Origin of the sequence: Lentisphaera araneosa HTCC2155, assembly GCF_000170755.1 — a bacterium.
GTDB classification, from domain to species: Bacteria; Verrucomicrobiota; Lentisphaeria; order Lentisphaerales; family Lentisphaeraceae; genus Lentisphaera; species Lentisphaera araneosa.
In genome coordinates, this window is record NZ_ABCK01000024.1 from 1 (window position 1) to 57671 (window position 57671).

39 protein-coding genes (1 of these 39 running past the window's edge) are annotated in these 57671 nt (G+C 37.5%); 36 read left to right on the forward strand and 3 right to left on the reverse strand.

Annotated features, from left to right (window positions below):
- Positions 1-57 precede the first annotated feature (57 nt).
- Positions 58-288, reverse strand: coding sequence for a hypothetical protein (locus tag LNTAR_RS19135; protein ID WP_007280404.1), 231 nt, complete (start codon positions 286-288; stop codon positions 58-60).
- A gap of 86 nt (positions 289-374) precedes the next feature.
- On the opposite strand from LNTAR_RS19135, the gene LNTAR_RS19140 reads away from it, so the two are divergent.
- The 36 genes from LNTAR_RS19140 to LNTAR_RS19315 all read left to right on the forward strand — a co-directional run bounded on the left by LNTAR_RS19140 (position 375) and on the right by LNTAR_RS19315 (position 57246).
- Positions 375-605 carry a hypothetical protein gene (locus LNTAR_RS19140; protein WP_007280405.1) on the forward strand — a complete coding sequence of 77 codons (231 nt, stop codon included), beginning with the start codon at positions 375-377 and terminating at the stop codon, positions 603-605.
- Between the two features lie 224 nt (positions 606-829).
- A complete protein-coding gene (locus tag LNTAR_RS19145) occupies positions 830-1012 on the forward strand; it encodes a helix-turn-helix domain-containing protein (RefSeq protein WP_007280406.1) in 183 nt (60 codons plus the stop codon).
- An 82-nt stretch (positions 1013-1094) separates the two neighbouring features.
- Positions 1095-3965: a helicase-related protein gene (locus LNTAR_RS19150; protein WP_007280407.1), complete on the forward strand. Its 2871-nt coding sequence runs from the start codon at positions 1095-1097 to the stop codon at positions 3963-3965.
- Positions 3966-3969: 4 nt separating this feature from the next.
- The gene (locus LNTAR_RS19155; protein WP_007280408.1) at positions 3970-8673 is read left to right on the forward strand and encodes an Eco57I restriction-modification methylase domain-containing protein; all 4704 of its coding nucleotides are present in this window, start codon (positions 3970-3972) and stop codon (positions 8671-8673) included.
- The gene (locus tag LNTAR_RS19160) at positions 8666-10486 is read left to right on the forward strand and encodes a DUF262 domain-containing protein (protein ID WP_007280409.1); all 1821 of its coding nucleotides are present in this window, start codon (positions 8666-8668) and stop codon (positions 10484-10486) included. The genes LNTAR_RS19155 and LNTAR_RS19160 overlap by 8 nt, the downstream gene beginning before the upstream one ends.
- Entirely contained in the window at positions 10483-12459 is a 1977-nt protein-coding gene (locus tag LNTAR_RS26935; protein ID WP_007280410.1) for a DUF262 domain-containing protein, read from the forward strand. Before LNTAR_RS19160 ends, LNTAR_RS26935 begins: the two co-directional genes overlap by 4 nt.
- Positions 12453-18743, forward strand: a complete 6291-nt coding sequence (locus LNTAR_RS19170) for a DEAD/DEAH box helicase (RefSeq protein ID WP_007280411.1) — start codon at positions 12453-12455, stop codon at positions 18741-18743. Before LNTAR_RS26935 ends, LNTAR_RS19170 begins: the two co-directional genes overlap by 7 nt.
- Entirely contained in the window at positions 18740-20833 is a 2094-nt protein-coding gene (locus tag LNTAR_RS19175) for a 3'-5' exonuclease (RefSeq protein WP_007280412.1), read from the forward strand. Before LNTAR_RS19170 ends, LNTAR_RS19175 begins: the two co-directional genes overlap by 4 nt.
- Positions 20834-20835: 2 nt before the next feature.
- The gene (locus LNTAR_RS19180) at positions 20836-22164 is read left to right on the forward strand and encodes a hypothetical protein (RefSeq protein ID WP_007280413.1); all 1329 of its coding nucleotides are present in this window, start codon (positions 20836-20838) and stop codon (positions 22162-22164) included.
- Positions 22154-25720, forward strand: a complete 3567-nt coding sequence (locus tag LNTAR_RS19185; RefSeq protein WP_007280414.1) for an SIR2 family protein — start codon at positions 22154-22156, stop codon at positions 25718-25720. Before LNTAR_RS19180 ends, LNTAR_RS19185 begins: the two co-directional genes overlap by 11 nt.
- Positions 25721-26030: 310 nt before the next feature.
- Positions 26031-26594, forward strand: coding sequence for a hypothetical protein (locus tag LNTAR_RS19190; RefSeq protein ID WP_007280415.1), 564 nt, complete (start codon positions 26031-26033; stop codon positions 26592-26594).
- Positions 26595-26617: 23 nt separating this feature from the next.
- Positions 26618-27082: a hypothetical protein gene (locus LNTAR_RS19195; RefSeq protein ID WP_007280416.1), complete on the forward strand. Its 465-nt coding sequence runs from the start codon at positions 26618-26620 to the stop codon at positions 27080-27082.
- A gap of 156 nt (positions 27083-27238) precedes the next feature.
- Complete coding sequence (locus tag LNTAR_RS19200) at positions 27239-27535, forward strand: P-loop NTPase fold protein (RefSeq protein ID WP_007280417.1); 297 nt, start codon at positions 27239-27241, stop codon at positions 27533-27535.
- A gap of 348 nt (positions 27536-27883) precedes the next feature.
- A complete protein-coding gene (locus LNTAR_RS19205; RefSeq protein ID WP_007280418.1) occupies positions 27884-30520 on the forward strand; it encodes a S1 family peptidase in 2637 nt (878 codons plus the stop codon).
- Positions 30521-30735: 215 nt separating this feature from the next.
- The gene (locus LNTAR_RS19210; protein WP_007280419.1) at positions 30736-31437 is read left to right on the forward strand and encodes a hypothetical protein; all 702 of its coding nucleotides are present in this window, start codon (positions 30736-30738) and stop codon (positions 31435-31437) included.
- Entirely contained in the window at positions 31434-32297 is an 864-nt protein-coding gene (locus tag LNTAR_RS19215) for a hypothetical protein (protein ID WP_007280420.1), read from the forward strand. The genes LNTAR_RS19210 and LNTAR_RS19215 overlap by 4 nt, the downstream gene beginning before the upstream one ends.
- 299 nt (positions 32298-32596) lie before the next feature.
- Complete coding sequence (locus LNTAR_RS19220; RefSeq protein ID WP_007280421.1) at positions 32597-32977, forward strand: hypothetical protein; 381 nt, start codon at positions 32597-32599, stop codon at positions 32975-32977.
- Positions 32978-33200: 223 nt separating this feature from the next.
- Positions 33201-34742, forward strand: coding sequence for a hypothetical protein (locus LNTAR_RS19225; RefSeq protein WP_007280422.1), 1542 nt, complete (start codon positions 33201-33203; stop codon positions 34740-34742).
- Between the two features lie 3 nt (positions 34743-34745).
- Entirely contained in the window at positions 34746-36770 is a 2025-nt protein-coding gene (locus LNTAR_RS19230) for a coiled-coil domain-containing protein (RefSeq protein ID WP_007280423.1), read from the forward strand.
- Positions 36763-37698 (forward strand): hypothetical protein, encoded by a 936-nt coding sequence (locus LNTAR_RS19235; protein WP_007280424.1) that lies wholly within the window; start codon positions 36763-36765, stop codon positions 37696-37698. The genes LNTAR_RS19230 and LNTAR_RS19235 overlap by 8 nt, the downstream gene beginning before the upstream one ends.
- Complete coding sequence (locus LNTAR_RS19240) at positions 37695-43136, forward strand: DEAD/DEAH box helicase (protein WP_007280425.1); 5442 nt, start codon at positions 37695-37697, stop codon at positions 43134-43136. The genes LNTAR_RS19235 and LNTAR_RS19240 overlap by 4 nt, the downstream gene beginning before the upstream one ends.
- 62 nt (positions 43137-43198) lie before the next feature.
- Complete coding sequence (locus LNTAR_RS26105; RefSeq protein ID WP_007280426.1) at positions 43199-43849, forward strand: HEPN domain-containing protein; 651 nt, start codon at positions 43199-43201, stop codon at positions 43847-43849.
- 53 nt (positions 43850-43902) lie between these two features.
- Positions 43903-44844, forward strand: a complete 942-nt coding sequence (locus LNTAR_RS19250) for a PD-(D/E)XK nuclease family protein (protein ID WP_083800092.1) — start codon at positions 43903-43905, stop codon at positions 44842-44844.
- Between the two features lie 9 nt (positions 44845-44853).
- Complete coding sequence (locus tag LNTAR_RS19255; protein WP_007280428.1) at positions 44854-45174, forward strand: hypothetical protein; 321 nt, start codon at positions 44854-44856, stop codon at positions 45172-45174.
- 150 nt (positions 45175-45324) lie between these two features.
- A complete protein-coding gene (locus tag LNTAR_RS19260) occupies positions 45325-46074 on the forward strand; it encodes an N-formylglutamate amidohydrolase (protein WP_007280429.1) in 750 nt (249 codons plus the stop codon).
- 11 nt (positions 46075-46085) lie between these two features.
- Positions 46086-46466 carry a hypothetical protein gene (locus tag LNTAR_RS19265; protein ID WP_007280430.1) on the forward strand — a complete coding sequence of 127 codons (381 nt, stop codon included), beginning with the start codon at positions 46086-46088 and terminating at the stop codon, positions 46464-46466.
- A gap of 168 nt (positions 46467-46634) precedes the next feature.
- Complete coding sequence (locus LNTAR_RS19270; protein ID WP_007280431.1) at positions 46635-47510, forward strand: DNA/RNA non-specific endonuclease; 876 nt, start codon at positions 46635-46637, stop codon at positions 47508-47510.
- 25 nt (positions 47511-47535) lie between these two features.
- Positions 47536-47796, forward strand: a complete 261-nt coding sequence (locus LNTAR_RS19275; protein WP_007280432.1) for a hypothetical protein — start codon at positions 47536-47538, stop codon at positions 47794-47796.
- Between the two features lie 6 nt (positions 47797-47802).
- On the forward strand, positions 47803-48384 hold the full coding sequence (locus tag LNTAR_RS19280) for a sigma-70 family RNA polymerase sigma factor (protein ID WP_007280433.1): 582 nt from the start codon (positions 47803-47805) through the stop codon (positions 48382-48384).
- Positions 48384-48563 carry a hypothetical protein gene (locus tag LNTAR_RS19285; RefSeq protein ID WP_007280434.1) on the forward strand — a complete coding sequence of 60 codons (180 nt, stop codon included), beginning with the start codon at positions 48384-48386 and terminating at the stop codon, positions 48561-48563. The genes LNTAR_RS19280 and LNTAR_RS19285 overlap by 1 nt, the downstream gene beginning before the upstream one ends.
- A complete protein-coding gene (locus tag LNTAR_RS26110) occupies positions 48563-53551 on the forward strand; it encodes a serine/threonine protein kinase (RefSeq protein WP_007280435.1) in 4989 nt (1662 codons plus the stop codon). Before LNTAR_RS19285 ends, LNTAR_RS26110 begins: the two co-directional genes overlap by 1 nt.
- 67 nt (positions 53552-53618) lie before the next feature.
- Entirely contained in the window at positions 53619-54323 is a 705-nt protein-coding gene (locus tag LNTAR_RS28290; protein WP_007280436.1) for an IS630 family transposase, read from the forward strand.
- Positions 54205-54663, forward strand: a complete 459-nt coding sequence (locus LNTAR_RS28295; protein WP_083800094.1) for an IS630 family transposase — start codon at positions 54205-54207, stop codon at positions 54661-54663. The genes LNTAR_RS28290 and LNTAR_RS28295 overlap by 119 nt, the downstream gene beginning before the upstream one ends.
- A 125-nt stretch (positions 54664-54788) precedes the next feature.
- The gene (locus tag LNTAR_RS19305; protein WP_007280438.1) at positions 54789-55292 is read left to right on the forward strand and encodes a hypothetical protein; all 504 of its coding nucleotides are present in this window, start codon (positions 54789-54791) and stop codon (positions 55290-55292) included.
- 169 nt (positions 55293-55461) lie between these two features.
- The gene (locus LNTAR_RS19310) at positions 55462-56574 is read left to right on the forward strand and encodes an HNH endonuclease (RefSeq protein ID WP_007280439.1); all 1113 of its coding nucleotides are present in this window, start codon (positions 55462-55464) and stop codon (positions 56572-56574) included.
- A 174-nt stretch (positions 56575-56748) separates the two neighbouring features.
- Positions 56749-57246, forward strand: coding sequence for a 3'-5' exonuclease (locus tag LNTAR_RS19315; protein ID WP_007280440.1), 498 nt, complete (start codon positions 56749-56751; stop codon positions 57244-57246).
- A 32-nt stretch (positions 57247-57278) separates the two neighbouring features.
- On the opposite strand, the gene LNTAR_RS19320 is transcribed toward LNTAR_RS19315, so the two are convergent.
- The gene (locus tag LNTAR_RS19320) at positions 57279-57548 is read right to left on the reverse strand and encodes a helix-turn-helix domain-containing protein (protein ID WP_007280441.1); all 270 of its coding nucleotides are present in this window, start codon (positions 57546-57548) and stop codon (positions 57279-57281) included.
- Positions 57549-57553: 5 nt separating this feature from the next.
- Positions 57554-57671: the final stretch of a DNA/RNA non-specific endonuclease gene (locus LNTAR_RS19325; RefSeq protein WP_007280442.1), read on the reverse strand. It continues 884 nt past the right edge of the window; the window shows 118 of its 1002 coding nt (coding positions 885-1002); its start codon lies off the right edge, out of view; its stop codon occupies positions 57554-57556.

Consider the following 57671-nt stretch of genomic DNA (forward strand, 5'->3'; position numbering starts at 1 on the left):
TAATTTGATCCCAGCATTCCGGGCGCTCGAGTATGAAGTTCTCTTCAAGGCTCGTATTCATGATTGCTCACCCCAGCTCATTGTCCAGTAAAGATCATTCAAACTCTTCTTGTAGAAGCAATCTAGAAACTCTTCCGAGTGAAACTTAATCCAGCGTCGCTCGCCATTAATAAGGTCATTGCCGCGCAGGTACTCCGTGTTGAGTGGGTCATCAATGACCGATTGTAGAGTAATATCCTCTAAGCGCAGCTGGTATCTTTTTTCAAAATAGGCTCTATGTTTTTGCATCTTTTCTCTCCTCATAATTTTTAGTAAGCTAAGTAAATTAAGTATCCTCCATAAGCATAGACACAAACTGTCCTAGGTGACTAATTATGCTTAAGAAAAATGAAGAAGGCAAGGTTTACATGAATGAATATTACATTGTTGATGACTTGGGGACGTTTGCCCTGCGCAAACGATTGCCGGGTAAGTATCCCAATATGATCCCCAATCCCCATCGCTATATCTACCCGAAGTTTGAGTCTTTAGAGGAATTTCAGCAAGCCTATGCCGCTGCTATGGCTAAACCAGTAGTTAAACTCGCCGAACAAGTCTGGATGTGAGCAGAGGCTCGAGGAGGCTAACCCCGAATCCAATACAGTCTATAACTGACTTATTTAACTAATCAGGGAGCTGTATGATAAATACGAGTGCTTAAGCTCAATTATTAAGGAGAAATTAACATTAATTGTATATTCTAGCGTGGAGGAATATTGCAATGTTTTTAAGCCGTGAGATGTTATGATTCTTTATGATCTAATTTGGATATCAACTTGGGAGAGTGCTTGTGGAAGACCGATGGTTATCAGTCAAAGAAATTGCTGTTTATTTGGATGTGCGCACTGAGACCGTCTACCGCTGGCTCGGCTCCGATGAAAAGAATATGCCTGGGCATAAAGTTGGGCGTCACTGGAAGTTCAAAAAGGATGAAGTGGATCGCTGGGTTAAAAAAGGTGGATCAGCAGAATAGATGAATCAAATTTTTAGTGAGTGTGGAAGTGTACAGCCAATGAGCTGTGACGATAAAAAGTTTTTACGAGGGTGGATTTAGTATGAGTAAGATGTTAGTGGAAGGTGCTAGGATCGGCACCAGAGGAGAAGATTTCCTCATTACAAAAGTGAATGACAATTTTGATGGAACCTACCTGATTGATGCCGAGGGTATTAGTGAATTGGTCAAAGGCAAGAGCTTTAAGTTTGATACAAATATCGATAAGGATATCGAAGTTTTGGATCCGGCCAAAACCACTTTGGTGGCAGATACGGATTACGGCTACCGCAAGACTAAGCTCTTTCTCGAAACGCAGTTGCGTCATTCTACCAACTACTCAGAGAAAATCACCATAGCTCACAAAGCAGCTTTCAATAATGCTGATTATCAATTTGATCCTACGATCAAAGCTTTCCGCCTTCCGCGTCCTCGCATGCTCATTGCCGATGGTGTGGGCTTGGGGAAAACCATCGAAGTGGGTATTTTTCTCTCAGAGATGATGAAGCGTGGCAAAGGCAAACGCATCATGGTTCTCGCACTTAAGTCTGTACTCGGTCAGTTCCAACAGGAAATCTGGAATCGCTTTGCTATTCCACTCGTGCGCTTGGACTCACAGGGCATTGCTCAAATTAAGTCAGAGCTTCCGGCAAACAAAAATCCTTTCGAATACTACGACAAAACTATTGTCTCCATCGATACTCTGAAAAACAATGCTAAATTCCGTCACCATATCGAAAAGTCTAAGTGGGATATCATCGTAATCGATGAATGTCACACGGTTTCCAATAGCTCAAGTCAACGCGGAAGCCTGGCGCAGTTTTTAGCCACACGCTGTGAATCATTGATTTTAACGTCGGCGACTCCTCACAACGGTAAAAAAGAATCATTTGCCAATTTAATCAACATGATCGAACCAACGGCTATACCAAAGAATGGTGAATATAGTCAAGAAGAAGTTGATCCTTATTACGTTCGTCGATTCAAGCAGGATATTCTCGACGAAGAAGTGAAGTCCAATTTCCAGGAACGGGAAATCGTTCCCATCCACGCTGAGTTGTATCAAGAGGAAGAAGACTTTCTAGAAGTTCAGCAGAAGATCAAAATTAGCGCTCTGGAGAGCCTTGAAAAAACAACCGAAGATTTATGGGGTAATAAAGACTTCGTTGGTAAGAAGGATTTCCTCTTCTCCATCGGTTTGTTCAAGGGTTACATGTCCTCTCCCTCAGCCGCGCTAAGCAGTCTCAAAAAACGTGTTGCCAAGATTGAGGCACGACAAGCCGAGAATAACTTAGCCGAGAATAATACCGAGCTCCTGAATGACTTAATTGAAAAAATTGAAGTCATTGTCAATGATAAAAAAGATGCGAAGTATGATGCTTTCAAAAATGAACTCATTAAGCTTAAATGGAGCGGACGTAAAAAAGATGAACGCATCGTTGTCTTTGCAGAACGTATTGATACCATTGGCTACCTAGAGAAGCGTCTACAGGAAGACTTCAACGTTGCAGATAAAGCCGTTCAGGTTTTTCATGGTGGTCAGACAGACACAGAGCAGCAAGCTATTATCGACGACTTTGGTAAAAAGGACTCGGACATTCGCGTGCTCATTACTTCCGATGCGGGTTCTCAAGGTGTGAACCTTCACTTCTATTGTAATCGCATGTTCAATTACGATATCCCTTGGTCACTCATTACACTTGAACAGCGCAATGGTCGTATTGACCGTTATGGCCAGAGCAAGACTCCCTACATCTACTACATGATTGCCAAATCTGATTTAGACGGCCTCAAAACAGACCTTCACATTATCGAAAATCTCACCAAAAAGGAAGAAGAAGTCTACAGGACTCTTGGTGATGCCGGTGCCGTTATGAAGCTCTATGATACGAATTCTGAAGAAGATAAAGTCAAAGAAGCCATGGCCGATAGCAACGAAGACTTCTTTGAGGATTTTGATACGGACTCTCTCTTTGGTGAAGCCGAAACCGATAAAACTGATTCCTGTGTTGACCCTGAGCCCATTCAGGAAGAACGTTCACTTTACGGTAACGACTCCAGCTATTATCAAGATCTCATTGATCAACTCAAAGCTGATCAACTACTCGAAACTACCGACGCTGAGTTTGTCGATAAAAACTACCTTGAAATCAAAAACACCAAGGAACTGCATCGCGTCCTCTTTGACCTCCCCAAGCAGGCCAAGCCTAAGCTTAATGAGATCTACCGACTTTCACTGAGCAAAGATACAGTACAAGATTCGATCGAGGAAGCTCGTAAAAAGAAAGGTGAATGGGCGAAATTCCAAATGCTCTATGATCTTCATCCCGTTATCAAATACCTCATGACCAAACTGGAAGCTAGTGTGGACAAGGATGTCGCCCTGGTAGCCAAGATTAAAGACTTGCCAGAGAATACCGCTTATTTTGTTATCCATGGCCAAGTGGCTAATAATGTCGGCCAGGCAGTGATCTCAGACTTTTTTGTTGTTCCCATGCGTCTCGATGGCGGCATGGCCTCACAGCCCATCACTCTGCACGAGTTCATGGAAGAATTTAATGTCAGTAATGAACTCTTAACTCAATCCATCGAAGAAGAAGATATCAACAAGCTCACCAAGCTACTACCTGATGCCATAGATTTTGGAACGCAGATGTACATGCATCAGAAGCAACAGCTCAAACAAGTGGAAATGGAAAAGAAGTCAGCGGTTTATGAAGAGAAACTAAAGCATTGGGAAAAAGACGCCAACGATCAGCTCCTATTGGATTTCGAAGACAAGCCCAAGACCGGCTTTATCAAAAGAAAACTCGAAGACCGAGAGCTGGAAATTAAAACCATACTTGAGAAATCCAGTCAGTACTTCAAGGATTTGACCTCACTCAACCAAGATGCCTACCTCAAGGTCATCTCAGTCTTCTACAAGGAGCAATAGCGCTATGATGAAATTTATAAATAATGTCGGCGACTACTTCTCTGCCAACTACTTTGACGATGACTTCACTAAAGAAGTCGTCAAGAAAACAGGTTACTCCCCGGAAGATCTAAAAAATGTTCAAAAGCGAATATCTGCACTCAAGGATAAGTACTTCCGCTATAAGCAAACAGTGCTTGAAGGCCGCTTGCGTACTAAAGATAAAGTCACTGAGAGTCACAAGTTTCATAAAGATATCTTAAATGCTCTCGGCTATGACGGTGAGAAAACCGACTACAGCCAACTTCTTCATGTTGATGAAAAGACCGTACTCCCCGTGCGCAACACACTGTATCGCGACACTCAGCCGCACCTCATGATTATGGAAATGCATTCACTGATCAAAGAAGGTGATGAAGAGCCCGATGGGCTCTTCGAACAGCAGTACCATATCGATGAATCCGAAACAACTCAAGTACCACCGCAGAAGTACCACCGCTCTCAGTGGTCCAATGTTTTTGAAGTTCCTGAAGGTGTGCATATTTCTCCCATGGTGATTAATAAAGCCGTCTCCCGCCTCTTCCTGCTGGATGCACACCGTCGCCCCAAATACATCTTGCTCTGTGCGGGTAATATTTATTACCTACTTGAACAGGAGAAATGGTTCCGTGGCAGTTACCTAGAATTTGATTTGGAATCACTCTTTGACGAAGCCTTGATCAAGCGTGACTACTACAGTCTTTTCTACACACTGCTAGCGAAAGAAACTCTGGCACCTCAGTCTGAAATCGTGCTTATGGATCAGCTCGATGAAGAGAGCCATAAAAAAGCTTATGAAGTGACCAAGGATCTCAAAGAAGGGGTTATTCATGCGGTTGAGACCATTGCCAACGAAGCGGTTTATTATAAACGTGAACAAGGTGAGGACTTAAGTGATCTCAATGCCGACACGTTGAAAAATGAATGCCTGACTTACGTTTATCGACTACTCTTCCTTTTTTACGCAGAATCGCGCCAGGATCTTGATATCCTTCCCGCCGATGATGAGATCTACCTGCATGGTTACTCACTTGAAATGCTGCGTGACCTCGAGCAGACGCCGCTCAATACCGCCAGTAGTCAGAACGGCTTTTTCTTTCATGAATCACTGAGCCAGCTCTTTTCTTTGCTGAGCAGTGGTTACCGCGAACACGATCGTGCTAACAAAAGTTTCAAAATCCGTCACTTGGATTCCCCTTTATTTAATGACTCGACCATGGAGATGCTACCTCAGGTCAAATTAAGAAATGTGATCTGGCAGGATATCATTTGTCAGCTTTCTCTGTCTAAACAACAACGGGGTAAATCTCGCGGAAGAATTTCTTATGCCAATCTGGGTATTAACCAACTGGGTAGTGTTTACGAAAGCCTGTTGGCCTTCCGTGGTTTTTTTGCCGAGACCGATACCATCGAGGTTCACCGCAAGCGCAAGAATAACGAGACTTCCCGTAAAGTCGCAGACAGCGATGGATCTTACTTGGTTCCTCGTAGTCGTATCGATGACTTTGATGCTAAAGAAGTGTATCGCGATGAACATGATGAAGTCAAGATCATACCTCAGGGAACTTTCATCTACCGCTTGAGTGGTCGAGATCGCCAAAAGTCAGCATCCTATTACACGCCTGAAGTTTTGACGCAGTGCACGGTGAAATACACCCTCAAGCCGATTCTTGAACGTCTGCAAAAAGGCGAAATCAAAGCCGAAGAATTGCTGGAATTAAAGATTCTCGAACCAGCCATGGGGGCGGCAGCTTTCCACAATGAGGTTATTAATCAATTGGCAGAAGCTTACCTGCAGTACCGTCAGCAGGAGTTAAAAGAATCCAAGCGTGGTGCCTGGCGCGTTGAACCAGATAAATATCAGGAAGAACTACAAAAGGTCAAAGCCTACATCGCTCTCAATAATGTTTACGGCGTGGATTTAAACCCCACCGCCGTTGAACTCGGTAAACTCTCCCTGTGGCTCAATGTGATTCATAAAGATATGCAAACACCTTTCTTTGGTCATCGTCTCGGTACGGGTAACGCCGTTGTCGGTTCCTGGCTCAAAGTCTATCGAGAAAGTGAGATTAAAGAAGAATTCCCTACTACAGGAACACCTGCAGCGCGTAAAAAGCCGATCAAAAAAGAATGGTGGGATACAGAGCCTAAACACCTAAGTTTTAGTGGTAAAGGTATTCGCCGTCGAGAAGATCAGATCTACCACTTCCTCTTGCCGGATAAAGGCATGGTTCCTTCAGCTGGTATCAAGCTCCTCAAAGCTGAGTATAAAGACGAGTGTACAAAGGTCACGGATTGGAAAAAGGAATTCATCAAACCGCTTGATGCTGATGAATTAGTCAAGGTAAAAAAGATTTCCGCCAAAATCGACGCATTGCTGGAAAAGCATTACGAACACCAGCAGCGTATTAACGGCCTCACGAGCGGGAAGCTTACCGTCTTTGGTATCGACGCACCAGAACTCGGTTTAGAAAACTATGCTGAAAAAGAGCGCTTAGCAGCTCAGCGTTTAGAAGAAGATGCTCCATACCTCAAACTTAAACTCATTATGGATTACTGGTGCAGTCTTTGGTTCTGGGATGTGCGTGATGCTAATAACCTACCAAGGCGTCAACAGTGGTATGAAGATTTAATGTCTATCATCAATCACGATAACAGAGATGACGAAGGTAAATCGCTTCTTAATAACTACCGATTAAAGCAAGTTACTTCTTATACTCAAAACTACCGCTTCTTCCATTATCAGTTGGAATTTATTGAAGTCTTTAGAGAGCGCAATGGTTTTGATGTTGCCGTTGGTAACCCTCCTTGGTTAAAAGTTACCTTTGAAGAAAAAGGTTTAATGAGTGAAACCTTCCCAGAATTAGAAATACGGAAAACGACAGCTCCTCAAGCTAGAAAAATGCAACAAGAATTCCTTGGCCTGGGAAAACAAAAAAAATCTTACTATGAAGAGGTAATTGAAATAGAGTCTTCTGCAGCTTTCATGAATGGGGTTCAAAACTACCCATTACTTAAGGGGCAGCAAACAAACCTCTATAAGTGCATACTTGAAAATGGATTCCATTGGATATCCCAAAGCGGATTTTTAGGATTGGTTCATCCTGAAGGAATTTATGATGACCCCAAGGGCTTACCTTTGCGTAAAGAAGTTTATCAACGATTGATGTATCATTTTCAATTCAAGAACTCCTTAATGCTATTTTCTGAAATTCGAGACCAAAAACTTTACAGTATAAATATTTACAAAGGAAAATGTAGTTCGGTTAATTTCTGCTCGATCAACAATTTATTTCACCCTGTTTCTATTGATTTGTCGTTTGTTCATGATGGTAAAGGAGAGTGCCCAGCATTGAAGGTTTTTGATAAAACCACTCAAAAATATATTTGGGACCTTCGTGGACATAAGGATAGGATAGTTTTCTTTAATAAAGAAACACTAGCAGTAATTAGCCAAATGCTTGAAAATTCTAATCAGTGGGAGACTACTAAGCTACCAAGCCTACACAGCTCAAAAGTACTACAAGTCGCTGCAAAAATAAGCCATTACCCTACACGATTATCTAATGCAGAATGTGTAATTAGGGAAGGGTGGCATGAGACAAACGATGTTGATAAAGGGCTAATTTCTAGAAACACAAAAAATCCAGATTATCAAAAATATGAAATGATATACAGTGGGCCGCATATTTTTACATCTACGTCGTTTTATAAAACACCAAGAGCTCAATGTACAGAAAAAGGTCACTATGATGTTGTTGATTTATGCTGTATTGACAAAAACTATCTTCCCAGGACAAACTACATACCGTTAACCCCTATTTCTAAACTCAAAGAAATGATCGTTTTTGACAAGAAACCTTGGGTCGATTTCTATAAACTAGCATTTAGGAAAATGCTCAATCATACAGCGGACAGGACATTAAACGGGGCATTAATCCCGTCTAAATCGACGCATGTTAATGGTGTGGTTTCTATTGTCTTCAAAAACCCAAATGAATTAGTTGAATCTTTTGGAATATCTTGCTCAATCCTAAATGATTTCATAGTTAAAGCAACAGGAAGTTCAAACTTAACAGAAAGTAAAATTAAATTCTTCCCCTTTGGTGTTCCCTACCTTTATAAGAATGAATTAGTCTCAAGATCCTTGCTTCTTTCATGCTTAACCACTCAATATACAGATTTAGTTAAAGGTTTAAATCATGAATACGGGCCAGTAAAATGGTCAAAAAATGATGCTCGATTGCAGTTTAGAGAAATTTTTTCGAGTGAATCTTTTATTGAAAATGCACTGAGAGTTCCATTCGAAAGAAGACAAGCATTGCTTGAAATAGACGTTATTGTGGCAATGGCAATGGGATTGAACTTAAATGAGCTATTAACTCTATATAAAATAGAATTCCCAAAGTTTAAGGAATATGATAGTGACACTATATATGATTCAAAAGGGCAAATAGTCTACACTCCTAACAATCAAGGATTAGTAGGTGTTGGTGTTGACTCAAGTTCTGTGAGCGAACTCCTTCTTTTGAAGAAAGGTGAGACCTACGAGCACACCATAGAGAAGAGTGAACTCTACCTCGGCAAAAAAGTGATCTACCACGCGCCCTTCGACAAGTGTGACCGCGTCGAAGACTACAAAACCGCCTGGACCCACTTCGAAAAAGTCTTTGGAGAAGCTGATGAGTGATTTAGTCTATAGCATTGAGAATATTTTTAGTACTGAAGCCCGTGAAGGAGCCTTGGGGCAAAAAGATGCCGAGAAATATTATATCGCGCCCTATCAAAGAGGTTATAAATGGGGGGCAACAAACCCCAATGACGCGGTGTGGTTGCTGATAAGCGATATTAATGATGCATTTACTGGTGATGAGGAAGAGTATTATTTACAATACATAACAGTAAAGAACAATGAGCTTGATGGAGTACGCGTTCTCGAAGTTATTGACGGACAACAACGCCTGACAACACTCACCTTGTTATTTGCTGTTATTGGCCATCTGCTAAAAGATCCCAAGCCCGCAATTAGTGCACATAAACTCAAGTATGGTGTTCGCGATAAAGTTGATGATTTTTTAGGGCATTATATTTACAGTGATATAGATCGTTTACTTGAGACAAGTTGGGAAGAACTTATCGAAAAGCATCCTGAGTATAACCTTCAGGATATTTTTTATATGTACAATGCCGTTCAGTGTATCAAGAATCGTTTATCTGAGCATGAATCCCTGTTGGAGTTCCATCAGTTTCTAAATGAACGAGTGATGCTTATCTTCAATGTTATTGAAAAGGGTAATCTCGCTAGTGAAAAAGTCTTTAGTAATTTAAATACGAATAAGGTGGAATTGACGAGTACGGAGCTCGTGAAAGGCTTGCTTCTAACTCGCGCTGGACGGGAAAAAGGTACGGATAAAAACGATCGCCACTTTAAAGAGATTCTCGAACTGCGCTCTACCATGGGGCGGCAGTGGGATGAAATAGAAAATTGGTCTGAATCAGCAGATATCAGAACGTTTTATTTCTCTAAATACTCAGAGCCTATGGAGGGGATAATTACCTTGTTAGCTTATGCCTTTAAGTATACCCCTGAAAAATCTAAAAATAAATACTCTCTATTTAATTTCTTTCAGGCACAAATTAAACGTGAAGGTATTTCTGCTCAAACTTTTTTTAATAAGTTAAGACAGATTTATCATTTACTTAAAGACTGGTATGAATCACCAAAGATTCATAATATGCTGGGGTACATTTTATTTCATAAAGGAGCCCAGTTTTCTTTGAGTTCCCTGATCCCTTTAATGGAGATTGATAAGATAGCTCTTCAAAAAAAGTTAAGTCAACAAATTCTTCAGGTCATGGACTTTGATGTAAGTGATTTGAGTTATGGAGAAGAGAATACTCGTATTCATCAAGTACTTCTTTTTATTAACGTTTTTGCTACCGATACTCAATTTAACTTCACAGAGCTTGAAGACCGCAAATGGTCATTGGAGCATATTTTCCCTCAAAATCCGGATTTTCTACCGACTAAATTAGCGCATCGAGATTTAGAGTTGCTCAATAAATTACTCCCATCAGATTGGGAAGCTAGGGTTCGTAGCAAATTGACTCTTGAGTTTGCAGAGGATATTGCAGAAAACAAAATTACAGAACTCGCAAGTAAGATCAATAGTGATTCCTGTGAATTAACGAATGAAGAAAAAGGGCTTGTTTATTATTCTATTAATAAAGTAAAACTGAATTCCATCGGCAATATGGCGCTGCTTTCAGGCAGTGATAATAGCTCTAATAGCAATGGTTTATTTGATGCGAAAAGACACAACATAGTCGACTTGATAAGTAGAGGTAGCTTTGTCCCCAAGCATACTTACGATGTATTCGCAAAACTCCTGTCGCAAGAAATGGAAAGCGACTTAACGATTTGGTCTGAAAAAGATATTGATGCGCACGAATCCTGGATGATTAAGCGTATAGAGGAAATCAAAGGAGATATGGTAAAATGAGTGAGGGGAAAAAGTCTCTAAAGGATATTCTGAATTCAAGAAATATTAAGCAAATTATTATCCCGGAGATACAGCGTGATTATGTCTGGAAAACAGAGAATGTAGAAAAGCTGTTAAAGTCAATTGTTGCAGATGCAAAAGAAAGTGATCCAGGAATTACTAAAGAAGAACTAGATAAATTACCTCCTGCTTTACGAGATCAGGTAGAGCGCAGTCTAGAAGAAAATAAAATATTCTCTAATATTGGTTTTATTTATGCCTATGAAGACAGTGAATACAAAAGTCGTTATTTTCTCATTGATGGTCAACAGCGGTTAACTACACTGTACCTTTTATTATTGGCCACAGCAATAAACTCTGGAAAGGAAAATTATTTCTCTACTCATTACTTTAATAATACGCTACCTAAACTTGACTATAAAGTCCGTGAATCAGCTCATAACTTTCTTGTTAACTTCATGACTTACCTCCTCGGTGGAGGTGATATAAAAAATATAGAATCACAATATTGGTATTTCTCAAATTATAAAAATGATAGAACCATATCCTCGATCTTACGGAATTATAAAACCATTGCAAGCTTTGTTAAAGATGAAAAACTATCAGTTGATTATGTAGAAAACAATATTGAACTGTGGTTTTTTGACATAAGTAAAAGCTCGCAAGGTGAAGAACTCTATATTTATATGAATTCCCGTGGTGAAGAAGTAATTGCGAATGAAAACATCAAAGCCTCACTTCTAGAAAACTGCTCCGATAAAGAGAAGCATGAATGGGGAGTGAAGTGGGAAGATTGGCAAGATTTCTTCTGGAAAAACAGAGGGGCTAAGCTGAACTCTGACCAAGGCTTTAACGAGTTCTTAAAGTGGGTGATTATTATAGAAAAAATCAAAACATCACCCAATTCCTCAGCCGAAGAGCTTGGTAAGTTCATACTCGCCATTCGTGATCAGCAAAAGTTCTCATCAGAGTTGCTTACCGTAAATAAAATTGATGAGTACTTTGAGACAATTAAATATTTAAAGGATTTGGGCTTGATCGGAAAAAAATGGTTAACTGGTGACACTAGTACTATTGATTATTTCCGGCTCTTTCCGGCTATCCTTTATATAAATAAATTAGATGCTCAAGAAGTTCACCTTAGACGTCTACTTCGGTTTTTTGCTAATGTCTCTAAATCTGTGGATATCTCTAAAAATCCTGATACGCAAGTAGTAAATGCTATCAGACTCATGCTAAAATTTCTTGATGATGCTCATGTAGATGTAACTGGTTTTTTACAATATAAACAGAGCACAAACTATAAAGCTATACTCTCTTCAGAAGAATGCTATAAGCTGTCACTATATGGTGAACCGCCACTAGAGACCTCAAGAGACGACCTAGAGACCTTATTCTGGGGTGCGGAAGATAGTAAGTTGTTAAACGGGAAAATTGAATTTCTACTCTTTGTTTCAGGTTCACCTGTTTTAGGAAGTCTCGAGAAATTTAATCTAAGAAAATTCACCACAATATACGAATCATTTAAAGACCTTTTTAATAAACCCACTGATGAACTTAGACGAGCTTTATTAACAGTGGGTGATTACACGATTGACGTTGGGTATTCCACAAACCTTTCAAGTGCTCGCTACTCATTTGGCGATGGCATAGAGGAATGGAGGAAAATAATCAATAACCATGATAACAAGCTAAGGTTCAAGAAGTTTTTCGAGAGTTATATTTCTGTTTCATGTGATAATGAATCATCTAAAGTAGATAGCTTAAATAATATAATCACTAGTTTCTTATCGAGAGAAACTCTCCCCAATTACTGGTATGTACCATTTATCGAAAATGAAAAACTTTTACCTTATTGTGAAAATAAGAAAGTTTGTTATCAAGGAAATAATCCCGATACTATCTATCTCATTAAGAAGAAAAAGGCAACTAAATATGAAAAGTTAAGTAGTTTTCAAGGTGTATCATGTTAAGCCTCAACCAAGCCATCGAGATCAAAGAATCGATTCTGGCCTACCTAAAAGCCACTTTCAATTTTCAGGACAAAGAAGTCCATCAAGCTTTTTATGATTTTATTAATAACACCTCAGAGGGTTTATTTAAGGGGCCGTATCTATCGCTAAAGCTTCCCTTTGTGAAAGCGGGCAAGCAAGAACAAGAAAGCATCCCTTTAAGTATCAAGCCGGATTGGCTGGCTTATGATCATCAGGTGAAGTCCTGGCACCGACTCAGTACGGCAAACCGAAAAGCTCAGCCGACAATTATCACTACTGGTACGGGTTCTGGTAAAACTGAATCCTTTATGTATCCAGTTCTCGATTACTGCTATCGCAACCTAAGCCGTCAGGGCATTAAGGTTATTATTCTCTATCCCATGAATGCTCTTGCCACCGACCAGGCTAAGCGCTTGGCGGAGGCTATTTATGAAGACGATCGGTTAAAAGGCAAGGTAACGGCAGGTCTCTTTATTGGTGAAGGTAAAGATGCGGGGAAATATCCGAAGACCATGGGCGCGGATCACATTATCGAAAACCGGGAATCAATACTCGCGTCGCCACCGGATATTCTACTTACCAATTTCAAGATGCTCGACTATGCCTTGATGAAGAGTAACTATAATGACCTCTGGCTAGGCAATTATAAGGACAGTTCACTATTACAGTTTTTGGTATTGGATGAGCTTCACACTTATGATGGAGCTCAGGGTACGGATGTAGCCAATCTGATTCGTCGACTGAAACTTAAACTCTCAATTCCTGAAGACCATCTCTGTCCTGTGGGAACCTCTGCCACTATAGGCTCAGGAGAAGAAGCGCCTAAATTACTTTCAGATTACGCCTCCAAGATTTTTGGAGAAACTATCGACCCCGATTGCCTGATTACTGAAAATCGTATTCAGACTGAGGACTTTTTTGAGGATGATGAAAAGCTGGATCCCTTTAAACCTCGGACTGCGATTCTACGGGATGTGAAGCCTCAGACGGGTGAAGGATACGATAAGTATATAGAACGCCAAATTGGCTTCTGGCAGATGAGTCGAGACCGACTCGCAGAAGATTTATCTTCTCTCAAAATCGTCAAGGATCTCGTTAGTGTGGTGAACCAGGACAAGGGCATTCACACGCTTGATACGATTGTGCGAAACCTATCAAACCTGAACGAAAACTTTCGAACGGTGCCTCAGTGGGATGATCAGCTTCAGTTTAATCCCAAGGAAAATATTGTATTATCGCTCTTTTCACTGATTTCAGAGGCGAAAGTCATAGATCCTCAGAATGGTCGAAAGTCGCCATTTCTTTATACTCAGACACAACTCTGGATTCGCGAGCTGAGCGGCTTGCTGAGAACCATGAGTGAGAAACCCCAATTTACCTGGAAGGCCGATACTAACCCCAACGAAAATTTATCACTGCCACCATGGTTCTGTCGCGATTGCGGTGCCTCGGGTTGGCTGGGGATTAAGCACGATAATAAAGAACGATTTGAACAGGATGTTCAGGATGTGTACACGAAGTTTTTCGCCAATCATAAACACATTTACTTTGCCAACCGGACCTCAGAGTTTAGTATGTTGGATGCTGTTAGCGTAGGTTACGAACCAGATGATACCTTTAAAAAATATGTAAGTAATAGTTCTTTGCTGCTACATAGCCAGGAAGATGAAACACGCACTGATATCACCGCCTTTAGAAAGCTTAATAGAGATGGTTACAACGAGCATATTTGCCCTGAATGTAACACACGAAACACGGTGTCCATTATCGGTACGCGTATAGCTACGCTAAGCAGTATTACAGTGAGTCAAGTTTTGGCAACCGACTTGGATGAACAGGATGAGCAACAGCGCAAGGTCTTGGCATTTACCAATTCAGTACAGGATGCAGCACACCAGGCCGGCTTTGTAGAAGCTCGAAACTATCGTTTTACCTTTCGTTCATCTCTTCAACAGGTTATTAATAATCTCGACAAGACCGTCTCTCTTAAAGAGCTTTCTGATGAGTTTAGAACTCATTGGAAGGAGAGTGCCGATGGAACTGGTAAGAGTCCCCTTGATGCTTACTATTATCGTTTTTATCCCACGGATTACATAGGGAAGTCATCTCCTGAGGATTACAAAGATAAGAATGATTATGAATCCCACTTCATCAAGGAATTTGATGAGCGCGTAAGTTGGGAGCTTTATTCTGAGTTTGCCTACAATGCACAGATAGGCCGTACACTGGAAAAGACATCGTCCTCGGCAGTGCATTTTGCGCTTGAAGATTTGGAGTCTGTCTGGGATCTTATGGAACCTTGGCTCAAAGAAAATGAGCCATCAGGAACTATTGAGAAAAAGCTGTTTCTACTTTTTGTAGAGTTACTACTCCACCGTGTACGGATTCGTGGTGCGGTTAGCCATGACTTTTTAAGTAAATTCCGCGATGGTGACTTAAAGCTCTGGGATCTGAACTGGATGAAGGATGGACGTCATTTTCTCAATAAGAACTTTGGACCTCGAACTAGGATTCCCAAATTATTGACCTTCAAGTCGGAGTCACGAGGCATACTCGACAGTACTTTTGCTAAGAAATCGAATTGGTTCCACCAGTACTACAAGAAGTCATTCATAATGGCATCTAGCCATCAGGATATGGTTAATGAGTTTTATGAACAGCTTATTTTGTCTTTGGAGAAGTCTGGTATCATGGATAAGTCCAATTGCGAAGAGAAACTTAACTTTGGATTGAACCCTGCTAAGGTCTTTGTAAATAATAAAGCCAAAACCTATGAGTGCAGCACTTGTGCTCACGTTGTTATCACATCTCAGGAAGACCATGATCTATCTAATGGGAAATGCCTGGTGTACCGCTGTACTGGTGTGTACCAGATCAATGAGTCTGCAGTTCAAGATAATTATTATCAATTGGTTTATAACAGGGAACGATCGCCACGCATTTATGCTGCGGATCATACTGGGCTTCTTGAACGGAAGGCGCGTGAAGACTTGGAGATTGACTTTAAAACTCGCCCGAACTTCAATTCTAAGAATGCCATGGTAGCGACAAGTACTTTGGAAATGGGGATAGATATCGGTAGCTTGAATACTGCGATAAATAACTCAATTCCTCCCATGCCTTCAAACTTCCTGCAACGGGTGGGACGAGCTGGTCGTTCAACGGGTTCGGCACTCATTGTGAATTTTGCCAAAAGCCAGGCTCACGATTTGTTCTATTATGCAGAACCATTAGACATGATGGCGGGTGAAGTCAGTACGCCGGGTTGTTACATTGAAGCAAAGGAAATTCTAAAACGCCACTTCTTTGCCTACTGTATAGATTCATGGGCAAAAGAAGACCCTAAGAACCACCATATCCCATCGAATATCAATTATCTAAAAATTGAAACGACGGATTTATTTGCGCCTGAGTTCTTTATTAATAAAATCATCAACTTCGTCAAAATAAATGAGATGGCACTTTTTGAGTCCTTTAAGGCCGGATACAAAAATGATGTAGAAGACAGTGTATTCCAGCATCTGCGTTATGAATTGAATAACGACGCCTTTTATCAATTCTACAAAAAGATCTTTGTGAACCTCAAAGACGAAATTAAAAAGATTCAGGTCATTCGTAAAGAAATAGATGAACGCATTAAAGAGCTGAAACTCGGGAAAGAAGATCCCGAGCGAATTGAACTTGAGAATGAAAAGAAGAATCTAGGCGGCATTATTCGATCAATCAAAAATCGTAATACCCTGGAGCACTTAACTAATGTGGGGGCATTACCCAATTATGCTTTCCCTGAAACAGGAGTCACTCTAACGGCTAAAGTTCTAGGTAATCAGGCCGTCGGCAGTACAAAGACACCACTCAATAAAGATTTTGAAATTGTTCGTTCAGCGAGTCAGGCTTTAAAAGAATTTGCACCAGATAACCATTTCTATTCTCAAGGGTATAAATTCCGCGTAACCGGCATCAATACCTTTGATTGGTCAGATAAAAGTAACCTCCACAAAAAGCGTTTCTGCTCCAATTGCGATCATATTGAATTGGCGGAAACAGCTACGAAAGGGGCTTGCCCTAAGTGTAATCATGAATCGTGGGCTTCATCATCTAATGTTCACACCTATGCAAAACTCCTCTCAGTTAAGTCTTTCAATAATCAATCAGATGCGTGTATCAACGATAGCAGTGATGATAGAAATAACTTGGCATACAACGTACTGCAGCATTTCTCATTTAAAGACACAAGTGGTGCTTATGCCATGAAAGAGATCCCCTTTGGGATAGAGTTTTTCAAGGAAGTGACGATTACTGAAGAAAACCTGGGGCGCAAGGATGTACTTGATCCACGCAAGGTAAAAATCAATGACTTTGAGGCTGCCGCACACGGTTTCATTACCTGTAAACACTGCGGTAAGAGTTCGTCAAATGTTCGACAAAAAATTAATGGTCAGGATTACAAGTTTCACTACGGCTACTGCAAGTACAAGGATAAGGTTTATGCTGGTCAATCTGATGATGTTTTTGAAGAGGTTTTCTTCTTTAGAGAAATTCAGACAGAGGCACTCAAGATTTTATTACCCGTGCAGGAACTGAATAGCGATGCTGAAATCAAAATGTTTCAGGCAGGTATAGAGCTTGGCTTGAAGAAGTATTTCAAAGGGAACCCACAGCATGTGAGGTTATCAATTTACCGTGAGTACAACCATGTCACGACAAAGTTTGATAAGTACCTTGTGCTTTATGATGCAATCCCCGGGGGGACAGGCTATCTGGAAAAGCTTTTCAACGCCAACGCTTTTAGTAAGTTACTTGATAATGCTTATACTGAAATAAAGAACTGCTCTTGTCAGTTTGATGATCAAGATGGTTGCTATCGCTGTATTTATTCGTATTCAAATCAGTATTACCACAAGGAACTCAGTAGAGAACAAGCAGAGAAACGATTTTATGAAATCATAAGACGTTCCGACGACTGGGAAGAGCAGCCAGCTGGTCTCGGTAACTTAACGAATACGGGTAATATCGAAGAATCAGAGCTTGAGGTTCGTTTTATCAGAAGCTTGAAAAAGATGGCGCAGAAAAACGAGTCATGGCAGATGGATGAAGTCAATGATGATGGAACCATTTCTTACACGATGAACTACTCAGACAGCAAGAAAAACCTTCATTTCTACATTAGACCCCAGGTCAATTTAGGACGTGCGGATGGCGTAGAGTTTCATACACGTTCTGATTTTCTCTTTATATGCACACATTGTGAAGTTAACGGAGAGGTGATGGAGGACAAAAGTAGCTTACCCAGAATCGCTGTAGAGCTAGATGGGTATCAATGGCATGCGTCCGGAGCTCATAATCGTTTCGAGAAGGATTGGGAAAAAAGAAGAGCTGTTTCAAAATCAGCAAATCATTATTCCTGGAGTTTAACATGGGATGATGTGGAATTGTTTGATACATACTTAAGTGATGAAGAAACTAGTAATTGTAATGATTCCCTAAATCAAAAGCTCCTTACGAATAAAGGATTTCAGAAAACAAGAAGTACCTTATTGAAAGCGGTTAAAAGAGAATCTGGGGCAGTTAAGCAGTATGAGAATAACTTTGTTCGTTTCCTTGAAACTTTAAAATCGATTGAGGTTTTGAATAGCTTACGGAATAATAACTCCCTCTATCTATCCTTCTTTCACGAAAAGTTATTTACGCCATCGTTTCCACCAGCTGAAATCCATGAATCTCTGGCCAATAAAACAATGAATAACTATTGCGTTGAGAACAAAACGCTTGATGGTTTGATTCCTTTGTCTGTAGTAGAACCTAATGAACTTTTCGATTTGAATATGGCGGTAAATATTCAAAAGAGCGAATTGTTTGCTGACCTGACCTTAAAGGATACGGATTCTATAGATAAAGAACAGTGGAATGAGTTTTGGGCTATTTATAACTTAATACAGTTTTTCGATTATGAGGAAAGAGGCACGCTTGAGGAGATCGCTGATATTGAAATTGAAATCGATGAAATATTGGATGCTTACGATCCCGAATTACATCCTATTATTCTAAACATCTTTAAGGCGGGATATTTAAAGTCAGAGGAAGATGAAATAAAGTTAAACTCATTACTCGATGATAATGGAGACGAGTTAGCAGGAGCGGAACTCATAATTGAGCATAAAAAATTAGTATATAAACCTTACTCCGATGAGGATGAAGCCACGTTTACTCAGCACGGATATACATGTATAAATTTAAAATCTTTAAGGGGGATTGAGCTATGAAGCTATTAGTTTACGATAAATTTTGGAATTCATTTATTGATTTGCCAAAGAGTACACAGAAGAAGGTCGTTGAGTTTCAGAAAAAATTTAGGGAGAACTCTAAATCTTCAGGCATTCATTTAGAGCCAATTTCCACTTTTAAAGATAAATCACTTAGGTCTGCTCGAGTCGATAAAACCTATCGGGCGATAATAAAGTCACCTGAGTCAGGAGATGTGTACTACTTACTTTGGGTTGACCACCATGATGAAGCTTATAAGTGGGCGACCAATAAGATGTTCCAATGGAATGATGTGACGCAGTCTATGCAGATGTTTGCTGCACCTGAAGTCGCCTTCGTTCCAGAGGCAAAAGAAGAACCTCAAATGGTTCAGAAAGCTTTCTTCAATATGATTGATACTGAGAAGTTGATCAAGATAGGTGTTCCTGAAGTACTACTACCTTCAATTCAGACGATAGATACTTTCTCAGATCTTGAAGGCGTGGAAGACTACATTCCTTCCGATGTTTTTGAGTATTTATTTTACTTGCTCGAAGGCGCTAAAATCGATGACTTGATTCATGAGATCAATGCGGGCCGTGTCGATGACAAGGATTTAGATAAACAAGTTGAGAGTATCAATAACCAGCGTTCATTCATTGAGCTGACAGATGACTCATTATTCAATGAAGCCTTATCGGGCTGCTTAAATAAATGGAAGCACTATCTTCACCCATCACAGCGAAAACTTGTGAATGGTGACTTTAAAGGCTCTGTAAAAGTCAGTGGCGGTGCTGGTACAGGTAAAACGGTCGCAGCTTTGCACCGCTTGAAATTCCTCAGCGAAACTAAACAAGCGAATGAAAAAATAGTCTTCACAACTTATACTAGGGCTTTAACGGAAAATCTAAGTAATTTAATTACCGGATTAAGCATAGATACTAAGGACGTTGCCATAATGAATATTGACCAAGTGGTACTTGGTCTAATAAAAGATTATAAATTGTTCCCAGTTGAGTATAAAGTCTTTGAATATCATTCCGTGAAAAAATCTATTGATCTATGGGAAGAGATAGTTGAAGAAGAATTGACGAGTTATTCCCCTGAGTTTTTAGAAGCAGAATATAAACAGATTGTGCTCAATAACGCACTTTCATCATTTGATGAGTATGTGAGAATCCCCCGTAAAGGTAGAGGTAAGCCGGTAAGCCGTAGACAGCGTAAAGAAATTTGGGGCTATGTTGAAAAATTTAAGTCACTCAGTGAATCGAAAAAACTGTATTACAGAGATGAGCTCTTTAATACACTGACAAGACACTTAAATAATGAAGAAAAGAAATCATTTGATTACTGCCTAGTGGATGAGCTTCAAGATTTCTCCAATGTAGAATTGCGCTTGGTACGTAGCCTGGTTCCAGAAAAAGCGAATGATCTATTCATGGTGGGAGACCCCATGCAAAGTATCTATAGCAAGAGAATAAACTTCTCACAAGCAGGGATAAATATTCGTGGTAAAAAGAGCCACCGCTTAAGAATTAATTATAGAACTACAGAAGAAATCAAAAAACTGGCGGTATCGGTTATTCAGGATTGTCACTACGATAACTTTGAAGGCGAAGAGGAAGAGAAAGCTGGATATGTATCTCTCTTTCATGGATCAAAGCCCACTTATACAGTTCACAAAACCAAAGATACTGAAGTAAGCTCAGTATTTGACGCCATCACTAACTTGATTGAAAATGGTTACCAATATTCAGATGTGGCGGTATGTGCCCGGACCAAGTCTGGACTTAAAGAGTTCAGGAATGCGCTTCATAAGCAAAAAGTTCCTTATGATGACAATGATAGCGATAAATTCTCTACGAGCAATGCTGTGAGCCTTCTGACCTTTCATAAAATTAAAGGGCTTGAATTCAAACATGTGTTCATTGTCGATGTGAATGACCGCACGGTTCCAAAACTTCCCTTCGACTTTGATGATTACGAGAAAGAAGCGAAGAGCAATTACCTGAGGAATGAGAAGTCTATGGTTTATGTAGCGGTTTCCCGCGCCATCGAAAACGTCACGATCACCGGTACCGGCCGTAAATCCGAATTTTTAAAGGTTTAAAAATGCCAGTAGACCTTTTTGATGTAGTTAGAAAAGATAAAGCTCTTGATTTGAATTTTGAAAAAGTCTATAAGGAGCCTGTTCGGGCTGCTGGACGTACTCTTATAAACAAGATTTATGAATCGTACTATGATAAGGATGGGACTTTTATTCGGCAGTTCCAAGAACATAATTTTGACGCCAGGTTGTTTGAATTATATGTCTATGAATATTTAAAAAGTGCTAAATTCACAATCAAAGATGGCTTTACAGCACCGGATTTTTTAGTTGAAAAAGATAATATTGAGGTTGCGATTGAAGTTACAACCATAAATCCACCCTCTGAGGGGCGACAAAGTATAATGGATATGTCTCCTGAAGAGGTTCAGTTTCAAGAAGAACATGGAAAAGCATGTAAATTTTCAAATTCTCTTAGAGCCAAAATGGCAAAAAAGTATTGGGAAAAAGAGCATTGTACGAACAAGCCCTTTGTCATTGCCATCCAAGATTTTCAACAGGACCAGTCACAGATTTTTACTGACAAACCTTTAAGCAATTTTTTATATGGCTTAGACGATGTCGTTAATTATGATGAAAATGGTAACCTTGACACTCTACACAAACAGATTGCAGGTCATAAAATTATAGGCAAGGATGTGGAGGTTGATTCTGGTTTTTTTAACGATTTAGATAATGAAAACTTGAGTGCAGTGATATTTACCAACTCAGGAACTTGGGCAAAATTTACTCGCATGGCCATTAAGTTTGGCTGGGCACCGAACATAACGGGACAGAGAATTGGCTATAAATTTGATCCAACCCCCAATGCTACATCACCTTTGGTGTTTAGTGAATACCTTGATCCACCAATTCAAAATGAGCGGTGGGGTGAGGGCTTGGTCGTAATGGAAAACCCCAATGCTAAACACCCATTACCAAGAGATTATTTCCCTTACGCCTTAAGAACGTACATGCAGGACGGTAAACGATTGTCAGATGTACCACCGAATTTCATATACTCTTCAACATCTATCATCAATGAAACTGAGAGCCTATACCTTGAAGACGGGACCTTCCTTAAAAAAATATCATTAGATGCGTACAAACAGATATATAGATTTCCAGGATTGGAAATGGGGGTATTCAATGAGCTGGAACATTATTATCATTTACAAAAACAACTCGTCTGTTTTATAGCTCAAGATCAGACAGATAATGATTATTTATATATGATTTTAGGCAATACAGTCGAAGATCCGATGTTCCGCTGTGTTGGCATTCAAAGTGATATAGAAAGTTTACCTGAAGCAAGATCTGCCTTACAAGAAGCCGTTCTAAATTATGAAAATTAAGGATATAGACTTTCCGGATGAAATACTCCGCGCCCAAGAGGAAGGCACTTTGGTTGTCTTTGCGGGAGCTGGTGTTTCTATCCCTTCGGGTTTGCCTAACTTTTATGATCTGGTAGATAAGGTTGCCAAAGGGTCAGGTATTGATTTCTACACGCAACCCGATCTATCTAAAAAAATACTTCCGGCAATTAGTTCATCTGATATAAACTTCAACGATACCACTGTGCAAGAGATGGTTATAAGGATTAATAAAAGCTTACCCTCGATTAATGAACCTCCGGATAAATTTTTAGGTAAGTTAGAAGATAACGATATAAAAATACATGAACGGTCGGCGAGTATTTTATCTTCTAATGATTATCAACCAAACTTACTGCATCAATCCATAGTTGATTTATTTAGAGATGAGAAATCTGTTCGTATTGTAACTACGAACTTTGATAAGTTATTTACTGACACACTGGGTGCGAAAAAATTTAATGTAGAAACTTACACGGCTCCGGCCTTGCCTTTAGGATCTGATTTTTCAGGTTTAGTTTATCTACATGGTACCGTAGATAAACCAAGTAACACTGTATTGACTGACCGGGATTTTAGCCAGGCCTACATCACACGAGGCTGGGCACGTTTTTTCATTCAGGACATGTTGGAGAACTATACGGTTCTTTTTATTGGTTACAGTTATGATGATATAATCATGTCCTACCTCACGAGGGGGATTGACCTACAGAGTAAAAAGCATTTTGCTCTCTCAGAGCGTCCCAAAGATCATTGGGATACGCTTAATATAAATGTCATTCCTTTTCCTCTTTATGAAGATGGAGATAAATTTAGAGCTCTTGGCGAAAGCTTATCTGAGCTTGCTAGATTATCGTCTATGGGAGTATTCGATCACAAAAAGAGAATAAGTGACATAGCACTCAAGCATCCGCCGTTGCAATTTTCAGAAGAAGATGATTATTTATTGAGAATGATTCAAAAAGCTAATCACCTTAGTACTTTTACAGATGTGGCCAAAGGCGCGGATTGGATAAAATGGTCTCAGGAGAGAGCTTTACTAGAGGACCTATTTAATTCGGATCAAAATGAATGTACGGAGCGCTCGAACACTCTGGCTGACTGGTTGTGCCTTAACGGTATAAGCTCTCCTCAATTATTGCTGGATATCTATTGCAAGTCCACAAAAGGAAAAGGAATAGCATTCCCTCTTTGGAGTAATATGTATCGTCACATGTTTAACACAAAGTTTGAAGTACATGAGGATACTCGTAAGTTATGGCTACCGGTTCTTTTAGAGAATTGGAATTTTGATTGGAGAGTATCAACTCTAGAAGATTTACTAAATCACTTATTAAAAGCGAAAGAGTATGACTTATCACTTCAGGTTATCAGTAAATTGTTTGAACCCCGATTACATGCAACACGTAGTGACAAAATCACTTTTCCTATTTGTCAGCATCAGAGCAAGGAACTTTACGAAACGTTGGGTGATTTACCGAGTATTTACCAACGAAAAATCTTTGAACTGTTAGTCTCTAAATTTCAGCAGGCTCACAGTTTGGCTACTATCTATATGAATTCTTCACGTACTAGATGTGTATTATGTTGGCGAGCGGCTATTGAAGATCATTCGCAAAACTATTTGCACTACAATATAGATTATCTTGTAAATATTCTTCGTGATATTCTAAAAACGCTTGAGCAAGAAGATTCACACTATTTCGAATATGTGTTAAAGGCGTGGTTAGAGTCTGATATACCCTTATTTAGACGTTTGGCGGTTAATGCTCTCGGTGACTGTCAAAACTTAGGCCCCAAAGAAAAACTATCTTTAGCGGTTAATTTAAAGCTGATGAAGGACATTGTAGTCTATCATGAGTTTTTTGTCCTTATAGGAAAACTTTACCCTCAACTTCCTGTAGATGAAAGAAAGGCTTTAATCTCTCACATAAAAGCTAAGGACAACAAAGAAACCGATCGCTTCGGAGATTATCTTCTTTGGATAAAGGAAAAGTCTCAGGTTGATTGCCCCGTATTAAAACAATACATTGAGTACGAAAACCTGGAAGGAAAGACTCTTTCAAAATATGTTGGTTTCTTGAGTTATTCTTATTCATCGTGTTCCGGAGTCAAGAGTCCATTAAGTGGCGATAAAATAAGGTCTATGCCTGTTCCTGCTTTGATTGATTTTACCTTAAACTTTAAGGATGAGTTTATGGGGGCACGTAAAGATGGCCTCTTTTTTGAAGTTCGTAACCAAATTATTAAAGATTCCAAATGGGGTATGACTCTTGCCAAATACTTCATTTCGAATGAGGTCGATGAAGAATTACAAAATGAATTCACACACCGAGTACTATCTTCCTGGCAGCAGACAACCGTACCCCAAGAATTATGGACTGAAATTCTCAGCCTCTTGGAAAATCATAATGAGGTTTTTGAGAAAGATTACAACATTTTAAATCTTTTAGAATCAGGTATAAAACATAGCGATTCTCCAATACCTCAAGAGCTATGGAAAAGAGCAGAGACACTGGTTAGAAAATTATATCTTCAGAGTCAATCAGACGAGTTTGATTTAGAAAACGATGTTCTTTCTCAATCCATTAATCATTCAGGTGGCGTTGCCGCTCAGTTCTACATTCATTTATTACTCAAGCAGCGGAAACTCGCAGCGGAAGATTGGTCTGGTATTGATGAGTACAATACCGAGATACTGGAACTAATGCTTAATGGATCAGACCCTCAAAGTCATTTGTCCCGAGTTTGTTTATTAGGCCAATTGCACCTTTTTTATTACTGGGATCCAGACTGGACTGAAGAGAATATGTTGATACACTTTAACTGGGATGGCGATGCGACTAACGCATCTTTAGCTTGGCATGGTTTTTTAGCTTGGGGACATTGGCAATATAATTTCATAGACCAGTGGATTCCTTATTACCTTCAATGTTTTGATCATTTAGATGAGCTGGAGAACTTATCTAAACCTCTGGTTGAGCATATCGCTCAGATATATATGTTCGCCGACCTTCCACAAGCTACATTAAATGAGTTACTATTAGTACTAAATAAAATCGATGCAACGCAAAGATCTGATTTTACATGCCATCTTGGTTGGCAGCTAGGGCATTTGGAACAAGAACGAATAGACCAAGTATGGAGCACAAGATTGGAGCCATTGGTTTCTAATAGGCTTCAAGGCATTCCTGTAGTTTATGAGAAACACGAATATAAAGAACTCATAGAAGTTTTACCGAAATTAAAGGCTTCTTTTAGAGGGGCAGTTGAGTTAATAACATCGCATGAATTCAATGACCTGAATCTAGACTCAAGTTTATGGCATTACTTATTGAGAACGGATTTGATAGAGGGTGAAGTTCAATCTGTAGCTAAGTTAGTAATTTACATAATTAAAAACAATTCAAATCGATGGTTGTTTTCAGGCAGGAAATTTAAAGAGTTTTATGAGCGATTATATCCACTTCTTAGTCCAGATCTTAAGCGAAGAATCGATGAATTACTAGAATTAAATAATATTTCAATTAGTGGGTAATGGGAGAATAGAAATGTTTACATGGTGTAATGTTACCCTTTGAAAAAGGGGGTATTACACAAGCTGAGTACACAATCCGTAGATCTCAGTTAGAACTTACTCACCAATGATGGACGCAAGCACTTGTTGGAGCAATTGCGTGGCTTAGTCAATGTACCAGATATCGACCGAGTAGAAGAAAATGCTATTAATATTAATTAAGAATTGAGGGGGATAGGTGAAGTATGTGGGGTCTAATACATAACTGTAAATAGTTATAACTTTTTATATGAAAGTAATTGGTTAGATATGATAAAGGAGAGAGACAGTAATGAGTAGATTTATAAGAATTAAGCATTGTTATGAAGTAAAACGTTTTTACGAGCTTCAAGAGCTTTTAGTAGAAAACGAACATGCCGGTAGACTGAGTAAACATTTAATTGATGACTTATGGGGTAACTATAAGCTTCCTAAACTTAGAAATATTGATCCACACTTAGTATATGTGGGGACAAATAGTCATGATAAATATACAAGTAAATATGTATGCATTTTAAGGTTGGGCATTTGGGAGCTAGATATATCTTTACTGGATTGGCACGATGTGGCTACTGACGGCTTACAAATCATTGCTTTTGAAAATTCATCAATTTTTGAAAAAGTCTTAACTCAAATAAAGAGCAATGGAACACGTAAATATTTTTCGGAATACGAAACGGATCTCACAAAACCTGCTAGGATTAATTTTGGAGACAAAAGCCTTTTTGTCGAAACAAAGCTATCTGCGAATAATGTTGTTGAGTTAATTAGAAAAACAGCAGAAGCCTTTAAGTACGATAATTGCGAAGTTTTCATCGATTACCCTGAGGAAATAAGTGTGTCTGAGACGCGTTAAAAATACCATGATTTAGGACTAATATGCATACAATTTCGAAGTTAGATTTTTCAAAAAAGAAAAGGTTTAGTGCCTGGTCCAATTCCCACTTACCAGCAGTGGCAGCAGGGGTCTATGCTATCTGGGATAATGATGAATTGATTTACTGTGGCATGTCAGGTAGACAAATTGAGAAAGCGATAGAACAAGGCAAAACAAAATATGGATTAGTTACACGGCTTAATAGTCATGCCTCGGGAAGGTTAAGTGGGGATCAGTTTTGCGTATATGTAGCTAACCGATTGGTAATACCGCAACTCAACTCTAATGACTTAAAGAAGTTTGCCACAGGCGAATACAAGTTAGATACAATGACAAAAAACTATATTCATGATCACTTTGAATACCAATATGTAATTGTAGATAGCAGTTCAGAAGCTTATGATATTGAGAGTAAAGCAAGAAAAGGGGAGCTATTTGGAGTTAAGCCTTTTTTGAACCCGTTATGATTTATAAAATAACTCGACTAAGTCTTGGAAGAGTTTTTTTACTGGTAGACTTGTCTGAGAAGCGACATAAAAGACTAACGAGAATTTGAGGAAGAGAAAAAAGATGATTTAAAAAAAAAAATATATCCAAAAACAACTGGAGGGATGAAAGTCTAGATGAGTAATACAAACCAACACATTATAGACTATCTTAATTGGTATTTATCAGAGAAGTGTAAGATGCGGGCAGCAGTTATGCTGACCGGTTCATGGGGCTCCGGTAAAACGCATTTCCTCAAAAATGAATACATGTTAAATGAACCAAAGAGATTTATTTACATTTCCTTAAATGGAATTGCTTCTGCCGAAGATATCGATGCTTTGTTGATTCAGTCATTACATCTACTACTTGAAAGTAAGGGTGTGAAAATCGGGGGAGAGATCGCAAAAAGTTTTTTGAAGAATGCATATTAAGTTAAATATGGTCAGCTAGCACAAACGCTCATGAAGTAACATATATCCTTGATAGCTGAGTTTTGTATAAAGCTATGTGGAATACCTATGTAAGTTCATAACACTCTTAAACTCCTATGCATGGCCATTAGTTGACCTATGTCATTGCCGGCCCGCTTTACAGTCAGAGGCTTTGTTTCAATTGTCCTTAAACCAACTTGCTGAATATGAAGGTATAGAAGTATAAATGATAAAGATATTATATACAGACCTTTTTTGATACTTAACTATTGCTAATACAGTATATATGTTATATAAAATGTTTTTTTATAAAAATTCTAAATCAAAGTATTAGAAAGGGGGATAGAAATGCTGAGGATTAAAAATTTCCTACAAATTGTTATTTTTACATCTTTACTTTTTAGCTGCGCATCACCTCAAGAGAAAATCACAGAGTTCTTAGAGGAAGGAGATTATTATGGGGCTTTAAAGTATTTAAATGAAAATAATGCAGCTGGCCAAAAAGTAGTTATGCTTGAACCAAAGTTCATACAAGCTCGAAAGATGTATCAGGAAAGGATTGAACAAACTTACATGGCTAAAGCAACTAAAGAGCGTAACAAAGGCAATATAAGGGCTGTTAAAGCAGTTTTAGATGATGGCATTAATTTATGTATCTGGTCATCCAAGCTTAAATACGAACAAGAGCTTGTTAGCGCGACGATTTCACGAATAGATCTACTATATAAACAGCACGAGACGTTAGGTGATGATATACTCACTATTTTTGAAGATTTTAGTGAATATTATAATTTATTAAATGACAGTCCAAAAATTAACTTTTATTTGGAAAGTCTAGAGCCTGAGTATATAAAATATTTGAATGAAAAATTAAAACCTGAAAGTTATCAAGATATTGATAATTGGGCAGGGACGCTAGTGAAGTTTCCAACTTCTTTACGGTATCTAAATAGAGAGTTATTGGTATTGTTTGAAGCAATTGCTTTTATAAATAAACCACTAATCCTTTTGAATTCAAAGAAAGATTTTAAGAGTTTAAATACGCAGTTAAGAAACATTCAGAGTTTTAAACAGTATTTATCAAAAAAGAACCAGAGCCGACTTAAAGTAATTATAGCGACATCAGAAAAGGAATATTCAAAATTTTTTAGTGAAAGATTACCAGTAATTTTAGATTCAGATGATGTGAGCTTCTTGTTAATAAATTTTTCGGAACAACATTTATCAGACCATTCAATAATAACTAAGCCTTTGATAAAAGCACATTTAAATCGCGCGAACAAATTAATCGGTAAAGGACTAGCATCATTTATTTCTGCGGGTCATTCCGCAAGAGCCTTAGAATTATCAAAATCCGACATTGAAAAAAACGAGTCAAAAGAATTGTTGAACCTATCACTTGGGGGATTGCGTAATACGCAATACCCTGAGATTAAAGTTTACATAGAATTTGATCATGCAACCAATGTGGAAAATAGAAACCAATTGTGGTATAATTTGCATAGAATTTTTTGGTCAACTAATGCAGGGAAAAGATTATTTAAGAAAGAAGTAGATTCTATAAATGCGGATATTCATTTAGTAGTGAAAGATTATAAAGAAATTATACCTGATTTATCTGACCTTAGCCCTGTCCCTTCTTCGTATTATAGTCATACAGAAACAATCCCAAACCCAGCCAAGGCAACACTTAAGTTTCAACTAGAACTCTCAAAAATAAGTTTGGATAGTGCGGAAAACTCATATAGTAATGCTGTTAACTCATATAATTATAACCCAACTAATTATAATCTTCAGAGCGTTAATCTACAAAAAACATTCTACAGCAATGCATTAAATAGCTATAACAATTTGGTCGGACAATATAATAGGACATCATCCCATATAAAGAGACCTGTGTATTTGCCATATAATTTTAATCAAGGCACAATTAAGAATGGGTGGTCAATTAATTTATTAACTAAAGTTAAAGAAGAAACTTTTAGTTTCAAGAAAGAAATGATATACAGTGATTTTGTACGGATAGGTTCAAAAGCCACAGATAAAGACTTATCAAATAGAATCCTTGATGGGGTTAGTGCGGACATGAGTTTTGAAAAACGTTTTCTTAGTTTGCTTGAGTTGTCTAATAAGTATAAACAAAAGCTTAAAGAATATCTTGATAATTTTAAATATAAACAATATGAAAATTTATCTGTAATTGAAAGTGAAATCATTGCGTTATTTATAAATCCTTGGGCTAAAGATCAAGATTTTAAAGACTTACTAGATTCAGAATGGTTTATGCAGGCAGTCTCAAGTGTTGAGATAGATGATAAAGGCAATGATTTTAAACAGATAGAATTAACTAGAAGTGATTATGCGTTAAAATCAAAAGAAGATATTATTGCGTATTATGAAAACGTTGTATGTGGTGTTTATTCGCTCAGTAATGGTCAAAGGTTATCTCGTGGTACAGGAACGATAATTTCTTCTGATGGATACGTGTTGACATGTGCACATACTTTCGTAGGGCCGGAAACTGAAGTGGAACTTTTTAAAGGCGCTTCAAAGGGTGTTTATAAGGCTGAAATAGTTAGCGTTAATGACTTGTATGATATCGCAATTTTGAAAATCAAAGACTTTTCTACGGATAAATGGGCTAATATAGATTTTGATCCTATGAATAAGAAAGGTGATCAAGTTTATTGTATAAGTAATCCAGAACTCTATTCAAAAGGGACAAGTCAACTAGCGTACTCAGGGGGGGTCATAAGTAACCCTGGTCATGTGTTTAATAATATAAAGTATTTAAATATTGATATAAACATTAGTAGCGGTTCTAGTGGTGGGCCAATTATAAATGAAGAGGGAGAAATCGTGGGTATTGTAGAAGCAGTAATAAAAGAAGGACTACGAAGTTCTACGTCATCATCAGGGAATAATTGCTTGGCATTACCCTCGTCCGATTTTACATCTTATATCAATTTAAAAGGGAAGAAATGAACTAAGAATATTTCCCCATTTAAATACTCATTACCACCATCCTATCAGGATATGTAATATATGAGATAAATGCTTTATAAAGATGAGCTCGTCTGAGACGTTTTTAAAATAAAAATAATCTGTCTGAGACGCGATAAAAATAATAAGTCTAAGTTGTGTTGTTTACCTTGATCGCTTAAGATATGTAAAGGTTTTTATTTAAATGGAAGAATACAATGATTTATACCAATTCATACGATCTAATTAAGGAACTCTATAGAAGAGAATTACTAAAAGGAATGAGAATAGGTATAAGAGGAGAATTGTCTTTAGACTCAAAAATCACTGATTCGAATTTATTACAGCTATTAAATGAAGTTTGGGTGGCTTGGGCTGGGAGTTCAGAAGGCGATGAAGTAAATGGCCTTCACCAAGGCTATTATAATTTATATTTAGATCATAAAGGAGACGTTTCTTTAGGGATAACAATTGACGAAGACCTTAAAGATTTTCATGGAGATATTTTTAACCATGAAAAAATATTAACTCTTATAAAAGAAGGTTTGAAACTGGAATGCATCAATCCTAATGAAGATTTATATAGTCAAATGGGCGTAGATTTAGAGTTGAGGTATGACTCTAATCAATTGGATGATAACCTTGAAAATCTAAGCGTTTACAGCGCAGATGATAAGCAATTAAGTGTAGAACTTAAAGAGAAAGAGCAACATTTGGAAGAGGCTAAGCTTAAGGCGAGGATAATTGATTATCTCGTTGAGACATCCTGTGAGCACTGTGGTTCATATGATCGTTTGTACATTAATATTGAAGGTGGTGGAACTTGGCAGTATCAAGGCCTAGGTTATGAGGGAAGAGGCAATATAAAAGACTTTATGAAAGCTTACGAAATCGATTTTGAATGGAAAGGTAATAAATGAAATATCAATTCCTTTTATTTAGTATCTGTATTATTCTTCAATCTTGTAGAACTATGGCACCAGATGGTACTGTTGATGCGTTACCAAAAAGTGTAGCAGAAGTTGATTTTGATAATTCAAAAACTGACAAAAAAAAAGGCTCGGAGTTTAAGCTGTCAACAGATTTCATGGGTAAGGGGTCGTTATCGAGTTGGTGGGCGCTTCGATTTGGTGTTGAAAAGGCAGGTTTGAAAGTAATAACTGATGATTTCAAAAATGGTACAATTATCGGTTCTAACGGTAAAACAGTAGCGGGAGTGTATTTTAAGCAAGGTCCCGATTTGAATACGCGTGTCGCTATGATAGTGGATGGTTATAAGTCTAGAAAAATGTGTGATAATATACTTAAAGAAGCTCGGTCTTTTATGTACCGAAACACTAAAGGTAGAGTTGATTCTGATGTATACAAACCAGCTCCTCGTATTACAGATAACCATATTTTTCGCAATAAAGCGATAAGTTATAATAAACTGACACAGTCTTTTGAAATAAAAGGTTCCAGTTCAAATGGCTATGTGGATCTTAGTGCTAAGTATAAGAAGTATTCAAAGATTCTGGAAGTCACAGGAACTGTTGGTGCAAGTTACATTTCACTTGATTGTAAAAATTCTGAATTTTCAAAGACAATTAACATTAATGGTGATTGTGGTAACTTTGGTTATGCAGATCTTCAAATAAAACCGAGGATTCTAAATGATAAGTTCAATCTTAGTGGCAGTGTAGGTGATTCTCATGTAGATCTATACATAAAGAGCCATGAAAAGAATAGCTGGATTTACAATACTCTTCTTTTTATGCCTCAATTGTTTGGAATTGAGTGATCATCTTTGAAACCAGAAATAAACAGATTATTTAAGAGTGTAGAGAAGCTTTATCAAAAGGGTCTATAAGTGAAAAATTTAATCTAACTCACTACCAAGACCTAGCCAATCATTTAGTTACTTGGAACCTAGAGTTACTCGGAGGAACGTGGCAGTTAGAAGCCATGGAAGATTTCTATTGTGATGAAGTTTTTATGACTTGGATACAGGGTCATAGACATAATATGTCCTAGTGTATTGTGCTTGATATAGAGATGACAAATAAATAAGGCATCCGAGAAGTAAAGAAAGGAGAAGAAATGGAAGATCAACAAATCAAAAAAGCTTTAAAGGTTATCCGTAAGTATAGCAAAGCAATTAAGAAAAAGCCAGCATTTGAATTAGCACAAGAATGGAAGCTTCCATATGATAAGCACACTATAAAAGACTCAATTAAACTGATTATTAAATGTAGAAAGGTTCCTGAGATGGATGATTTTTTGAAGTCGGGGTATATCATGCTTTCTGAGTGGCAAGATATTTTTACACCCATTGGCTTTGGTGATTCAAATACAGTAAGAGCAGCTATGTCAATAATTGAAAAAGGTATGCAATCTAGAGTCAATAGCGAAAGAGAAAAGTTATATCAAGAGATTACTGATTTCGTAAATGAAGTTAATAAAGGCTGTCGGGAGAAATGATGAATGTGCCTGCCGTGGAGAAAGCTAACGTTAAGAACAACAGTTTAAATGAGAAATGATGGATCATTAAAGTTGTTTATATAATAATTACTTATGTTTACATGAGACAAAAAATATCCTTTGTTAAAGGCTATGCTTAATCTGTTTGAAAACAATCTATTTTTTATATGTGGAGTAGCTAATAGAGTAGGGGAGATTAGAGTTATTAAGGTTTAAATATGATATGAAATATGCTTTAGACAGAAGAGGGCAGGAAATTAGTGCGGACGATGGAGTTGACGGTACTAATTATACTTGCCCTGTGTGTTCAGAACGAACCGCCTTTCAAACGAACAAGTTTGGGACTCACTACTTTAAACATTGGCCAGGTAGTAACAGCGAAGACTGTGAAAATTATCGCGGAGGTCAAGTTTATTATAGTGACCGTAGTAAGGAAGTGAATAGGTGGTTAGGACTGGATAAACTGCTTGAAGACATACCTGAAGATTTATTAATTGATAATGGATCTATAGATGAAACGGATGAGTTCCTTAGTTGGTTGGACGCGGTTTTTCCTGGGAAAGATGTAGTTGATTTTGCCTGGGAGATGAAGATCGAAGAATTTATTTCACAATGTTTAACTACGAATCAACCTGATCCTGAATTAAATGTATTGAATCATACCGACCTAAGCTTTACTGAGAAATCAAAGTTACTGTGGAGGCTAGCGCATTATCTTGGGATCGTACATCACTATCATTTAAAGGGAGTGGAAGTCCCAGATAAACATCGATTAGTTGCCGAGAAGTTTAAAACGAGTGCAGTCCTTATTAAGAAAGCGTATACTTCTAAGAAATATGATCAGCTCATTTTTGAAATTAAGGAAGAACCATTGCGTTTGGAATGTGCCGCTGATATCTCAGGTGAAATACAAAAAATATGTTTTCCTGAGCTAATGCAGACTGGGTGCGGCAATATAGACCCAGTTATAAAAAATAGAATAATTAATGAGGGTATCCTTCTTTGTAAGTTAGAAGATGAATCTACTTACATAAGTAGAAGGCATGTAGAAATTGGAGATGAAGTCCTACTATTAGGTAATGATTCAGGAAGACTTGAAAATTATATCAAAAATATTCTTAGAGAAGAACTTAGTTGTTTAAACATAGACGGAATTAGTCCAGGGTGGAAGATCTATCAATTTCAGGTTCCTGAAAGATATAATGAGTTGATGCCTAGTTGGATTCGTTATAAAACGCTTTGTCTTGAAGGAGGATTAAAAATAGCGGGTTCGAAGTATTTAAAAGGGGCCGTGCCAAACATTTTATTAAGAACAAAAATAACTGATCTTAATAAATTCACACTAAAATGTGATGGAGATCAAATTGATTTCGTGAGTCAAGAATTGGAATCAGGACTAATTCGAATTCAAAGTAAACTAGAGTGGAATGAAGGGCAATATTTAGGCTGTTTTAGTGTCGATAAAAAAGAAATCAAGTTTGAAGTCGTTAACCCTCCGATGGTCTCAATAGCTTATGACGAACAAAGTAAGGGAGGCTGGGGATTTACAAAAAATATGTGGCCAGAACTTAGACGTCAGTCAATAGATACTGACGTAGTTCATTTGCGTGGTCCCATTCAAATGGGTGAATTTACAAAAGGTTCATCAAATACTAGCCGTGAACAATGGTTTAAGTTGATTAGAAATAAGAAAGAAAGCAGTAAGATATCGAACCCACGCTTACGGTTAGTTACGAACAGAAAAGTTTTTAAGGAGAAGAGTTAGTCTATGGAGTACTATTTAGGGAAGTTAGAGATAAAAAGCTATAAAAATAATCAAGGATATATCACGGTTATTAATAGCTTAAAGCTGATTGATGGTGTTTGGACAATTAATCAATTTGGGGATTTAAGCAAGTTTGGTTATCGCAAACGAGTATTCGTCCTAAATCACAAAGATCTCACTTTAGAGGATCAATGTTATGTACGTTTTACTTGTGAAGCAAACCCAACTTATGATGGTGATCCCCAGTTGGATGAATATATGGTGAAACCCGATGATCATAATTACAATCACACACTTGAGCGTCAACCTTTATTAAGGTTAATCTCCGAATCTGATTTAGATGGTCACTGGCTGAGTAAAGCTAAGTTCACAAAAGATTTGAATACTACTTCACAAAAAGTACTCTTAAAGTTAAAAATTGACCATAAAGATTGTGTTGTTGAAGGATTGACACTTAAAAATGAGTCAGGTGAAGTTCGCTTGTGTCCACCCAGTAATAAAAGCGTTGTCAACTGTTGGAAAATGTCAGATATAGATCAAAGTCTGATTCTGAATATGGGGTATGCCAGTTATTTATTAGCTGAGCCAGATCATGGTCTGATTCACAAAGAAATTGATGTTCAAACCGAAGCACAGTTAAGTAATTGGTTTAAAAAGCAACTAAAAGAACTAACGGTATTTAACTCTTTAAATGCTAAAGAACAGACTGAATTTTCGAAGATTTTGAAAACTCTTATAAAAGACAAAGAGTTTCGTGGCAATAAGCGTAATGTAGAACAGCAAAGATGGTCAAGAGTCGTTGAGGATTTAAAAGTTTATCAGTTCTCTATTAATGAAATAAAATCACTTGTGAAGTTGCCGCAATGGCAAAAAGCTTTTTCTAGTTCGATAGAAGCCAATGTGAGTTCTTTTAAGGAAGAGATTCATAGTCAACTTAAGGGGCTTGAAGATGAATTAGTAAATAAACAAGAGGAATATAAAGAGTTCGAAAAATCATTTGATTCTAGTAAGAAAAATCGTGAAGCCGATCTTGATAAAGCAATACATTCAAAGAAGTTGATTTTTGAAAAAGAAGAAAAGGCTCGCTTAAAACAGATTTCAGTTCTTGAGAAAGATCTGAAAGAACTTGAAGACGATTTGCTGAAACGAGAGACTCAATTAGTCACTTATCAAAAAAGATTTGATAGCGCAAGTGAGCGATTTAAATCCACTCGCCAAGAATTAGTCGAGGATTTATCTCTTTTTCAAAATGTTCTTGGTTTCGAAGCTCATAAGGCAAGAGTAAATGAATTTAATGACGATACAGAAATTGTTCAATTACCATTATTAGAGGTCGAAGATACTAAGCATGAAGTGATGGTTGATCGTCTCAAAGAAGAGTTTTCAATTTGGCTTCCTAATACCCCAAAAGGATACAGTAAGTTACTCTATTTGGCAATTGGAGGAAGCAAGGCGATAATTGTACCAGATGAAACGTACTCGTGTGCATTTCAGGCAGGACAAGGAGAGCGTTGTCGTTTGAGCTTCATAGTGGTGGATCCATCATGGACGCGGTTTAAAGAAGCGTGGGAAGAAATGTCGATTGTTTGGAGCCATGCCTTAAATAATCCTACATATCAATTTTTACTCCATATACAAGATTTTGATATGGCACTCGCCGAAGTTTGGGCACGTCCACTATTAAATATATTGGCAGGTTTTTCTCAGAAATTACAGGTCGGTCCCGACTGTTTTTCTTGGCCGGATAATTTAAAATTAATTATATCTCCTTCAATTGATAAGGAAAATAGTTTTGGGCTGAGTCCAGAAGTTTGTGCTCATTTTACGGCAATAAATCCTAATGCTGAAGGTGAAGAGATAGGGGATTGGCCGAACGCAAAGCTGAGTAAATCTTTTAGTGAAGCTAGGTTTCGGTTAAATGAATTTGCATTGGAAATGGGAGAAGATGTTGAGCGTACAGAGAACTACGTCCAAAAATTGAAATACATATATCCCATGAGTTTTGTAAATGACCTGCGTGATGAGTGATAATAGTTTACATGATACCTTTTTACATTGGCTAACAATTGCAAAAGCAAGGGAGTCATTTAGTGAAAGTACAGTTATAAGTAATTTTAAAAAATTACTTATTTCTAGAGTGAAGACTGATGAAGAAAATAATCAGTATATTCGCTATAATCTTTTAGACCCTATGTTACGTCAGGGGCATATAGAATGGATAGATGAAGGTAGGTATTGCTTAGTCCCTCCAGTTCGCTTAAAGGTTGCTGATGGCTTAGATAAAAGAAAGTCATTTTTTTATGGAGCAAGAAGCGCGCGGTGCCAGGAGGAGATGCCGGGACTAGAAATTATTGAACAGGAATTTGGGTGTGATGTATGGTGTCACACTGATGAGAATTACAATGATTACATAGAGGCAACATTTCAAAAGCAAGAGATTCACATAGGTGAGATCCTAAAGAATATTCCTAGTGTAGTCCAGGCAATGAACGCTTTTGATGAAGGTTGTGATAGAGCGGAGATGAAAGAAAGGCAGCAGGTAATCCCCCGAATCTCATGTGGTAAACCTTTCACTACTTGGGAGCAATGGAACGAAAATGCAGTTGATAAGATTATACGCTACCGGAACCTTCCACCGCATAGATCGCCATGGCTATTAAGTTATAATGGAAAAGTTAAGCAATTGAATACCGTTGAAAAAAGTTATGTTGCTATGTGGGTATTGATATCACAACTGAGTGTGATAGAGCTAGTCTACGATACCGGAAACAAAAGGCTAAAGATTCCAAGAAGTAAGTTATTGTTTCTCCCTAGAGTTTTAGAACGTTTATTAATTTGGTATAGTGGTTTTCTAGGAAAAAGAGACCAAAGTCACATCGTTTTTGAACAAATACCGAAGCATGCGGCGAGGGAAGTAGCAAGGATTTTAAATTTAAAACTAAGAGTGATCAAATGAATGACGCAGTGACGATTGCAAATAATCTAAAAGATATGTATTTAAGATTTTTAGACAGTGCGATGCCTTTACGCTATGAAGAATTGATGGCAGAAAGAAGAGCTCTGTTAAGTGAGAAAGGCATGATCAGTCAAGATCCTTTATTTGAAGCTGTGCCACGTTATGAAGAATATAAAACACTATATGAAGCAAGTAAGGACTTAGATCTGGACAAGGATTTTGCCTCTTTCGTAGAGACTGGTCTATTTACAAAAATACATGGTCAATCAATGAAGATGTATAAACATCAGTTTCAGAGTTTGAAAGCAGTATGTAAATCAAACAAAAATTTGATTGTGACAACGGGTACAGGTTCTGGTAAGACGGAGTGTTTTTTGCTGCCCATGATCCATAACATAATAAAAGAATCACGAACATGGGGAGAAGACAAGCCCAAAGCAGTCAGAGCTCTGTTGTTATATCCGTTGAATGCATTGGCAGAGGATCAAATGATCCGTTTACGAAAAAGTTTAGATGGCGTAAGTACGGAGGAGAATGAGGGGCCTAGAAAATGGCTAGATGAACATAGAAATGGTCATCGAATAACATTTGGCCGTTATACAGGAAAAACGCCAATTTCAGGGGTCCGAAGTAGTAGTGCAGAGCAAAAACTTAAGAATGAAAAGTGGGCAATGGAGAGGATCTACAAAGAGGTCAAAGATAATGAAGATTTACGTTATTTTTATAAGAGCTTTGATGAAGACTCTGCGGAAGTCTGGGATCGCTGGTCAATGCAAGAAGAGCCCCCAGACTTGTTGATCACTAATTATTCGATGCTTAACATTATGCTTATGCGTAGTCTAGAAGAAAATATTTTTGAACAAACTCGTAAATGGTTAGCGGATGATCCATGGTTAAAGGGGGAAGCAAATGAACCGACAAGAATTTTTCACTTTATTGTAGATGAACTACATACATATAGAGGAACATCAGGAACGGAAGTCGCTTATTTAGTACGCTTGATGCTAAATAGGTTGGGCCTCAATGCAGATTCACCTCAATTACGTTTTTTAGCGTCGAGTGCATCGTTGCCTAGCTCAGCTGAAACGCGTAAATATATATTAGAGTTTTTAGGTTCGTCTGATGATTTCAAAGATGACGAAACATTTAATAAAAAATATTCAATTATAGAAGGTTCTCCCTTACGGTACATACCAAGTCATGAAAAAATATTTAAAAACAAGCAAAAAGTTTTTAGTGATTTTTTTGAAAGTTGGAAGAGGGCTCCTAAGGGGAAAAAGCAGGGGCCAGTCTATGAATTGGCTCAACATTTAAGAGTAGATTTAAAAGGCGAAGAGGAAGTAAAAGCATCTTTGGGGATTATTTGTCAGGAAGCTGAGATTATAAAGTCCTATCACGAAAATATTCCCCAACAGGCTGAAAGTTTAGAAGATATATCTCAGCGAGTTTTTGGAGTAGTGGATCAAATCGCAACACAAGGGCTTATAACAATACTAACTGAATCTAGAGTTAGCAATCTTCCAGGTGCCGCGGCACCACAACCTCTTAGGATGCATGCATTTTTTCGTAATACACTCGGCTTATGGGCATGTTCTAATAAAAACTGCACTGAGGTAAGTGACCCCGATGGTACAAGGAACCTACCTGTAGGTAAACTTTATACCCAACCCAAATTGGTCTGTAATTGTGGAGCACGAGTTTTAGATTTACTACTATGTAAAAGTTGTGGAGATATTTTTTTGGGAGGCTACCGATCAAAACTCAATGAGAAGAAAGTTGAGTATTTAGTTCACGGCCAACCAAATTTAGAACAAATACCGGCAACTATGACGGCAAAAGAATTGTATGGCGAATATGCAGTTTTATGGTTGGGGAAACCGGGTGAAAATAAACCCATTGATAACGCTTGGACGGAGACTTCAGGTGAAGTTAATAAATTAAATTGTACATGGAAAGAGGCGAATTACAATGCATTTAAAGGCAGGGTAGAGCCAGGAAAGATTGGAGCTAATTCTTATTTGTTTTCGATTACATCAAACAAAACAAAAAAATATGATTATAACTGTCAGGCTATGCCTAATAAATGTCCGCAATGTGATAGTGATGGACGTCGAAAGGATGGTAAGAGTTTCCCTCCAGTAGGTCTGCATCGTACGGCAGTACAAAGAGTGAATCAACTTTTGTTGGATGCGTTATTTAGAGAGTTCGATGATGAACAAGCAAAAAAATTAGTCGTGTTTACAGATAGCCGCCAAGATGCAGCTAAGCTTGCAGCGGGGATTGAATTAGATCATTATCGCGACTTGGTTCGCCAATCACTTATGCAGGGTTTTGATAAACTAGGAGGGGATAAAGGTATAGCATTAAAATATCTGGAAGCAGGAAGTCCTAAAGATTTTACCGAAGAAGAAAAAGAACAATTCAAAGATTTTCGAGCCAGAGATAGCAAGCTGTTTAATGCGATACGAGATTTTTTAGATGAGATGGCTTCGGAAGAAGAATTGAAACAGATTGAGCAACTAAAAGATAAAAAAAGTGGCCCATACCCTATGGGGCGAGTAACGAATTTAGTATGGGAAGATTTACTGAGTTTAGGAGTTAACCCAGCAGGTCCTAATCCAAGTAGGCAAACTAAAAAAGTAAAGTTAGATGCAGACGGAGGCTATGTAACGACGAGTTGGCGAGAACTGATTGATTGGGAAGGACGTAAACCTGAAAATAAAGATGCATTTGATTTATTACCACAGGCCAAGACTCTTAAAAATGAATTGGACCAAGCTGCGGCAGATGAGTGTGTGTTCACCATGTTTGCACATAAAAGAAAGAGTGTAGAGGCACTGGCTTTGGGGACTTTAACGTTCAAACCGAGCGATATAGAGTTTGATACAGATGGACTATTGTCATGGAAAGAGTTTTCAAATATAGCTAATATTGTGATCAGAGTTTTAGGCGAGAAGCGCAGGATTAGTGGTAATAATTATTTTAATAATGCTTCACTCCCTAAGGAACTAAAGAGTTTACTTAAGAAAAAGTTTCCAGGTGATGAAAACAGTATACTGAATTTACTTAAGGATTTTTTACTTAGTAAAGGCGTTTTAGAGTCTGAGGAAAATCTTGTTATCAAACCTTCTGGTCTATGGTTTTCTCCTTGTAAAATGGGAGATAAAATTTGGAGGTGTAAGCAATGTTCAAGTGTACACCTTAATAATGAAATACATTTATGTTGGAATTGTCGATCCCCTCTAGATCCTAAAGATTTTAGATTAAAATCGAATTCAGATTCTGAGCAGGATTATTATGCATATCTAGCATCATCCAAAGCTGAAACTTTTAGATTACATTGCGAAGAGTTGACGGGTCAAACATCCCATGAAAATGCAGTTAAACGCCAGCGCTTATTTCAGGATATAATATCAGGTGATAAGGAAGTGTCTTTAATTGATTGCATTGACGTATTGAGTGTGACAACGACAATGGAAGCAGGTGTTGATATAGGTTCCTTAATGGCAGTAATGATGGGTAATGTTCCTCCGAAACGTTTTAACTATCAACAGAGAGTTGGCCGTGCGGGTAGACGGGGTGCGGGGCTTTCAATTGCGTTGACTGTTGCACGAGGCAGAAGTCATGATGAAACTCACTTTTGTGATCCTCAGAGAATGATTTCTTCTAATCCTACACCTCCTTATTTAGACCTTAAACGACAAGCAGTTTTAAACAGAATGGTTAGTAAAGAGTTGCTTAGGCAGGCTTTTAGGGTATGTGGTGTGAAAGCTAAAGCTGATAGTGTGCATGGTGAATTTGGTGATTGTGAGACGTGGGCCATGAGCGAAAGACTTATAAAGTTATGGTTTACAAAAAATGATCAGGTCATTACAGATACCTGTGATTTTTTAACTTCATCGGAAGATATGAAAGAGGAAGCAATTCGATACGCCAAGGAGGAACTGTTAGTATCGGTAGATAAGATTTCCAAAGACACTAAATACCATCAGAAATCCTTAAGTGAGCGGTTAGCTAATGCGGGTGTCTTGCCCATGTTTGGTTTTCCGACACGCTCTAGAAATCTATATAGTAACATCCCCAAATCTAGAAATAGTGAAAATGTGATTAACCGTGATTTAGATATAGCGATAAGTCAATTTGCTCCAGGGGCAGAGTCTGTAAAGGATAAAGCCGTTATCACAAGCGTAGGGATTGTCGATTATGTGTACGAAAAAGGTAGAGCGAAAGAAGCCGATGGTCGAGGAGCCATACGGCAGCTTGGTTCATGTAAAAACTGCGGTGCTTTAATTTGTGATGATGTTCCAGAGAATAAATGTTCATTATGCGGTTCTGAATCAGATTATATGAAATTAACCACTTGGGAACCAAAGGGGTTTACAACAGAACATTACCAAGAAAAGGATTTTGAAGGTTCATTTGAATGGACTGCTAGAGCTTCAATGGCCAGATTGGCTAATGAACCGGTAATGTTTGAGCCGATAGAGGGGATTAACCTAGAGTGTTCTAACGAAGAAAAAATGATAACAAGCATCAATGATAATGATGGTAAGTTATTCCAATTTAATGAACATGAATCCAAACCTGGTTTATGGCTGGAATCGACCTGTCTACCATTTGAAGGGTGGTGGAAAGATCAATTAAATACAGATAGATGTGAAAAAGTAGGTTTATCTTCTTCCAAATATACAGATGTGTTATTATTGAGACTGAGTAAAGTGTCTCCGAATATAGACCTCAGCCCTTTCGGTGATAATTCGCTATACGCTAGGGCCGCCTATTACTCATGGGGAGGACTTATTCGCAAAGCAGCCTGCATATCATTAGATATCGAACCTGGTGAACTGGATATGAATATACGACCTGTAAAAGATGCTGAGAATGAATTTTGTGAAGTGTTTTTAGCTGATCACTTGGAAAATGGAGCGGGTTATTGTCGCTACCTACGCGATAATATGTATGAATCAATTATAAAATTATTAGATACTGATGGAGAACTGAATCTACACTTAAACGCTGAGGCTCACTCTACTTGTGATAGCTCTTGCTATGATTGTTTAAGAGATTATCACAATTCTGATTTTCACGCTATTTTAGATTGGCGCCTAGGTGTTGATTTGATGAATTTATGCAAAGATGCTACATATATGCCTTCATTAAAGAGCGGCCATTGGCAGAGTATAAAAGATATTGCTGTAAAAAGTTTATGCTCAATTAATAAATCCTTAGTTGTGAAACATGTATCTAATATTGATTGTATGTATGATGGGGAAAAGGTAGTGGCCGTACTAATTCACCCATTATGGGCGAGTAATCATGAAGGTTTAGTCGAACTAGCCATAGACTTAAATATCAATGTCGATGAATTACCAGTTTGTAATATTTTTGATGTTATGCGAAGACCAGGTTGGTGCTTATCTAAACTGAACTTGAGTTGATATTGAGTTTTTTAAATCCAATTAAATCCAAGAGTTTTTAATGAGGAATAAAGGGAGCATTTGTGAGTGATATAAATCAATATAAATCTGAGTGGCACGAAATTTGTCGAGACTATGAGATAGAAGAAAATTTGCGCATTCGTTTGCATAGATGTTTCTCTTGGGCCGCTAAGATTGATGAATACCGTGATGAGCAGCCCGACGAGGCCTTCTTGTGTGCATGGGTAAGCTTCAATAGTCTATTTGCACGCATTGATCCGCAAAGTAACGATTTTCTACCTGAAAAACAATCAATTGAATTTTTTTTAGGGAAGCTCAAGAGTATAGATCGTCAGGGTAAGCTAGAGCACCTTTTGGACGAGAGTGAATGGCAGTTTGAGCAGATTCTTCAATGCAAATTTCTACAGTCGAACTTTTGGCGTCAGCTCGATGGTAAGGAGCAAGTGGTACTTAAGAATTGGAATAATGATAGCTTTAAGTATTTTCGTAAAAAGGGTGATGAGGTTCTTTTATTTAAAGTACTGCTCGGGATTTATGTAATGCGCAATCAACTCGTGCACGGTGGGGCGACATATGGATCGCAAATGAATCGTTCAACACTCATGCTTTGTCTCTATGTATTAGAACCCATGCTCAATTGTTTTATTGATATCTTGATTCACGAAGGTTCCGACATGGAATTTGGAGCCTTGCCTTACCCACCGGTGAAGTAGGACAACTTTTGTCCTGTGTGTAGAAGTGGTTTAGAGAAAACATGAGGTAAAGAATGAGTTTAAGTGACATAAAATTATCAGGTATATGTGAAAGAGATATAGATATGCTTCTACAAGAAGAGTTTGTAGCTAGCGAACGTTTTTGTTCATGGTTCCTTCAACAAATAAAAGTGTTTGATGAATTTGAACATGACAAAATCCTTGTAAAAAGATCTGTTACAGATACATATGGGGAATCTGATTTAGAGCTTACTTTTCAAGACCTTAAACTCAAAATTCTTATAGAAAATAAGGTTGATGCATCCTTCCAAAAGGATCAAGCTCAGCGATATAGTGATAGGGCTCTAAAGTTTTGTCAAAGTGGTGATGGGAATAAGAGTAGGACAGTTCTAGTAGCTCCAAAGCATTATGGTAATAATGAATTGTGTGATTTTGAACATAGAGTCAATTATGAAGAAATCCTTACTTGGTACAAGAACTCCGATATACCTAAAAACCGCGTCAGGTTTAAAAATCACGTTTTAGAAACTGCTATTAATAAGGCGTTTAAAAATTATGATTTAATTACAGATGAAGAGAATACAGATTTTTGGATATCTTATTACAATTTAATGAAAGAATTGTACCCATATATGATATTGAAAGATCCGGGCCCTAAGCCGTCAGGGTCATATTTTATATATATGCGAAAACAAGGCTTCCCTAAGACTGTTAAAATCTATCATAAATTTCCAAAGGGTATTATAGATTTAGAATTTCCGGGTATGGGAGATTCTCTAGATGCAGTTATTGATTCGTTTAAAAAAGCGCTGCCTTCAAATTATGATGTAGTGAAAACAAATAAGTCAGCTAGCATTAGAGTTGAGGTTCCTAAATTGACTTTATCATTTACTTTCGATGATCAGAATAATGAAATTAAAGAATGTATGAAACAAGCTGTTAGCTTAGCTGATTGGTATTTACAGAATAAAGAATTACAAACATTTATAGTATGAGGAAAAGTTATGTTAAAAACTAAAGGGATTTCTTTTAATGCAGCTATTGTTGAACAGATTCTAAGTGACGATTCTAGAATTGAAATTTGTACTAGAAATTTCACCAAAAAGGAAGGTGGATCAACCATTTCGAAATCTCTAGGTATCGGTGTGTATTTTAAGCCAAGTAGATGGGAAAAGAACGCGGAGCTTGAAACTGTATTGAGACAGTTTTTCAATGATTATCAAGATCCCTTTGAGGCTTTTAAGGCATTTGCTGAAGCAGAAGAAAAAAATGCCAATAGTAAAGTTGTCTATGATTATAATTTCATGGATAATCTAACTAATTAAATACTAAGCCATCTTTTGTCCTAGGTCTAATGTGATAGTCAAAAGGTACATCAAGACGATCGAGAGATCGAGCAACCGGGGTCAGTCCCACGGTGCTAAGCGAAGTTCGCAGATGTGCAGATTTAATCTGAAAAAATACTGGAGATCATTATGATTTTACACATTCCCCATAGTTCGACTTTTATACCCGAAGAATACCTAAGTGAGTTCTTGCTGAGTTCGCAAGACTTGCAGCAAGAATTACTAAGCATGACGGATCATTTCACAGATGATTTATTTGATTGGAAGTGGGATAGGGCAGTCTTTCCCGTGAGTCGCCTCTTGGTAGATGTCGAGCGTTTCGAAGATGATGCGGAGGAAGAGATGGCCGAGCGGGGCATGGGCGTACTTTACGAAAAAGGTTCACAGCTTCAATCACTGCGTCGCCAGGCAAGTCCAGACTTACGCAAAGAATTGCTGGATCGTTATTATCGGACACATCACAAGAAGTTGGAGGCCATGGTGGATTATAGTCTTTATAAACGCAATAAGGCCTTGGTGATTGATTGCCATAGCTTCAATGCGATTGCGCGGCCCTATGAAGGCTATACGGGTGCTGAGCGTCCTGAGATCTGTCTTGGAACGGATGCTTTCCATACACCACAGAACTTAGTCGAAGGCTTTCGTAAGTTTTTTGAAGAACGAGGCTTCAGTGTAAGGATCAATGATCCCTTCTCTGGCTGCTTAGTGCCGAAGAAGTTTTATCAAAAGGATGAGCGTGTACACGCCATCATGATCGAGCTACGCCGTGATCTTTACATGAACGAAGCGACGGGAGAGAAGACTGCCGCTTACTCAGAGCTGAAGCAAACCTTAGCTGACTTAGAGCAAGCCATCATGAATAGTGAGTTTGCTAATTGAAGGAGAATCAAATGAAGAAACTAATGATTATACTCACATTACTTCCTGTGGTGGTCCTATCGAGTCCTCAAGAAAGTATCAAAAAATCACTGGATGCCTGGGCTCCTTTATCGGTAATTATCAATAATAAAGAACTTATCATTGCGATGAGCGCACATCACATTAGGGATAAGCTTTATCAGGAACTTATGATCAAGGGCATTATGGCCTATGCGGGGTTAAAAGACCAGAGAGCCTTGTATCGAATTGAGAAGATTATGATCTTAAACAAATTCAAAAATCAAGGCTATGTCTTCACCGGCAATACACAAAGATTAACTGACTTGACAGAACTCAGTGGGAGTAATCAAAAAAGACAATTAATGAAATATAGCAGGCGCTATGAGCCTTAGGTGTATTTTTCTCATAGAGAGAGTGTGGGATATGAGTCTAAAAATCGGGGAGGAAATAATTTATTAACTTTTCTTCTGTACCCGTGTAAGAATATGAATTAGTCAATCATTTAGTAAGTAAGGACCTCGATCTGTGTAGGTTTAGAATAAGATGAAAAGGACGTATACATGAAATTCAGTTATTTTGCAGTGCTTGTATTATTGTCATCTAGCTTACAAGCCAACCTAGTCGGTACTAGACGAAATATTACAGTTATCAAAAAAGGGAATATAACTCAAGGATATAGTTTAGATTACCAACAAAGTATGTGGGTATCACACCAAGTAAAATTAGGAGAAAGAGGGCCTATTGTGAATAAGCTTCAAAATACAGATGGTTTTGGAAATATGATTTTAGATAGAGATCATTTTAGTCCATATTATACACAAAGTTTATTAACAAGTATATTGTTAGGCTCGGAAGAGAAAAAGTTCAGTAGCGAAATCTCGTTATGCACACTAATGGATATTTCTCTTAAGAGAAACTGGATCAATATGGATGTGGCTTTGAGTCGGCAGGATAACACAAATCCAGTTTTTATAATTAATGGGGTGGTTTTTACTAGTAAAGTGAAATATGCATTTGATAAGGGATTTCCGATACCGGCCGGGTTTTACAAAGTGATTTATTACCCAGACAGTAAACAGGCAATTGCTTTTGTGATGTCAAATAAGCCACTTGAGAAGGTTTTTAAAAACTATGCGGTTCCCATAGCTAGACTTGAAAAGTTAGTTGGCTATAAAATATTAGAGGAACTTGATGATAAGTACAAATCTCAGGTAGATAAACCATTAGTGGGAAAATTGTGGAACTCCGTAGAAAATAAGGATAGTCAAAGTTCTTATTTATTAATGAGTAACGTGCGGTCATACGGAAACAAGATTATGTTTTTACGAAATGAAATGTTGAATAGTATGAGTAATTTACATATTATCCCTATACAGGAATTAAAGAAAAGTTTTGAGGGAAAATTTAAAGCATCGAGACTTCTAGATTCGATATAAAAATAAGAATCGTAAAATAACGAAATTGAGAGAACAATGGAAGAAAGAAGAAAAGATTGTAAGAAAAGCAGTGATCAAAAGTTATACACCGATTTTACAGAGATATAAAAATAGGTTAAGACCTCTCGAACAAGAACTTAGCCGTTTGATAACAAAAAATAAAGTCGATAAAAAAGCTATTGAATATAAAAAAGCTATTGAATATTCTAAATTACAACTAAAAGATTTTTACGAGAAAGTAGCTCATTATGATGTCACTAAGGCATTGAGAAATTTAAATAAATAATTACCTATGGCTTTTACAACTAGAAAAACAATTATAGAGCAGATCAAGGCTGGCGATGATATAGCTTGGCAAGATTTTGAAAAGGCTTATCGGGGACTTATCATTTTAAGAGGTCGAGATCGTTCTTTGGATAACAGTGAACTACCAGACCTTGTCCAAGATGTGATGCTATCATTATTTAAATATGAGTCGGTTTTTAAATATGAGAGTAGTAAAGGACGTTTTCGAGATTACCTAAAACAAATCATTGACCGTGCCGCGTTTAAAATGATACGAAAACGCAGTAATGATCTCCGAAAAATCCAAGCAGTTAGTGACAGGATTAAGAGTATGGAGAATTATCATGATACCATGGAAAAAAAATGGGAAGACGAATGGCGTGCTGTAATTGTGGATGAGGCTTTAACAAAAGTAAGATCAGAAGTAAATGAAGCGACTTATGAAGCTTTTGTAATGTTGATGGTTGACGGCATAAGTGCTGAATTGGTAGCGGACTCTCTGGGGATTAGTAAAGAATCTATTTATGTGGCGAAGCATAGAGTTTTAAAGCGATTGAAGTATGCAGTAATGAATTTGGAGGATACCTAATGAAATGTCTTAATGAATACCAACTTGAGAAAATCATCACTGATGAAAAAGGGCTGAAAATTTTATTATGGAAAAAGCATCTAAAAAATTGTTCCTCCTGTCTTGCAAGACTAAAGGAAATAAATGATAATATAGATTTTTCAAAATCGGTTAAATGGATGCACAGAGGGGAGCAGTAATGAGTGAGGTGAGTAAAGTTATTGGTAAATACGTTCTGAGAGAATGCTTGGGATCTGGTGCGATGGGTAGTGTTTGGTTAAGCTCACATCCTCGTCTTAATTTACCAGTAGCAGTAAAAGTTTTAAGTCGTTCACTTGCAAAAGAATCAACTGAGTACGTGGAGCGATTCATCGAAGAAGGAAGACTTGCGGCGGCGATTAATCACCCAAATGTTATACGTATTTACGATGCAGATCACGACCAAGGTTATCACTATCTTGTTATGGAATATGTCGATGGTTGCGATGTCGAGAAAATGGCAGCAGTAAGGCAAGGGAATTGCTTAGAAATACTAGAAATCATTGAGATCGCGTTAAAGGTGTCTGAAGCATTGGAAGAGGCCCAAGAGCATAAAATCATTCATCGTGATATAAAGCCCGAAAATATTTTAGTAACTCAAAATGGTAAGATCAAACTTGCAGACCTAGGAATAGCTAAAAAAATAGGAAGTGATAGTTCCGTTACAGAAACAGGCTATTCCTTGGGTACCCCTTATTATATGTCTCCTGAACAGGCTCTTAATGTAAAATCTATTGATCATAGAAGTGATATCTATTCACTGGGTGCAACTATGTATCATTTGCTTACAGGGGAAGTTCCCTATAAAGGAGATAGTCCTTTTGCGACAATGATGATGCATTCTCAAGAGTCTCTTGAGCATCCCCAAGCTCGCAAAGGTGATTTGCCCGATGAGGTATGTGCGATCGTCTGCAAAATGATGGAGAAAAACCCCAATGATCGTTATCAATCTTATGAAGAACTAAGAACTGATTTAACTTTATGTAAGTTTAATAGCAGTGAACTCAGTGATTTGGTTTCAAATTATGGCTTTGATACCTTGGCAAAAATATCTATTCCTAAAAAGGCTGCGAAGAAAAAGGCTTTAAAAAAGGCCACTCCTGTACCAGTAGTAAAAAAGGCTCAACGAATCTCGAAAGACATGAAAACCTTGTCTCCCAATGAATACATCATTGATTTTAATGATTCTGCAAAGCCAGTCATGCAAAAAGCTAAGGGTGGTGATGATCGTAAAGTAGCAGATCTGTCATCTACTCAAGCCTCACAGATGATTGTCCAGGATATCAAGAAAGAGCAAGATACTATCCAGAAAAATAAATCTGCAGAAGCTAATAAACTCAAGAAAAAACCAAGAAAAAAATCCCCCAAAAATCTCACTCAACGATTAAGAATCAAAGAGCTTAAGAATCCCAAGCTTCGTTGGTACGAAAAAGCTATAGTTATCGGCTTTTGGTTATTAGGGCCATTATTGATTTTGGGATATTTCATGTTTTTTTCTAGTGAAGCACCAGCCGAGGATAGTGAATTAAGTTCTCGGGATACAACGGTTCCCGTACTTAAGCCAATTAGTACTAAATCCACGGTAATAAAGAAACCACTTATACGTAAAAAACTCACAGTTGTAAAAGCTGAGGCGATTAAAAGAGTAACAGATAATAAGCTTACTTTAGAGGACTTAGTGAATAGTTGCAGTGATAAATCAAAAGTCGTTATAGAAGGTGATACACTGACGATTAACGGCAATATAACCATTCAAGTAGATGGTCATTTAAAGAATAAATCTATTCGGGTTGCACGTGGTTTCAGGCCTATAATTAAAAGTAAAAAACCTCGCGGATTGATAATAGAAGGCGGGGCAATTTCCGTTTATTATGCCTCACAAGTCAGAATGGAATCGGTTATTTTATCAAAGGTTAAGCTTGGTAAGTGGTCACGTTATTATCGCTACCCTTATAGTTCTAAATGGGAATTTAAAGATTGTCTATTTTACCAAACTAATCTCGGTATTAAAACGACTGATTACGGCTACAAATATCAAGATTGTGTATTTGTGGAATCCAATTTTTCAGCTTCTCGTACTGTGAGTAGTGAAAAGCAATATCAGGATCAGTGGAACGTAGTAGATAATTGCATTTTTTATAAGTGTGTACTCTCTCCTCAATTTCTATTTTCGACTAAAGACTGCTCTCTACTTGATTGTACTCTGAATAAAGCCAGTAGCGCATATACCCTAAAAGAGGGTTTGGTAGTACCCCTGTTGACTGCAGAGCCAAAAACTGTAGACGAATTAAATCAAGCGGTTAATAATCCTTTAATGAGATTTGTTTTTAATTCGTCTAGTACTTATACAGGTTCTGTTTTAGCAGCTAGCAATGAAACAAGAATTCTAGAAGTAGAAAGAGCTATGAAATCCTTAAAATCAAAAATGGTGATCTCTTTAAAATCAAAGAAAGCATTTGTGATGTCGGCCCCAAAAAATGCCCCTAAGGAAGATTTAAATCAATATGTAGATGAGCATTTAGGATTTGTAGGGCATAAACACAGCGATAACAAATATAACTTTAATATTGTAGAAGGTACGAAACGTACAAAATTGAACTTATGGGTAGATCCGATTAATGGGAGTGCTTGTCGAGGTTGGGTTTATTTAATTAGTCCTGAAGGCAGAAAAACTCATTTATTAACTTGGTCGCCGCAATTACTTAAAAATCTCAGATTAAAAACACCGGTAAGATCCTTTCTTGATTTAAAGCCTATAGAAATAGATATATCACCTTACATCAGTCTGACAGGTGAGTATACGGTTGAATTTAAGCAATTGTTTTATAATCGACACCTTCCTTATACACCAAAGGAAGAAAACCATACTGCTAATGTCGATGGATTAATCATTTATAGAGCAGAATTAAAAGATCATTGGAGCTCGTATAAAGGGGACTTGAAGGAACACCAAAAAGGAGCTTTTTATCACGAAGGTAAGTTAATTAAAATGTTTAAAGAAGCCTTGACGTGGGAAGAAGCGGATAAAAAATCTAGGGCAATGGGCGGTAAACTTTATTGTGTTGATACAAGTGATGAGCATTGGATTCTACGTCACCAATATAATGGACAGAGTTTTTGGGTGGGAGCCAAGGAAACCGATTCTAAACTGGAGTATGTCAATGGTGAAAGTGGCTACGATTATGTGAGTACACACTTTAAGCCTAATACAGGTCTGCCATATGTGGCCTTAGAGAGAAGAAAGAGTCGATCTTACTCAGGCGGGACAAAAATAATGGATTATTATTTTTATCCAAAGAATCATAAAGTAAATCAGTTTTTATGTGAATGGGGAGGCAAGCCTTATAGAGAGTTACAAAATACAAAAACTGCATCTAAAAAGTATACTGGTGTTCTATTTGATAAATCTTATAGTTTGGAAATTTTCAAAGATGAAATTATTCAAAATTACAAAGGTACACAAAGTACATATGCTCTTGATAAAATTACTAAGTCAGGGGATTTAATAATCATTGAATGGCTTGAAGGTGTTCAGCGAAAAACAATTATTGACCTAAAAAATGAAGGCTATGCTTCTGTAAGTTACTATGAAAAGGGTATTAGAAAATGGCAAACCACTTTAGTTAAGAAAGGGAGTATAAAATCATACTCTAATGATTATCATAAAAACTTTATTGGCACATGGGAAATTTTGAGTAGTGGAGGAAGGGGCAGCTCCTGGCAGCCAGGGAAAAAATTCATCATAAACACTGACTTAACGACTAATTATAAAGGCGTGTTTCGCACTAATTACAGTGGAGTAGTGAAACCAGGGACTAATGCTTTGAGCGTAACACACGGTAAATATACAGATGTCTTTCAGTACCCATACACCCCATCAAAACAGCTTTATACATTATCCGATGGACGTGAACTTTATTTAAAGAAAGTTAGCGATGGTAAAGATTGGGCAAAAATTAAAATTTCTGGAAAAGGTTACTCATTAAACACTTTGAAAAATGGGGAGAATGCGTGGTTAAATAGAACATATAAATGGTTGGATATACCAAGTCAATTTGAAGGTCTGGATTTCGCGAAAAAATATGGTGGAGCGAACTGTACTATCAATATCACATGTGAAGAAAGTGGGTATATTTATTTACTAGGGAAGCCAAATGACTCTTACGAAGAGACCGGTTATGTCGTGGGTTATTCAGATAGGAAAGGGACTAAAATGCCTATGACAAAACGTTATCTCAAAAAAGATCAAAAATTAGTTTTACAAACGAAGGGCTGGAGTGATGGAGTTCTTATTTTACCACAAACTGAAAGTACACAATCAAACAGTGTTTATGAGATGTTAGTAACATTAAAAACAAGCGATGTTAAAAATGCAGGTACTGATGATATCGACATATATGTACAGATTAATAATGATCCTAGGTTTAAATATAAACTTGATAATCCTGGATTTAATGATCTCGAAAGAAATTCAGTTAATCTTTTTGAGAAAATCAGATGTAGTATTGAGTCAATAGATAAAATAAAAACGATTTCTATTGGCACTAATAAAGGTAATGATGCGTGGCTCTTTGAAGCAGCTATTTTTCAGTTTTTTAAAGATGGATTAAAATCCAGGCCAATTAAGTTTCAGAAATCACTGTGGTTTTCTACAGAGAAACAGGATATTAACGAACTTCGGGCTGTAAATAAATATGATTTTAAAATAACGGACCCAATTAAGCTCAATATGAATGATTTAAGCAGTACTTATATATGGAAACTACCTAGTACAGTATGGGCAGGAGAGAGGCATTATAATAATATTCATAAATTCAAAATCACTGCTGAAGTCAATAAGCCCAGACTGACTTATTATATCAACTCAGCTACTTACTCATCTACAAATGGTATAGTCATTTTGAAAACCCCTCAAAATAAAAACATCATTATATCCAAGTGGGATTCATCAATTCGTAATATTAAAATCAACTGTGTAAATGCGTATAGTCCGACTCGAAAAGAGGGTACAAAAGTTGATGTTGACTTATCTCTTTATTTAACTGATCTTGGTGAGTATAGCCTTCAATTCTTATACAAAAGTGGCAAAGCCGCCGCCGCAATTTATGATGCTGAAATAAAATCTATGCCTAAAATATCAGTTAAGTAAATACGCATAAATTTTCAAATAATAAAAAGCTTTTTGATCAGGGTGTGCTATTGTAAAAATAAACATCATGAAACTTAATATAAAACTAACTGACAAAGAGAAGGCTGCGTTGCACCAAGCAAAATTGCAAAAGGATATTCCTGACGAAAGAGTCACTATGATTCTGTTGGCTGGAGAAGGTATGAAAGCAGACCAAATAGCTCCAATTGTAGGAACTAATGCGCAAACTGTTCGTCGGCACCTCAAATCCTATATCTTAGACTCAATTGAGGGTCTAAGTCGTGCATTTTCAGCAGGACGCCCCAGTAAAAGAAATGAGCAACTTATCCCTTTTCTTACAAAGATACTCAAGGAAGATCCTAGTGAATATGGCTATCAAAAATCTACTTGGGATAGTCCTATGATTATAGAACTCTTTCATAAAGACAAAAACGAAACGGTGAGTCATGATACAGTTTCCCGAGCTATGAAAGATATGGGCTACTCGTACAAAAAGCCACAAAAATCTCCGAGCATAAAAGCGCCATCAAAAAAAGAAAAAACAAAGGTTATTGGGGATGCTATCTCCTTTATAAAGAAAAAGATGGAAAACGAAGAACTTGAAGTTTTCTGCTTAGATGAAAGCCATTTCACCAACGAACCTTATCTGATTCGTGGGTATTTTAAAAAAGGGAGAGAAAATAAAAATTCCGACTCCTGCGAAACGCGAAACAAAAAGCCTATTTGGTGCATTGAATCTGAAAAATGGAGATTTCTTTTGGAAGAGCTCTGATCGTGGAAATTCAAAAACATTCATTCAGTTTTTACATCAATTACGTGCTCATTCGAAAAAGCCCATGATCGTCATTGTTGACAATGCAACTATTCATAAATCAAAAAAAGTAAAGGCTTTTTTGGGAAAATACCCTGATGTTATATTAATTTTTCTTCCTCCATATTCTCCTGAGTATAACCCAGTCGAAATCATCTGGAGAATATTAAAATGCCATGTCGTTGGAGCACGTCAAATATGCGGTGGTATAAAAGAAGTCTTAAGCAGAATCCGCAAGAAAACACGACAGTGGAGTTTTGGTTTTGAGAACTTAAATGTTGGTGCAGGCATATGGAAATGAATATTTGAATAATTTTGCGTTAATACTTATTTAATGACCCGAAGATCTCTGATTCTCATAACAAAACTACTTTAGGTAACGTAGTCAGTGAATTCTTTGAGAAACCCAAAGAAGTTAAGAAACAGATGACAATTAGTTATGAAATTGAATATGCAGATAAAGACCTGAAGAAAAGACAGTTAGAAAATCTTATAGAGAAACGAAATTATTTGGTTGACCACTTAATACAGGACTGGGATGGAGATTGCGAAGGATCATTTAAAGAAGTATTAGATAAGCTTACTCAATCTCATGAAGAAGCTCGTGTTGAACTTAAAGATATCCAGGAAAAACTTAAGGGTTTGAGTGAGCTTATGACAGTAAATATGACGGCTTTAAAAGATCCTGTTACTCAAGTTCGCATGATGAATCCCAATTTTAATGCCTTATATGAATTAGCCATAAGTCGTTCCAAGGAATGGATTAGTTTGAATGAAGCGGGTAAATATATTTTAAAAACAACGGGTGTGTGTTTTACGAAATCTCAGTTTCGAGATGGTTTTAAAAAGCTTAGTGATTATATGAATAATTCAGAGTTTCTAGAGCTGAATACTGTGGATGAATTAATTTGTTTTCGTATTAAAAAATGAATCCAGAATAATTTATTGATCATCATTATCTGAGATATACTCAGCTGCCTGAAAAAGATATAGCCGTACGCATTTCGTATAGTTATTGGTTGTATTTCATAGGTTTAGAAATGATTTTAAACTAAGTATTATGATAAGACATATTTTGTCCTGGCTTTGAGGATATTGTATGAAAATTCAAACCTTTGAGAGGATTATTATGTGTAAAGGAAAAAATATTTGTAGTGAGTTGGGCGATGACCCGAAATCATGGGATGAAAAAAGTACATTACTCCCGCCGTTTTGGATTAGGAAAGAAATAGAAACTTTTATATCAGCAGTAGAATCCGCATTTCGAGGTGATTTATCACATTCAAAAGAAATTTTAAAAACTATTAAGTCCGATGACTTACGGGATTGGTTTGTCGACCATGGTCAAAACACGGGGAAATTCAGGAATGCTTATTTTCAAAATAAGAAAGAAAATATAATTCCCAAAGAAGAGTTAGAAGAAAAAGAGAAACGCATTTCATCAAAGTACGAGAAAGAAGTGCTAGAGCGTGATTACTATACCTGCCAATACTGTGGCGGGAAATTAATTCCAAACGAGGTGTTAAAAGCCTTTAGTAAGTTAATTGGAGTGGAGGATTTTTCATATACAGGTAATACTAATGCAGATAGGCATGGCATTCATTTCTATGTTAAACCCACTATAGATCATGTGATTCCTTGGAATATGGGAGGATTAGGTAATCCCAAGAATTTTGTGGCATCATGCTGGGGATGTAATTTTGGGAAAGCAGGTTGGAGTTTAAAACAGTTAGGACTTGATGACCCAATGAAGAATCATTTCAAAAATGATGACTGGAAAGGGTTAAAAGAGCTGTTGTACTTACCAGAGGAGGAGCTGATTAACACAGAAATTAAATTTTGCTCTAAACCAAAAGAAAATCACGAGAGTAAAAATAGCCAAGTGAAAAAGTCTTCATCTAATCAATTGAAGACAAAAAATATTTCATTTAATGAAAGTATAGTTGAATGGATATTTGAGGATGAATCTAGAGAAGAAATCTGTACTCGCAAATTTAATAAAGGTAAAGGCGGAGAAACAGTATCTAAACAATTAGGAATAGGCATTTACTATAATTCCAAAAGGTGGTCGGATAACAAAGACTTAGAAAAGTATTTACGCAAACTTTTTACTAATACACAAAATCCATTTGAAGCTTTCAGCGCATTTGCTAAACAAGAAGTAAATAATCCTAATAGCAAAGTGGTATACGATTTCACTTTTAAAGGATGAAAAAATATAGAACATAAAATGTCTAGAGTAGGGTGAAGTAGTACTTACATACATCAAGACAGTCGGATATAAAGAGTAAGCGTGGACAGTCTCATGGTACTTTGCGAGCTTCGCAGATGTACAGATAAATATAGAGAGAGAAATGAGTGAGCAAAAGATAAGTAAGGTTAATGAATGGACTTTGTAGCAATAGATTTTGAAACTGCCACGGCAAAGCGAAATAGTGCTTGTGCAGTGGCAATTATCACAGTAGAGAAGGGCGTGATCGTAGATGAGTATAGCGAGCTAATTCAGCCACCTAATAATGAATATAGTTGGCGCAACATAGATGTTCATGGAATTGAGCCACGTCATACAATGTACAAAGAGGATTTTGAAGACCTATACCCTGAAATCAGAAAACGCCTCACGGGGAAATTAGTGGTCGCACATAATGAGTCATTTGATCGCAGCGTGATGACTCGATCCATGGAGTATTACGATTTGGATTATGCCGACTTGGGTGTGGCTGATCGTTGGGTATGCACCGTAAAACTTTATAAAGCTCAAGGCTTCAAACCCGCAAAACTTAATATCCTTTGTGATCATTTCGGTATCCCACTCAAGCATCATGATGCCTTATCAGATGCCCGTGCCTGTGCAGAATTGTATAAACGCGTGCAGGAGATTTGACTTAAAACGAATGTCGTGAAACACGATAAAGTTTATTTGTCGTCGACAATTCTATCTACCTCTGTTTTTGATATTCTTGTAACCCCAGTAGATCTATTAAATTCGATCTCACCTTTTTCGTGCATATTCCACAGGTGCTTAATGCTACATCCCCACATCTCAGCCACGTCTTTGACTTTGAACAGCTTTTCGATTCTTTGAGCCTTAAATGATTCAATATCGAAGTTCAGTTTTTCTTTAAGATTTTCAGGACTCATCTCTAAGAGATATGCAGCAGCTTTGATACGTTCGCTACTATTCATTTAGTTCACCACACCTCGGTTGCAATCAAAGCTTCTAGTTCTTCTTCTTTTTCATCTTCAAGCTTAGTCAAAAAGTCTAAGCCTGTTGAATCTTCAATATCATTGATAGAAGTTAAGTACCTT

Excerpts from the sequence above, each read along its gene's own strand:
- LNTAR_RS19135 (WP_007280404.1), bottom strand. The coding sequence starts at position 288 with ATGCAAAAACATAGAGCCTATTTTGAAAAAAGATACCAGCTGCGCTTA.
- LNTAR_RS19140 (WP_007280405.1), top strand. The coding sequence starts at position 375 with ATGCTTAAGAAAAATGAAGAAGGCAAGGTTTACATGAATGAATATTAC.
- LNTAR_RS19150 (WP_007280407.1), top strand. The coding sequence starts at position 1,095 with ATGAGTAAGATGTTAGTGGAAGGTGCTAGGATCGGCACCAGAGGAGAA.
- LNTAR_RS19155 (WP_007280408.1), top strand. The coding sequence starts at position 3,970 with ATGATGAAATTTATAAATAATGTCGGCGACTACTTCTCTGCCAACTAC.
- LNTAR_RS19160 (WP_007280409.1), top strand. The coding sequence starts at position 8,666 with ATGAGTGATTTAGTCTATAGCATTGAGAATATTTTTAGTACTGAAGCC.
- LNTAR_RS26935 (WP_007280410.1), top strand. The coding sequence starts at position 10,483 with ATGAGTGAGGGGAAAAAGTCTCTAAAGGATATTCTGAATTCAAGAAAT.
- LNTAR_RS19170 (WP_007280411.1), top strand. The coding sequence starts at position 12,453 with ATGTTAAGCCTCAACCAAGCCATCGAGATCAAAGAATCGATTCTGGCC.
- LNTAR_RS19175 (WP_007280412.1), top strand. The coding sequence starts at position 18,740 with ATGAAGCTATTAGTTTACGATAAATTTTGGAATTCATTTATTGATTTG.
- LNTAR_RS19180 (WP_007280413.1), top strand. The coding sequence starts at position 20,836 with ATGCCAGTAGACCTTTTTGATGTAGTTAGAAAAGATAAAGCTCTTGAT.
- LNTAR_RS19185 (WP_007280414.1), top strand. The coding sequence starts at position 22,154 with ATGAAAATTAAGGATATAGACTTTCCGGATGAAATACTCCGCGCCCAA.
- LNTAR_RS19190 (WP_007280415.1), top strand. The coding sequence starts at position 26,031 with ATGAGTAGATTTATAAGAATTAAGCATTGTTATGAAGTAAAACGTTTT.
- LNTAR_RS19195 (WP_007280416.1), top strand. The coding sequence starts at position 26,618 with ATGCATACAATTTCGAAGTTAGATTTTTCAAAAAAGAAAAGGTTTAGT.
- LNTAR_RS19200 (WP_007280417.1), top strand. The coding sequence starts at position 27,239 with ATGAGTAATACAAACCAACACATTATAGACTATCTTAATTGGTATTTA.
- LNTAR_RS19205 (WP_007280418.1), top strand. The coding sequence starts at position 27,884 with ATGCTGAGGATTAAAAATTTCCTACAAATTGTTATTTTTACATCTTTA.
- LNTAR_RS19210 (WP_007280419.1), top strand. The coding sequence starts at position 30,736 with ATGATTTATACCAATTCATACGATCTAATTAAGGAACTCTATAGAAGA.
- LNTAR_RS19215 (WP_007280420.1), top strand. The coding sequence starts at position 31,434 with ATGAAATATCAATTCCTTTTATTTAGTATCTGTATTATTCTTCAATCT.
- LNTAR_RS19220 (WP_007280421.1), top strand. The coding sequence starts at position 32,597 with ATGGAAGATCAACAAATCAAAAAAGCTTTAAAGGTTATCCGTAAGTAT.
- LNTAR_RS19225 (WP_007280422.1), top strand. The coding sequence starts at position 33,201 with ATGAAATATGCTTTAGACAGAAGAGGGCAGGAAATTAGTGCGGACGAT.
- LNTAR_RS19230 (WP_007280423.1), top strand. The coding sequence starts at position 34,746 with ATGGAGTACTATTTAGGGAAGTTAGAGATAAAAAGCTATAAAAATAAT.
- LNTAR_RS19235 (WP_007280424.1), top strand. The coding sequence starts at position 36,763 with ATGAGTGATAATAGTTTACATGATACCTTTTTACATTGGCTAACAATT.
- LNTAR_RS19240 (WP_007280425.1), top strand. The coding sequence starts at position 37,695 with ATGAATGACGCAGTGACGATTGCAAATAATCTAAAAGATATGTATTTA.
- LNTAR_RS19250 (WP_083800092.1), top strand. The coding sequence starts at position 43,903 with ATGAGTTTAAGTGACATAAAATTATCAGGTATATGTGAAAGAGATATA.
- LNTAR_RS19255 (WP_007280428.1), top strand. The coding sequence starts at position 44,854 with ATGTTAAAAACTAAAGGGATTTCTTTTAATGCAGCTATTGTTGAACAG.
- LNTAR_RS19260 (WP_007280429.1), top strand. The coding sequence starts at position 45,325 with ATGATTTTACACATTCCCCATAGTTCGACTTTTATACCCGAAGAATAC.
- LNTAR_RS19265 (WP_007280430.1), top strand. The coding sequence starts at position 46,086 with ATGAAGAAACTAATGATTATACTCACATTACTTCCTGTGGTGGTCCTA.
- LNTAR_RS19270 (WP_007280431.1), top strand. The coding sequence starts at position 46,635 with ATGAAATTCAGTTATTTTGCAGTGCTTGTATTATTGTCATCTAGCTTA.
- LNTAR_RS19280 (WP_007280433.1), top strand. The coding sequence starts at position 47,803 with ATGGCTTTTACAACTAGAAAAACAATTATAGAGCAGATCAAGGCTGGC.
- LNTAR_RS19285 (WP_007280434.1), top strand. The coding sequence starts at position 48,384 with ATGAAATGTCTTAATGAATACCAACTTGAGAAAATCATCACTGATGAA.
- LNTAR_RS26110 (WP_007280435.1), top strand. The coding sequence starts at position 48,563 with ATGAGTGAGGTGAGTAAAGTTATTGGTAAATACGTTCTGAGAGAATGC.
- LNTAR_RS28290 (WP_007280436.1), top strand. The coding sequence starts at position 53,619 with ATGAAACTTAATATAAAACTAACTGACAAAGAGAAGGCTGCGTTGCAC.
- LNTAR_RS19305 (WP_007280438.1), top strand. The coding sequence starts at position 54,789 with ATGACAATTAGTTATGAAATTGAATATGCAGATAAAGACCTGAAGAAA.
- LNTAR_RS19310 (WP_007280439.1), top strand. The coding sequence starts at position 55,462 with ATGAAAATTCAAACCTTTGAGAGGATTATTATGTGTAAAGGAAAAAAT.
- LNTAR_RS19315 (WP_007280440.1), top strand. The coding sequence starts at position 56,749 with ATGGACTTTGTAGCAATAGATTTTGAAACTGCCACGGCAAAGCGAAAT.
- LNTAR_RS19320 (WP_007280441.1), bottom strand. The coding sequence starts at position 57,548 with ATGAATAGTAGCGAACGTATCAAAGCTGCTGCATATCTCTTAGAGATG.